The following is a 56,540-nucleotide window of genomic DNA, read 5'->3' as shown; positions in this document are numbered from 1 at the left end:
CGGCAGGACATGGACGTTCATCGCCGTGTCGGTGCTGGGCTTCGCCCTCTTCTCCTTCTGGGAGACGAGGGTCAAGGAGCCGCTCGTCCCACTGGGCCTGTTCCGCTCCGTCCCGCTCTCGGCGGGTGTCGTGCTCATGGTCCTGATGGCCATCGCCTTCATGGGCGGCCTGTTCTTCGTGACGTTCTACCTGCAGAACGTGCACGGCATGGATCCGGTCGACGCCGGCCTCCATCTCCTCCCACTCACCGGCATGATGATCGTCGGCTCCCCGCTGGCCGGCGCCGCGATCACCAAGCTCGGCCCGCGCATCCCGCTGGCCGGCGGCATGGCGGCCACCGCGATCGCCATGTACGGCATGTCCACGCTGAACGCGGACACCGGCAGCGCGCTCATGTCCCTCTGGTTCGCCCTGCTGGGTCTCGGCCTCGCGCCGGTCATGGTCGGCGCCACCGAGGTCATCGTGGGCAACGCGCCCATGGAGCTCTCCGGTGTGGCCGGCGGTCTCCAGCAGGCCGCGATGCAGATCGGCGGCAGCCTGGGTACGGCCGTTCTCGGCGCCGTGATGGCCTCCAAGGTCGACAGCGACCTGCCGGGCAACTGGGCCGACGCGGGGCTGCCGAAGCTGACCTCCGCTCAGCTGGCCCAGGCCTCCGAGGCGGTCCAGGTCGGTGTCGCGCCGATCGCCAAGGGGACGCCGGAGGCGGTCGCAGCGAAGATCACCGGCGTCGCCCACGACACGTTCATCTCCGGCATGAGCCTCGCCTCGCTCGTCGCGGCGGGCGTGGCGGCGGTCGCGATCCTGGTCGCGCTGCTCACCAAGCGCGGCGAGAACGCGGACTCCGGCGCGGGCGCCGGGCACATCTAGCGCAACGCGCCGCACCGGTATGTCCGGTCTGTCGGGGCGGAGTTCCCCTATCAGGGTGACTCCGCTAAAGATTCCTCGCCTTCGGCCTGCGTGCCAGGTGACAGTGGGGCAACCGGGCTGCCGCGGCGCGCTGCTGGAGGGGGGCAGCGCGCGGGCAGGTCTGCGGGAGCGGAACAGGGGTACCCGGTCATCAACCCGAACAGTCCACTGGGACCGAGGAGTTGATGATGGCGAGCTTCGGGCAACGAACACGCGGGTACCCCCGTTCACGTGGCCGCACAGGTACACGGAGCGGGCTGGACCGCGACACGCTGGGCATCATCGGCACGATCTGCGCGATCGCCGGCTTCTTCACGCTGGGGATCGTGCTGGGGCCGGTGGCAGTGGTGTGCGGCTGGCTCTCCATGGGTCGGGCATGGAACCCGAAGAGCTCCATACCGGCGCTGGTGGCGGTGGTGCTGGGAGCGATCGACACGCTGCTGGCGCTGCTGTGGCTGGGTGGCGTGTCACCGCTGTAGCCCGCGGCCGCTGGGGGCCGCTCGCGCGGTTCCCTGCGGGCCGGTGGGGGCTGGTCGCGCCCACGCGGCGGCAGCCGCACATCGATACAGCCCCGCGCCCCTGAAGGGGCGCCTCAGCTGCGGGCAGTCGTGCCTCCGCCAGTGCCCGAAAGGCCTGGTGGGACCCCCAGGCGGCACGGGTGGGCGCAGCGGCACCCGGCGAGCGCCGGTGAGCGCAACGCCGTCGCCTCAGCCTCCACCCCGTCCCGCAGGGCAGCCACCTCTGCCCGCAGCGCCCGTACCTCCTCCGTCAGCAGAGCGATCGCCTCCGTCTGCCGGCGTTCCTCCACGTCGTCCTTCTCGAACCGTGCGATGAACCACGTGGCGATGTTCGCCGTCACCACACCCAGCAGGGCGATCCCGGAGAGCATCAGGCCCACGGCGATCATCCGGCCCAGCCCCGTCGTCGGCGCGTGGTCCCCGTACCCGACCGTCGTCATCGTCGTGAACGACCACCACAGCGCGTCACCCAGGGTCCGGATGTTCCCGTCCGGCGAGTCGCGTTCGACGGACAGCACGGCCAGCGACCCGAACATCAGCAGCCCGATCACCGCGCCCACGACATACGTCGTCAGCCGGATCTGCTCGGCCATCCGCGCCCGCCGCCCCACCAGCATCAGCGTCGCGACGAGCCGCAGCAGCCGCAGCGGCTGGAGGAGCGGCAGCACCACCGCGCCCAGGTCTATCCAGTGCGTGCGCACGAACTCCCGGCGCCGGGGCGCCAGCGCCAGCCGTACCAGGTAGTCGAGGGCGAAGGAACCCCACACCACCCACTCCGCCATCGTGCACGCGGCGGTGAGGACGTGCCCGGCCGAACGGTCCACGATCGGCAGCGCGTAGGCGACGGCGAATGCCACCGCCAGTGCCAGCAAAGGCCGTTGACTGACCTGCTCCCAACGGGCCTGTGCGGACTGTTCCTTCATGTGCGCATCGTAAAGAAATCGCAAGGGCGGCGGAGAACGGAGTCCCGCCGCCCCTGTGGCCCGCTGCCCGGTACGGGCTACGCGTCGCCGCCCGCCGCGCCCGGGTGCGCCGCCGTGACGTCCAGCAGCTGGTAACGGTCGATGGCCTGCTTGAGCACCGAGCGGTCGAGCTTGCCCTCGCGGGCCAGTTCGGTCAGCACCGCGACCACGATCGTCTGCGCGTCGATGTGGAAGAAGCGGCGCGCCGCGCCCCGCGTGTCGGCGAAGCCGAAACCGTCGGCGCCCAGCGACTGGTACGTGCCCGGCACCCAGCGCGCGATCTGGTCCGGAACTGATCGCATCCAGTCGGACACGGCCACGAACGGACCCTCGGCGTCGCTCAGCTTCCGCGTCACCCACGGCACCCGCTGCTCCTCCTCCGGGTGCAGCAGGTTGTGCTCCTCACAGGCCACGGCCTCGCGCCGCAGTTCGTTCCAGGAGGTGGCGGACCAGACGTCGGCCTTCACGTTCCAGTCCTCGGCGAGGATCTTCTGGGCCTCCATGGCCCACGGGACCGCCACGCCCGACGCCATGACCTGCGCCGGGACCGTGCCCGCCGTGCCCGCGCTGATCCGGTGGACGCCCCTGAGGATGCCCTCGACGTCCACGTCGGCCGGCTCGGCCGGGTGCTGGATCGGCTCGTTGTAGACGGTCAGGTAGTAGAAGACGTCCTCGCCGTGCGGGTGCTCGGCGTCACCGCCGTACATGCGGCGCAGGCCGTCCTGGACGATGTGGGCGATCTCGTACGAGTACGCCGGGTCGTAGGCCACGCACGCCGGGTTCGTCGAGGCGAGCAGCTGGGAGTGGCCGTCGGCGTGCTGGAGGCCCTCACCGGTCAGGGTCGTACGGCCGGCGGTCGCGCCCAGGACGAAGCCGCGCGCCAGCTGGTCGGCCATCTGCCAGAACTGGTCACCGGTGCGCTGGAAACCGAACATCGAGTAGAAGACGTAGACCGGGATGAGCGGCTGGCCGTGGGTCGCGTAGGCGGAGCCCGCGGCGATGAGGGAGGCCGTGCAGCCGGCCTCCGAGATGCCGTCGTGCAGCATCTGGCCGGTCGGGGACTCCTTGTAGGCGAGCAGCAGGTCGCGGTCGACCGCCTCGTACTGCTGGCCGAGCGGGTTGTAGATCTTCGCGCTCGGGAAGAAGGAGTCCATGCCGAAGGTGCGGTACTCGTCCGGCGCGATCAGCACGAAGCGGCGGCCGAGCTCCTTGTCCCGCATGAGGTCCTTGAGGAGCCGGACAAAGGCCATGGTGGTCGCGATGGACTGCTGGCCGGTGCCCTTCTTCACGGTCGCGTACGTCTTGTCGTCCGGAAGGGCGAGCGGCTGGGAGCGTACGACGCGGGTCGGCACGTAGCCGCCGAGGCCCTTGCGCCGGTCGTGCATGTACTGGATCTCCTCCGAGTTCCGGCCCGGGTGGTAGTACGGCGGCAGGCCGGACTCCAGCTCCTTGTCGGAGATCGGCAGGTGCAGGCGGTCCCGGAAGCCCTTGAGGTCGGCGACCGTCAGCTTCTTCATCTGGTGCGTGGCGTTGCGGCCCTCGAAGTTCGGGCCCAGCGTCCAGCCCTTGATCGTCTTGGCCAGGATGACCGTCGGCTGGCCCCGGTGCTCCGTGGCCGCCTTGAACGCCGCGTAGATCTTGCGGTGGTCGTGGCCGCCGCGGCCCAGGTGCAGGATCTGGTCGTCGGTCATGTTCTCGACCATCGCGCGCAGCCGCTGGTCGTCGCCGAAGAAGTGGTCTCGGATGTACGCGCCCGACTCGGTGGCGTAGGTCTGGAACTGCCCGTCCGGGGTCGTGTTCATCTTGTTGACGAGCACGCCGTCGCGGTCCTGGGCGAGCAGCGGGTCCCAGGTGCGGTCCCAGACCAGCTTGATCACGTTCCAGCCGGCGCCGCGGAAGACCGACTCCAGCTCCTGGATGATCTTGCCGTTGCCGCGCACCGGGCCGTCGAGGCGCTGCAGGTTGCAGTTGACGACGAAGGTCAGGTTGTCCAGGCCCTCGCGGGCGGCGATGGACAGCTGGCCGAGCGACTCCGGCTCGTCCATCTCGCCGTCGCCGAGGAACGCCCAGACGTGCGACTTCGACGTGTCGGCGATCCCGCGCGCGTGCATGTAGCGGTTCATCCGCGCCTGGTAGATCGCGCCGATCGGGCCGAGGCCCATCGACACCGTCGGGAACTCCCAGAAGTCCGGCATGGAGCGCGGGTGCGGGTAGCTGGAGAGGCCGTCCGGGTACTTCGACTTCTCCTGGCGGAAGCCGTCCAGCTGGGCTTCGCTGAGCCGGTCGAGCAGGAACGCGCGGGCGTAGATGCCGGGGGAGGCGTGGCCCTGGAAGAAGACCTGGTCGCCGCCGAGACCGTCGTCCTTGCCACGGAAGAAGTGGTTGAAGCCGACGTCGTAGAGGGATGCCGAGGACGCGAAGGTGGCGATGTGGCCGCCGACACCGATGCCCGGGCGCTGGGCGCGGGAGACCATCACCGCGGCGTTCCAGCGGGTCGCGTTGAGGACCTTGCGTTCGATCTCCTCGTTGCCCGGGAAGAACGGCTCGGCCCGGGTCGGGATCGTGTTGACGTAGTCCGTGCTGCGCATCTCGGGCACCGCCACGCGCCGCTCGCGGGCGCGCTCGATCAGGCGGAGCATCAGATAGCGGGCCCGCTCGCGGCCGCGCTCGTCCACGGCGGCGTCGAGCGAGTCGAGCCACTCCTGGGTTTCCTCGGGATCGAAGTCAGGAACCTGACTCGGAAGGCCGCCAATGATGATCGGGTTGCGATCGGATCCGGAAGCCACGCTGTTCCTTACCTGTCAGAGGGCCACTGATTCCCTGTTTTTCCCTGTTTTCCCTGCGCCTTGCCTGCACCGCTGTCCATCGTCCACCCCGGGGCAGCACACGTCATCTCTACCGCGAGGTAACTCGGGACCGGCCAAAACGCAACGATACGCCCGGGGTGTGACGCGCTTTGCAAACTCGTTCGACCGTCGTATGTGAGGATGATTCCGAAAGGTGTATTGCGGGCAAAAGGGAGTGGTGTGTGTCACAGTCGTTCGCGATACGGTGCCGGGAGTTGCGGCGACACGGCCGGGATCGTCACCGTTTCGGCGGTCTGAACGGCCGGGTACTTGCGCGATCCGCCCCGCCCGTGTGGACTACGGCCAATGCTTCGCGCACGCGCGTGGCTGAGTTCATCAACAAGACATGATCAGGAGGCAACCCGTGAGCGCGACCGCGGACCACGCGGAGGAGCGGACCACCCCTGCCGTCAGGCTGGGGTTCCAGCCAGACCAGGTGGTCCAGGAGATCGGCTACGACGACGACGTCGACCAGGAGCTCCGCGAGTCCATTGAAGAGACCATCGGCAACGAGCTGATGGACGAGGACTACGACGACGTGGCCGACGCCGTGGTGCTCTGGTTCCGTGAAGATGACGGCGACCTGACGGACGCGCTGGTCGATGCCCTCGGCTTCCTCGAAGAGGGCGGCTCGATCCTGCTGCTGACCCCGAAGACCGGCCGCGACGGCTACGTCGAGCCGAGCGACATCGGCGAGGCCGTGACGACCGCCGGCCTCTCGCAGACCAAGAGCGTCAGCGTCGGCAAGGACTGGAACGGAAGCCGGCTGAACACGCCGAAGGCCGCCGCCAAGAAGCGCTGAGCCCCGCCGGTGGACGGACCGCACGCCGGTCCGTCCACCGGCCTGCCGTGATCGCCGCGCGGGGGCCGCCGCATAGGGTGTTCTCACCCGAACAGCCCCTGACGATGGGATGCACGACGATGGCGATCCAGGTCGGCGACAAGGCACCCGACTTCGAGCTCAAGGACAACCACGGCCGGACCGTGAAGCTGTCCGACTTCCGTGGCGAGAAGAACGTGGTGCTGCTCTTCTACCCGTTCGCCTTCACCGGCGTGTGCACGGGCGAGCTGTGCGAGCTGCGCGACAACCTGCCGAGGTTCGAGGACCGCGACACCCAGCTGCTGGCCGTCTCCAACGACTCCATCCACACCCTGCGTGTCTTCGCCGAGCAGGAGGGGCTGGAGTACCCGCTGCTGAGCGACTTCTGGCCGCACGGCGAGACCTCCCGGGCCTACGGCGTCTTCGACGAGGCCAAGGGGTGCGCCGTCCGCGGCACCTTCGTCATCGACAGGGAGGGTGTCGTGCGGTGGACCGTGGTCAACGGACTGCCGGACGCCCGTGACCTGAACGACTACGTGACGGCGCTCGACGCGCTGTGACCCCCCTCGCCGGTCCCCTAGGGGGCGAAGAGGTCGACACCCCGTGATTCTTCGGGGTCCAGGGCCTGCGTGCGGCGGGAACCCGTCACTAGGATCGAGTCGTTGATCCGGTATCCGAAGCACGACGGGGGCTCCCCGCCCCTTGACACACATGGGAGGACTCGTGGGAGTCAGCCTCAGCAAGGGCGGCAACGTATCGCTGACGAAGGAGGCCCCCGGCCTGACCGCGGTCCTCGTCGGTCTGGGCTGGGACGTCCGGACCACCACCGGCACCGACTTCGACCTGGACGCCAGCGCACTCCTGCTGAACTCGGCGGGCAAGGTCGCCAGTGACCAGAACTTCGTCTTCTTCAACAACCTCAAGAGCCCCGACGGCTCGGTCGAGCACACCGGCGACAACCTCACCGGCGAGGGCGAGGGCGACGACGAGGTGATCAAGGTCAACCTGGCCACGGTCCCCGCCGACGTCGACAAGATCGTCTTCCCGGTGTCGATCTACGACGCCGACAACCGCCAGCAGTCCTTCGGCCAGGTGCGCAACGCGTTCATCCGCGTGGTCAACCAGGCCGGCGGCGCCGAGATCGCCCGCTACGACCTGTCCGAGGACGCCTCGACCGAGACCGCCATGGTCTTCGGCGAGCTGTACCGCAACGGCGCGGAGTGGAAGTTCCGCGCCATCGGCCAGGGCTACGCCTCCGGCCTGCGCGGCATCGCCCAGGACTTCGGCGTCAACGTCTGAGTCATGCGAACGCCCCGGGGCGTTCGAAAGTCCGCTCTGTCCGGCGCCGCACCGTTTACGGTCGGCGCCGGACGCGCAGGACAACCGGAGAAAGACCGCTAGGGGAGGACCATCACCATGGGCGTCACGCTCGCCAAGGGAGGCAATGTCTCCCTCTCGAAGGCCGCACCGAACCTCACCAACGTCATGATCGGACTGGGCTGGGACGCCCGCTCCACCACCGGCGCCCCCTTCGACCTGGACGCCAGCGCACTGCTGTGCCAGGGCGGGCGGGTCCTCGGCGACGAGTGGTTCGTCTTCTACAACCAGCTCAAGAGCCCGGAAGGCTCCGTGGAGCACACCGGCGACAACCTCACCGGTGAGGGCGAGGGCGACGACGAATCGATTCTGGTCGATCTGCCCAAGGTGCCGGCCAACTGCGACAAGATCGTGTTCCCGGTCTCGATCCACATGGCCGACGAGCGGGGCCAGACCTTCGGCCAGGTCTCCAACGCCTTCATCCGGGTCGTCAACCAGGCCGACGGCCAGGAGCTCGCCCGCTACGACCTGTCCGAGGACGCCTCCACCGAGACCGCCATGATCTTCGGCGAGCTCTACCGCTACCAGAACGAGTGGAAGTTCCGGGCTGTCGGCCAGGGCTACGCCTCCGGGCTGCGGGGCATCGCCCTCGACTTCGGCGTGAACGTCTCATAGGACCTTCACAGCCGGATGTGGGGGCCGACCGAGCCGTAGGACACCGGTGCCCTCTAGACTTCGTGGTCAACAGTGAGTAAAGCCGAGTACGGCGCGCGCGAGACCCGTACATACACGATTGGGTAGCCAGTGCTTCTGAAAACCTTCGGCTGGTCGTTCGCGATCACCGCGCTCGGCCTGGTCGCCGCCGTCTTCTACGGGGGGTGGGAGGCCTTCGGTATCGTGGCCATCCTCGCCGTCCTTGAGATCTCCCTGTCCTTCGACAACGCGGTCGTCAACGCCGGAATCCTGAAGAAGATGAACGCCTTCTGGCAGAAGATCTTCCTCACCGTCGGCGTCCTCATCGCGGTCTTCGGCATGCGGCTGGTCTTCCCCGTCGTCATCGTCGCGATCACCGCCAAGATGGGCCCCATCGAGGCCGTCGACCTCGCGCTCAACAACAAGGACCGCTACCAGCAGCTGGTGACCGACGCCCACCCGGCGATCGCCGCCTTCGGTGGCATGTTCCTCCTGATGATCTTCCTCGACTTCATCTTCGAGGACCGGGACATCCAGTGGCTGCGCTGGATCGAACGCCCCCTCGCCAAGCTCGGCAAGGTCGACATGCTGGCGGTCTGCATCGCCCTGATCGTCCTGCTGATCACCTCCTTCACCTTCGCCGCCCACGCCCACCAGCACGGCGGCGGTCACGCCGACAAGGCGCAGACAGTCCTGATCGCCGGTATCGCCGGCCTGATCACATACATGATCGTCGGCGGTCTCTCCGGGTTCTTCGAGGACCGGCTGGAGGCCGCGGAGGAGCGCGAGCACGAGGAGGAGGAAGAGGCCGAGCGCACCGGCAAGAAGAAGTCGGCGGTCCTGCTGGCCGGCCAGGCCGCGTTCTTCATGTTCCTCTACCTGGAGGTCCTGGACGCGTCCTTCTCCTTCGACGGAGTGATCGGCGCCTTCGCCATCACCAACGACATCGTGCTGATGGCCCTCGGCCTCGGCATCGGCGCCATGTACGTCCGTTCGCTCACCGTGTACCTGGTCCGCCAGGGCACCCTGGACGACTACGTCTACCTGGAGCACGGCGCCCACTATGCGATCGGCGCGCTGGCCGTGATCCTGATGGTCACCATCCAGTACGAGATCAACGAGGTCATCACCGGTCTCGTCGGCGTCGTCCTGATCGGCTGGTCGTTCTGGTCCTCCGTGCGGCGCAACCAGCGGCTGGCGGCGGCCGAGGGAAAAGCGGGGTCGGACGAGAAGGCTGAGGTCTCGTCCGGGGTCTGAACCGGCTCGCCGGACCGAAAACGGAGGGTGTGACGCCCTCCACGGCGAGGAACGCTCTGATGGGGGCGGCCGACCGGTCGGCCGCCCCCAGGCGTCGTGCAGGAGCTACTGGGGGCGGGAATGGGTTTCTTCGACGGGCTGCTGGGCGGAAGGGCGGCCGAGTTCGACTCGGGCAGCGCCGCGTCCAACTCCATCGAGCTCACCAAGCGGCACCAGCAGGTGTCCCTCACCAAGCAGGGCGCGGCCACCGGCAACCTGCGGATCAACCTCAGCTGGCGGATGCGGACGTCCGACTTCGACGGCGAACAGCGCACGAGTCTGCTGCGGCACCCCTTCAAGGCGCTCAGGCCGCCGGAGGTGATCGGGCACGGGCAGAGCATGGTCAACGTCGACCTCGACCTCGGGGCGCTGTACGAGCTGGCCGACGGGACGAAGGGCGTCGTCCAGCCGCTCGGCGGCCTGCTCGGGGACGTGAACGCACCGCCGTACGTCAAGCTCAGCGGCGACGACCGGTTCGGGTCGGCGTCCGGCGAGACGATGTACGTCAACCTCGATCACCGGGACGACATCAAGCGGCTGCTGGTGTTCGTGTACATCTACGACCAGACGCCGGCGTTCGACCGCACCCACGCGATCGTCACGCTGTACCCGAGCAACGGCCCGCGCATCGAGATAGGCCTCGACGAACGGCATCCGCAGGCCCGGTCGTGTGCGGTGGTGATGATCGAGAACGTGAAGGGGGAGCTGGTCGTGCGGCGCGAGGTGAAGTTCGTGTACGGGTTCCAGGGGGAGCTGGACCGGTTGTACGGGTGGGGGCTGCAGTGGGGGCGGGGTTACAAGACGGTGGAGCGGTAGTTCGCCCACCGGGGTGGGGTGCGTGGTTGCGTTTGCGGGTGCGGCGCCGTCGTGGTTGCTCGCGCCCACACGGCGGAGCCGCACATCGATACGGCCTCCCGCCCCTGGGTGGGTCGCCCTCAGCGCCCGATGAATTGCGGGCCCTGCGGAGGCAGCCGGAAATCGGGGTTGGGAAGGGTCGCCACCGGGATCGGCGCCGGAGGGGGATAGCCGTAGCCTGACTGCGGCGGCTGTTGCTGGGTGTAGGCGGGCTGGGGATAACCGTAGGTCGACGGCTGGGGGTAGCCGTATGCCGGGGCCGGCTGGGTGGGTACCGATGTCGGCTGCTCGGGCGGGAGGGGCATGGAGGGCGACGGTTCCTCCAACGGTTCCGTCTCGTCCACCGAGATGCCGAAGTCCGTGGCCAGGCCCTTCAGGCCGTTGCTGTAGCCCTCGCCGAGCGCGCGGAACTTCCAGCCCTCGCCCCTGCGGTACAGCTCGCCGCAGATCAGGGCCGTCTCGGCGCCGGTCTCCGGCTTGATGTCGAAGTGGGCGAGCGCCTCGTCGTCGGGCGCCGCGGCGTCGTACAGCAGGATGCGTAGGGCGGGTACGTGTTCGAACGGGACCCCGTCCGCCGATGCCACCAGGAGGATTCGGCCGACGTTGGGCTCGACACCGGGGAGCTCTGTCTGGATCGTGTCGGTGAGGCCCTCGGCCACCCGCTTCTTGCCGAGCCGCCACACCTTCCCGGAAGGGTGCCGGGGCTGGTTGTAGAAGACGAAGTCCTCGTCGGAGCGCACACGTCCGTCGGGGCCGAGGAGCAGCGCCGAGGCGTCGACGTCGGGGACTCCCTGCCCGGGCGTCCAGCGCAGCACGGCCCGGACCGTGGTGGCTTCCAGCGGGACGTTCGATCCCTTCAGCATCGCGTGCGTCATGCGGTCATCCTGCCCTCTCGGTCCTGGTCACGACAACGCGGGGGGCACCGCGACCGACACAGGCGGGTTACCTGAAATTCATGCCCGGCGGGGAACCCCGACATGGCTTTGTACGTACTATTACCGGCCACCCTTTACCAATTTCACAGGATCGGCCCACGCCACGGGGGAGTTCTATGCGTCATTTCGGGCACATCGCACCTGAGGTGCGGCAGCGCCTGTTCCATCAGGAGCCGTGCGAGTTCACCGCCGACTCCCCGGCCCGGCTGCTCTCCGCGGCCCTGGGCGCCACGCTGTACAGCCCGGCCACCCGGCCGCGGCTCGCCGACGACATCGTCAAGCAGGCGGGCCTCGGCGTGGTCTCGATGGTGCTGTGCCTGGAGGACTCCATCGGCGACGAGGACGTGGTGGCCGGCGAGGAGAACCTCGTCCGGCAGTTCGCCGAGCTGGCCGAGCGGGAGCGGGCGGGCGTGGAGCTGCCGCTGCTCTTCATCCGGGTGCGGGAGCCCGAGCAGATCTCCGACCTGGTACGACGGCTCGGCGCGAGCGTGTCGCTGCTGTCCGGATTCGTGTTCCCGAAGTTCACCGAGGAGCGCGGCATCCCCTTCCTGCAGGCCCTGGACGGCGCCGCGCTGTACAGCGGGCGCCGGCTGTTCGGGATGCCGGTGCTTGAGACCCCCGAGCTGATGTACCGGGAGACGCGGGTGGACGCCCTGGAGGGCATCGCCCGCGCCGTCGACAAGTACCGCGACAAGGTGCTGGCGCTGCGCCTGGGCGTGACCGACTTCTGCTCGTCCTACGGGCTGCGGCGGGCCCCCGACATGACCGCCTACGACGTGCAGATCATCGCCTCCGTCATCGCCGACGTGGTGAACATGCTGGGCCGGGCCGACGGCACCGGGTTCACGGTGACCGGCCCGGTGTGGGAGTACTTCCGGGTTCCCGAGCGCATGTTCAAGCCGATGCTGCGCTCCAGCCCCTTCCTGGCGGAGCAGGCCGTGGAACTGCGCGACCGGCTCATCGAGCACGCCATGGACGGCCTGCTGAGAGAGATCTCCCTCGACCAGGCCAACGGACTGCTCGGCAAGACCTGCATCCACCCGTCCCACGTCATCCCCGTGCACGCGCTGTCCGTCGTCAGTCACGAGGAGTTCTCCGACGCCCAGGACATCCTGCGGCCGGAACGAGGCGGCGGGGGTGTACTTCGCTCGGCCTACACGAACAAGATGAACGAGGTGAAGCCGCACCGCGCCTGGGCCGAGCGGACCATGCTCCGCGCCGAGGTGTTCGGCGTGGCCAACGAGGACGTCGGCTTCGTGGAGCTGCTCGCCGCCGGGATACCGGCTTGACGGGCACCAGGGGACGACACAGGGAACCCATGAACATCGCAGCGAACAACGGGGTCTGGTCCGGCAGCTGGGTCGCCGAGCGGCTCGGCGTCGAACTCGTGGGAGACGACGGCCTGCCGGCCCTCCTCGGCCTCGCCCTGCGCCGCAACCCGAAGCGGGCCCACCTGCTGGTCTCCAACGTGCTCGGCAAGCACGTACCGCAGTCGCCCTCCGTGGTCTACGGGCACGGCTTCGCCCTCGGCCGGCGGGTACGGGACCTGCTCGGCGAGGGGGAGGCCGGGCAGGCGGTCGTCCTGGGCTACGCCGAGACGGCCACGGGCCTCGGCCACTCGGTGGCCGACGGCATCGGCCTCGCCCCCTACCTCCACTCCACGCGCCGCCCGGTGGCGGGGGTGGCCCCTGCGGGCGGCTTCGAGGAGTCCCACTCCCACGCCACGTCGCATCTGCTGCTGCCGGAGGACCGCGCGCTGCTCGCCGCCGACGGCCCGCTGGTCCTGGTCGACGACGAGTTCTCCACCGGCAACACCGTCCTGAACACGATCCGGGACCTGCACGCCCGTTATCCGCGGAAACGTTACGTCGTGGTGGCTCTGGTGGATATGCGCTCGGCGGCGGACGCGGGTCGCCTGGCGGCGTTCGCCGAGGAGATCGGCGCGCGGGTGGACCTGGTGGCGGCGGCGTCGGGGACGGTGTTCCTACCGGAGGGAGTGCTGGAAAAGGGCCAGGAGCTGGTGGCGCGGTACGAAGGGGGTGCCCCGACGGGTGACGGGTCGAGTGCGGCGCCGTCGGGGCTGGCCGCGCAGTTCCCCGCGCCCCTGGGGGGTTCAGGGCAACCCCCTCAAGGGGCGCGGGGAACTGCGCGATCAACCGCCACCCACCCGCAGACAACCGACAACCGCGCCACCCCCCACATCACCCGCGTCGACCTGCACTGGCCCCCCGGCCTCCCCGACGGCGGGCGGCACGGCTTCACCCCGGCCCACCGGATACGCCTGGAGTCGGCCCTCCCCCTCATCGCCGCGAGGCTCGCCGAAGCCCTTCCGGAAGACGCCCGCCGCGTGCTGACGCTCGGCTTCGAGGAGCTGATGTACACCCCCCTCCGCGTCGCCCGCGAACTGGAGGCCCTGGTCGCCGCCGAGGTGCGGTACTCCACCACCACCCGCTCACCCGTCCTGGCCGTCGACGACCCCGGCTACGCCATCCGCAGCCGCCTCGTCTTCCCGGCCCACGACAACCCCGCCGACGGCCCCGGCGAGCGCTACGCGTACAACGTGGCCGGCGCCGGCTTCGACGCCGTCGTCCTGTTCGTCGACTCCACCGGTGACACCCCCGAACTGCGCGCCCCGGACGGCCTGCTGGCCCGGCTCGGCGCGCATGTCCCGCACGTCCTGCTGGCGGTTGTACCGTCGTACGTCCCCGCGCTGACCGAAGAGAGCCCCGCCATGCTGCCCGAGCCCCTCCGCGGCCCCGCCTTCTCCTCGTACCCGGCGGAGGACGTCGGCTGGCTGCTCCAGGACCTCTCGGACGTCACGCTGGAGGCGCCGACCGAGGAGCGCGAGGAGGCGATCCAGAGCGGCGGCGCGCACTACGCCGAGTCGCTGCCGGTGGAGTACCAGCCCAGCGAGCATTACCAGGCCCTCTTCCACGCGGCCCTGGAGACCTCCGCGGCGCGGCTCGCGGAGGCGGTCGGGGTGGTCACCGAGACCGTGCTGGCCGAACGGTCGCCGCGGCCGGTGCTGGTGTCGCTGGCGCGGGCCGGCACCCCGGTGGGCGTGCTGATGCGCCGCTGGGCGCGGTACCGGTACGGCCTCGACCTGCCGCACTACGCCGTCTCGATCGTGCGCGGCCGTGGCATCGACGCGAACGCGCTGCGCTGGCTGGCCGCCCACCACGACCCGCGGGACGTGGTGTTCGTGGACGGGTGGACGGGGAAGGGCGCGATCACCCGGGAACTGGCCGACGCCGTCGAGGAGTTCGAGGAGCGGGCGGGCGTCTTCGGGTTCGACCCGGAGATCGCGGTGCTGGCCGACCCCGGGTCGTGCGTGCGCACGTACGGCACCCGGGAGGACTTCCTGATCCCCTCCGCATGCCTGAACTCGACCGTCTCCGGGCTCGTCTCGCGGACCGTGCTGCGGGCCGACCTGGTGGGGCCGGACGATTTCCACGGCGCGAAGTTCTACCGCGAGCTGGCCGGGGCCGATGTGTCGGTGGCCTTCCTCGACGCGGTCGCGGCGCGGTTCGCGGAGGTCGTGGACGCGGTGGACGCGGCCGTGAAGGAGCTGGCCGTAGCCGACCGGACGCCGACCTGGGAGGGCTGGGCTGCCGTGGAGCGGATCAGCGAGGAGTACGGCATCCACGACGTGAACCTCGTCAAGCCGGGCGTCGGCGAGACCACCCGGGTGCTGCTGCGCCGGGTGCCCTGGAAGATCCTGGCGCGGGCCGGGGCGGGCGCCGACCTGGACCATGTGCGGCTCCTTGCGGAGCAGAGAGGGGTACCGGTGGAGGAGGTCGGCGAACTGCCGTACACCTGTGTCGGGCTGATCCACCCCAGGTACACGCGCGGGGCGACCGGCGCCGACGGCAGGGCGGTGAACGTCTGATGGCGGTGCTGGTGGCGAGCGACCTCGACCGCACGCTCATCTACTCCTCGGCGGCCCTGGCGCTGACCATGCCGGACGCGCGGGCGCCCCGGCTGCTCTCCGTCGAGGTGCACGAGGCCAGGCCGCTGTCGTACATGACGGAGACGGCCGCGCAGCTGCTGACCGAGCTGGGGGACGCGGCCGTCTTCGTGCCGACGACCACGCGGACCCGTAAGCAGTACGAGCGGATCAACCTGCCGGGGCCCGCGCCGAGGTACGCCATCTGTGCCAACGGCGGGCATCTGCTGGTCGACGGGGTGTCCGACGGGGACTGGCACCGGCGGGTGCTGGCGCGGCTCGCCGACGAGTGCGCCCCGCTGGCGGAGGTGCGGGCGTATCTGGCGGAGCAGGCCGACCCGCTGTGGCTGCGCAAGCACCGGGTCGCCGAGGACCTGTTCGCCTACCTGGTCGTGGAGCGGGAGCTGCTGCCCGAGGAGTGGGTGAAGAGCCTCGCCGTGTGGGCGGACAACCGCGGCTGGACGGTGTCGTTGCAGGGACGGAAGATCTACGCGGTGCCGAAGCCGCTGACCAAGAGCGCGGCCATGCGGGAGGTGGCGCGCAGGACCGGGGCCGAACTGACGCTGGCCGCCGGTGACTCGCTGCTCGACGCCGACCTGTTGCTGGCCGCGGACCGTGGCTGGCGGCCGGGGCACGGGGAGTTGGCCGAGGCCGGGTGGACCGGGCCGGCCATCGGCGCGTTGCCGGAGCGAGGGGTGCTCGCCGGTGAGCGAATTCTCCGGGAATTCCTGAGGACGGTCCGTACGGGGGCTTAGCCGCAGCAACCGCCGCCGCAGCAGCCCCCACCGGAGCCGGCGGGGGTGGCGGAGCCGGCGGCGGACGCGGACGCCGTACCTCCCACCGCCACCGTCGACAAGAGCTTTACCGTATCTTGATGCCCCTCCGGGCATGCTGCCGGAGCCGATGACTCGGCCATGGGGCGGGACAGTTCGAAGGTGTCGCCGCAGGTGCGGCAGCGGTACTCGTAGCGGGGCATGAGGGACAGGCTAGCGGCAGTGATACGGGAGTGATGGGCATCACTGCACCTCAGAATTTCATGAGTCTTCCTTTCTGTCCGATACTTGTGCGGAGATATTGAAAAGATCGCTGATAATTTGAGCTGGCCGCGAGGAGCCGAAAGACCGGGGGAAGAGGGGGCTCGTAGCGCCGCGCCCGCCGTGGCCCTGCCACCCGTCGTGTCTAACCGCGCGCGCAAGACCGAGTGCGAGGGGAGACGCAGTCGTGACGGACGCAACGGAGCGGACGGGCGACCCGGAGGATGGCCGTGACCGGGCCAAATCCCGGGATCGGAAGCCGTTCGAGCCGGACGCGACCCTGCATCTGCAGGTCGACGGCCTGCGTGCGGAGCACGCCCTGTGGCAGAAGGGTGACGACGCTCAGCGTGCCCAGGAGATCGCCCGGCAGAAGGCTCAGGCCCTGTGGCAGGAGCACTACGCCCTGCGGGCCGAGAAGGCCGACGCCGAGAAGGCCGACGCTCCGAAGTCCGACGCTCCGAAGGCGGGGCAGGGCAAGGGCGCCCGCCGCGGCGAGGACGGCGCCACGGCGCGTGGTGAGGGGGCCCGGCGGAAGAAGCCGGATGTGCCGGCGCACGACGAGACCCTGCATCTGAAGGTGGACGCCCTGCGGGCGGATGCCACCATGCAGATCCGGGTGATCGAACAACGAAAGCCGGAGCGCGACTCGGAGTCGGAGCCGGCGGCCTCGGGCGGCCGTGCCGAGCGCCGCCGCAGCGCCCGCCCGTCGCCGCGTGGACGGCTGCTGGAGGCGCTCGCGAGGTTCCGGGCCCTCGTGGGGCCCCGACTCGCGCCACTGGCGCCGTACGCGCGCAAACTGCGGCCGATGTACCCACGGCCCGGCCGTACCGGCTGGCGGCGCTGGGTGCCGTCCTGGCGGCAGTGGCTGGGGGCCTGGCTGGGCGGCATCGGACTGACCGGGCTGTTCCTCGTGGTCGCCTACGCGGCGACGGACATACCGTCGAACCTCAACACGTACGCCACCCAGCAGGACAACGTCTACTTCTGGTCCGACGGCACGCCGATGGCCCGGACCGGCTGGGTGCAGCGGCAGGACATGCCGCTCAAGGACATACCCGTGGACGTGCGCTGGGCAGTGCTCGCGGCGGAGAACGAGAGCTTCTACACCGACCCCGGCATATCGGTCAAAGGCATAGCCCGGGCCCTGTATCGCACGGTCGGCGAAGGGGACACCGAGGGCGGCTCCACCATCACCCAGCAATACGTGAAAAACGTGTACCTCACCCAGAACCAGACCATCAGCCGCAAATTCACCGAGGCGATGATCTCCCTCAAGCTCGACAACAAGATGAGCAAGGACCAGATCCTGGAGGGGTACCTCAACACCAGCTGGTTCGGCCGGGGGACGTACGGCATCCAGCGCGCCGCCCAGGCCTACTACGGCAAGGACGTCAGCCAGCTGAACGCCAGCCAGGCCGCCATGCTCGCCTCGCTGCTCAAGGGGGCCGGGCTCTACGACCCGACGCTCAGCCAGGCCAACCACAAGCGAGCGGTCGAGCGCTGGTCCTGGATCCTGGACCGGATGGTCAAGATCGGCAAACTGTCGCCGGCCGAGCGGGCCACGTACAAGACCTTCCCCGAGCCGATCGCGACCAACAAGGTCTACGACACCGGCAACCAGAGCGACTACCTGGTGGAACTCGCCCAGCAGTACGCCAAGAAGTCCGCCCACATCTCCGACAAGCAGTTCGACCTCGGCGGATACCAGATCTACACCACCTTCGACCGCAAGAAGGAGGGCACGCTCACCGACGCCGTGACCAAGGTCCGCAAGAACGCCAAGGAGAGCGACCCCGAGAACGCCAAGGCCGCCCACTACGGCGCCGCCTCGGTCGCGACCGACGGGCGGATCGTCGCCGTGTACGGCGGACCCGACCACCGGACGCAGGGCTACAACGAGTCCAACGCCACCACCGTCCCGGCCGGCACCTCCTTCCTGCCCTTCGTCTACGCCGCCGGGCTGCAGAACGGCATCCACAAGGAACGCGGCGGGGCCGCCACCGACGTCCTGCCCGAGACGCTCTACGACGGCGACGACAAGGTCCCCGTCACCACGCCCGACGGCCCGTACTGGGACCGCAGCGGCAAGAAGGTCTACGCGAAGAACGACGGCGACAAGTCCTACGGGCAGATCAGTCTGGCCAACGCCCTCGCCCAGTCGGTGAACACGCCGTTCATGCAGCTCGGCATGGACACCGGGCTCGACAGGGTGCGGTCCACGGCGGTGGCCTCCGGGCTGCTCTCCGAGAGCATGGGACCCCAGGTGCCCGCACTGTCCATCGGCAGCTCCACCCCCAGCGCGATCCGCATGGCGAGCGGCTACGCCACCTTCGCGGCAGGCGGCGACCACACCGAGCCGTACTCGGTCTCCAAGATCACCCGCAACGGCCGCCGGGTCGCCCTGGACACCCCGCAGCCGACCCGCGCCGTCCGCGACGACGTGGCCGAGGACGTCGAACAGGCGCTCACCGAATCGTTCCGGCTGGCCCACCCGACCCCCGCGCTCACCCACGCGGCGGCCGGAAAGGCCGGCAGCACCTACGCGGGCGGCAAGGACACCGCCGCCTGGTACACCGGCACACTCTCGAAGGTGACGACGTCGGTCGTCGTGTACCGCATCGACCTGAACAAGTCCCTGGAACCGCTCCCGCTCAAGGGAATCGCCGGCTCCGGCACCGACAACGTCCCGTACACGGTCTGGGCACAGGCCATGGGCCTCGACTGACCCCCGAGGCCACGCAGCTCCCCACGCCACCCACCCGCAGAATGAGCCCCGCATGAAGCCCCGCACGAAGCCGACAGCCGGCGGCCACCGCCGCAAGGCGCCCGCCCGTGACCGCCGTCCCGCCCGCCCGGAGGTCATGAGCCTGGCCGCCTTCCTGGTCGTGGCCTCCCTCGTCGCGGGCTATCTGGTGCTCACCAGACAGGACGACACCGCGCCCACCGCCGCCGGGACCACGAAGGCCAGCCCGTCCGCGTCGGCCACCCCCAAGTGGGACGGCAAGACCCACGTCCTGGGCGACGGCTCCACCTCGTACACCGGGCCGCAGAAGGACCAGTTGAAGCCCCAGAAGCTCAAGCCCGGTGAGAAGCCGCCCCAGTTCGTCGTCTTCTCCTGGGACGGCGCCCTGGAGGGCTCCGACCATCTCTTCTCGCACTACCGGGAGATGGCCAAGGAGTACAACGCCCACATGACCTTCTTCCTCACCGGCATCTACCTGCTGCCCAAGAGCAAGAAGACCCTCTACACCGGGCCGATGCACCAGCCAGGCGACGCAGCCATCGACTACGCCACCGACGAGCACATCCGCACCACCCTGGAGCAGCTGCGCGAGGCCTACAACGACGGCAACGAGATCGGCACCCACTTCAACGGCCACTTCTGCGAGAAGAAGGGCGGCGGCGACTGGAGTGTCGAGCAGTGGAAGAGCGAGATCGACCAGTTCTACAAGTTCGTCGAGAACTGGAAGACCAACACCGGCTTCAAGGACATCCCCGCCCTGCCCTTCGACTTCAAGCAGGAGGTCGTCGGCGGCCGAGCCCCCTGCCTGGAGGGCCAGCCCAACCTGCTGAAAGCCCTGCAGAAGTACGGCTACAACTGGAAGTACGACGCCAGCTCCCCCGGCGACTTCCAGATCTGGCCCTCGAAGAAGGACGGCCTCTGGAACTTCCCGCTGGAGATGCTCCCCTACCCCGGCGGTGACTACCAGGGCCTTTCGATGGACTTCAACTTCCTCTACAACCAGTCCAACGGCGAGACCGACGGCGACCCCGCCAAGTACGCCGAATGGGAACAGCAGACGGTCGACTCCTACATGGACGGCTTCAACCGCGTCTACTACGGCAGCCGCGCCCCGCTGTTCATAGGCAACCACTTCGAGGACTGGAACGGCGGCATCTACATGAAGGCCATCGACCAGATCATCCCGAAGATATGCACCAAGAAGGGCGTCAAGTGCGTCTCCTTCAAGGAACTCGCCGACTGGATGGACGCACAGGACCCGGCGACCCTGGCCCGGCTGCGCACCCTGGACCCCGCCCAGGCCCCGGCGGACTGGTCGAGCATCGTGAAGTGAGCCTTGCACCGACTTATGGCAGGCGGTTCAAGTCGGCGCGACAGCAAGCGGATTCCAATCCTGCAACCCCCTTCACAGGAGTCACACACGCCGTGCGAAGATGCCGTCGCCCGGTAGGAGTACCGGCGTAGAGGGGAACATCATTGAAATCCAGAAAACTGAGCCGTAAGCGCAGCCGCGCGGCCATAGTCACGGCGACGGCTGCCTCGGTCGTCGCAGGCGTCGCCTTCGCGGCCAACTGGAGCGCGGGCGCGGCCGTCGTCGACGACCCGACCGTGAACGCCGCGACCAAGGCGACCTTCCAGAAGCTGGCCGACGCGGTCTTCACCGACCGTACCCAGGCTCTCGTACGGGGTGCTTCGCAGAAGCAGCAGACGTCCCGCTTCTCCGGCGACGTCCGGCTCTCCAGCACCCAGTCGCACGACGAGAACGCGGCGCTGACCCAGCTGCGCGGCCGCCAGAACCGCATCGCCAAGGCCGGCGAGACGTACAGCGCCGGTAGCACCCAGGTCACGCTCGACGCGACCCGCGTGACCGGCCGCACCGCCAAGGCCGACGTCACCGAGACCACGACGCTGACCTACGCCAAGGCCGCCGGCAAGGAGCCGAAGTCCACCGGCTTCCAGGCCCACCACGAGCTGACCTTCAAGGCGGACCGGCAGGGCACCTGGCAGCTGACCGGCATCGAGGACACCGACGACGGCGGCCTCGCCGTCAACACGCTGTCCAAGCCCTCGGTCAAGGCGCCCGCCACCGGCGACGACGGCAACACCACGCCGGACGCGCCGCGCGCGGCCATCACGCGCAACCCGACGCCCGTGCCGAAGACGCTCACCGGCGGCACGTACGACTACAAGGCGATGGCCGCCTACGCCGAGAAGTACGTGTACAACTACAACCCGGACTACCCGGACTACAACAACGAGACCGCCGGCGGCGACTGCACCAACTTCGTCAGCCAGTCGCTCAAGGCCGGCGGCTGGAAGCACGTCCCGGGCTACGTGTACGACTACACGAAGTGGTTCGGCACCGCCGACATCCAGTCGGACTCGTTCGTCGGCGTCAACGAGTGGTCCTGGTTCGCCCAGAACTCCAAGCGGACCACCCCGCTCGCCAACGTCTTCCAGGCGCAGGTCGGCGACGTCATCCAGATGGACTTCGACCGGGACGGGGCGAAGGACCACACGATGATCGTCACGTACGTGGCCAACGGCATCCCGTACGTGACCTACCACTCCAACAACACCTACCGCAGGTCGCTGGCGAGCCTCGTCGCGTCGTACCCGAACGCGTACTACTACGCCTACCGCACCTGATCATCGGCCGATACCGCGGTCCGCTGCTCCTCCTCGGGGTGGCGGGCGCGCCAGTACGGGTTGTCGTGCGGCAGGTTCGTACTGACCCTGCCGTACATCCCGAACACCATCAGCACCAGACCCACCACGAAACTGAACAGCACATTCTGGATCTTGAAGGCCAGGAAGTCCGAGTCCGTGTCGAGCAGGCCCAGGAACAGGAAGCCGTTCAGGATGAACAGCACGCCGAGCACCATGTTCAGCGTGGACGCGAAGTTCCCGCCGATCACCATCCCGACGAAGAGCAGCAGCCCGACGCAGATCGACAGCACGCTCAGCGCGCCGTTGGTGTTCAGGCCGATCGCGGTGTTCCCGCCCGTGTCGAAGAAGCCGATGTTGTCGGTGAGCCCAAGGATTCCGAAGGCCAGCAGGAACAGGCCCATCAGGCCCGCCCCGATCCGGTAGACCCGGTTCAGGCGGTGGTCGACGGGCAGTGCCTCGTCGAACATGATCCGCCGCCGCGTCCCCGAGTGCGCTGCGTGTGAGGCCATCTCCGCCTCCCCATCTGGATTGCGGGTCGCCTCCCAATATCCGCCTGTGCCGCAGGGACGGCAAACGGCTCACGGGTGACCGGTGCCCCGGTCCTCCCGGATCTGCGTCACCGTCCGCGCCACCGACTGCCGTACCGCTTCCGTCTCGGTCAGGAAGTGCCAGTAGTCGGGATGCCGTCCCTCCAGCCCCCCGACCGCCCGGTCCAGCCGCGCCACCGCGTCGTCCAGCGGCCGCGCGTGCCGCGGATCCGGACTGGTCCGCCCGGCCATCGCCAGCCGCTGCGCGTCCCGGATCGCGAACCGCGTCCGGTCGATCTCCGCCTGCGGATCCTTCTGCACCGCGTTGAGCCGGCTCAGCCGGTCACCGGCCGCGGAAACCGCCTCGTCCGTACTGTTCAGCAGCGCCCGCACCGTCGACAGCAGTGAGCCGGCGTCCGCCCACCGCTGCGCGTCCCGCGCGGCCTGCGCCTCCCGCAGCTTCACCTCGGCCTGCCGCACGTTCTCGCCGGCCTGCTGCGGCACCTGCTGCAGGTCCTGCCAGCAGGCGGCCGAGAACCGCCGCCGCAGCTCGCTCAGGACCGGGTCCACCTGCCCGGCCCGGGTGGTCAGCGCCTGCGCACGCGTGCGCAGGCTCACCAGCCGGTGATCGATCTCCGCGGCCTTCTCCGGCAGCCGCTCGGCCTCGACCCGGATGGCCTCGGCCTCCCGCTGCACCCGCCCGGCCCGCTCCAGCGTCGCCTGCACGCCGTGCCGGCCCGCACCCTGGTTCAGCCTGGTCAGCTCGGGCGACAGGGCGGCCAGCCGGGCCGCCAGCTCATCCGCCCTGATCGGGGTCTTCCGCACGGCATCGAGCGCGTTGCTGGCCGCCAGCAGGGCCTGCCGGGCCCGCTCCACTGCGGGCGCCAGCCGCGCCAGCTGCGTCTCGGCCTTGCCGAGCAACGGCCCGAGCGACTCACCGAACCGGTCCAACTCCCCCTTGACCCGGACCAGCTCGTCCCGGGCGCCGGAGATCTCCCCCCGCGCCCGCGCCGCCGTGGCGGCCTCAAGGTCGTCCCGATCCAGGTCATAGGCGTCGATGGCCTGGATGTACCGGTTGCTCACCTCGTCGATTCGCCGCCCCAGCGCCTCGAAGTCCGAGACGGCGCGACGGGCGGCCGGCGAGTCGTCCACGGCGGAGATGGTCTCTATCGAGATCCGCAGGTCCCGCTGGGCGGTGTCCAACTCGTAGAACGCGGCGGCCGCGGCGTCCTTGGCCGCCTGCGCCTCCGCCCGCTGACTCTCCGCCCGCCCCCCGAACCACCGCCGGGTCCCGCCACCGGCGAACGCCCCGGGCACCACCAGCACGGCCAGCAACGGCAGCCCCATGAGACCGAGGACATCCCGAAGCGGCGTACGCCGGACCCGCACGGGAGGCGAGTACGACCGCTCGGATACCACCGAAGTCCCCGATGTCCCCGTCACTTATCCCTCTCCCGTGCCGCGCTGCGCCCACTGTGCCGGCGGTTGCTGCAATTCTCCCACTCGTGAAAGACGAACACACGGGCCGGTCAGTTCGCGGTCGGGGCGATCATTCGGCAACGCTCGGGACGACCGGCCTGTAACGGTGCGTGCGGCCGCTCCGGATACGTGTTTGCGGGACAGTGCCCCGGGCAATGTAGGCTGTCGACTCGTCTCGGGTGCGTAGCTCAGGGGTAGAGCGCCTGCCTTACAAGCAGGATGTCGGCGGTTCGAAACCGTCCGCGCCCACGTGAACAGAGGACCCCGGCCGATCCGGCCGGGGTCCTCTGGCGTTCTCAGCCCTCCTCGTGCGCGTGCTTGAGCCGGCTCCGGGCTTCCATGCGGTCCGGGGCCGTGACCTCCGCCCAGAAGCGGTGGCCGCTGACGAACACGGCGAGTTCGTGTTCACGGCGGCGCAGCTTCTCCACCTCGGCCTGTTCGTCCTCGGTCCAGCCCGGGGAGGCGGGGCGCTCCACCTTGCGCCAGCCGCCCAGGTCGCTGAATCCGTCCAGCGGCTCGACCGACCAGGGGAGCCGCTTCAGCAGGGCCGACAGCTCGGCCCGGACCTGATGCAGCTCCTCCTGACCGGCGAGGAGGTCACTCGGAAAGTCATAGGTCGCAGCCACGCGGCAATGGTACGCCTGTTCGATTTTGGGTGGCGAGCTTGTTCGGGGGGTTCGTGTGTTCGAGTGGGGGACGGGACCCCGGCCGGGAGCCGCCCCGCGCGTCCGCTACGGCCGGTGCTGTACGAAGCCGATGGTCAGGTAGGGCTCGCCCGGGCCAGGCGTGCGGTTCCAGGGGCGGGTGCGGAGGGTGTGCAGGCGGCCCTGGGTGAGTGCCAGCCGTGGTAGGCGGACGCCGAACTCGGTGGTGAGGGCCTCAAGGGCGCGGTGCTCGTGCCGCCGGTGCTCGTCGGGGCCGCCCGGCGGGAAGCGGAGAGGTTCCGGGACGGGACCCCGGTGCTCGGTCGTGGTGCCGCGGGCGGTGAAGCCGTACCGCTCCTCGCCGTTCTCCGCGACGGACAGGTGGAAGACGCCGGGGCGGTGGCCGCGCGACGGCTCGCTCCACACCGTGACCGTGCGGGTGCCCCGGGAGGCGGCCAGGCCCGGGGAGACGAGGCGCCGTGCGTCGAAGCCCCCGCCCGGCGCTGCCTCGAACGCGAAGCTCCAGGCGGGGCCCGCCCGGCCGACGGCGGTCAGTGCCGTGTCCGCCCACGGCGGGACGCTCTCGCCGGGGCGGAAACGCGTCCGGGCGTCCCACAGGGTCGCCGGGGCGTTGAGGGCGGCGGGGCCGGTGTCGGTGGCGGCCAGGCGGGACGGGAGCTGCGGCGGTGCCACGCCTTCCACGAGGAGGAAGCGGTACGAGGTGAGGAGGGTGCCGGGGCGCTCGTCGGCCAGCCAGGCCAGGCCCGGTGGGTCCACGTCCGCGGTGGGCGGCGGGATGTCGCCGGGCTGTCCGGCACGGGGTGTGGCGAGGAGTTCCCGGCCGCGGTCCGGTGTGATCAGGGGGCCGAGGAGCGGGTCGGCGCACAGGCCGAGCGGGGCGAGGTGCTCGGGGCTGAGCGGCCGCCAGTCGGGCAGGGCGGCCCGCAGGGTGTGCCAGGCCGCGTCGGTGTCGCCCCAGCGGGCCAGCTCCCGGGCCTCCTCGACGGCCCGGCCGAAGGGGCCTTCGGCGGTGTAGCGGTAGGTGCCTTCCCCTATCTGCCGCCGGACCTCGTCCGCCGCGGCGCGCACCGTGTCGGAGGAACCCGGCAGGTCGGAGGCCCCCATGGGGCCGTCCCGGCGCATGCGGGCCTGCTCGGCCACCAGCACGGGCACGATCTCGGGGGCGTAGACCGGGTCGGCCGCCAGGCCCTGGAAGGACACCATGTACGTCTGCCCGAGCAGCCGGCGGATCTGGTCGTGCAGCCCCGACGCCCGTGGCCTGCCGTAGGCGACCGCCTCCGCCAGGGTGGCCGCGGCCTGCTCGTACCTCCCGGCGAGGGCGTCCAGCCGTGCGGCCGCCACGGAGGCGTCCAGGGCCCGGGTCGTCGCGTTGGCGAACACCGACCCGCCCCGCTCCGAGCGGCTCACCTGCAGGTGGTGGAACTCGCGGTACATCGACGCCATGAACGCCCGGAACGACCCGTACCGCGTCGGCGGTTCGGCGCGCCACGACGCCCACGTGTACACGGCCCACTCACCCGCCTCGTCCACGTCCCCCGGGTCCAGCAGGACGTAGACGGCGTCCGACTCCACGTCCAGTTGCAGGGCCCGGCCCCACATCCCGGCGAGGAGTTCGTCCTCGGGGGTGGGGTCGTCGTCCAGTTCGCCGGGGAAGTACTCGGACAGGCCCGCCGAGTCCTCGTGCCACCGGACCCCGTCGGTGCCGGCGAGCACCCAGACGAAGCCGCCCGCGTGCCGCCAGCCGTCGCTCACCGCGAGGAAGGACCGGTACGACGGCGGCAGCCGGTGCCCGAGCCGCTCCTCCAGTTCGCGTATGCGTTCCTCCGACGCGGGCGGGAACCCCAGCCGGCGCGTCCGCAGGGGCTCTTCGTCCCGCGCCGGTACGTCCCCGTCCTGCGCGTCCGCCCACTCCTGGCTCCACCGCACCAGGAAAGAGCGCCAGCCGTCGCTCGTGTCCGTCATGCCGGTGATCCTCGCAGCCGCCACTGACAACGGCCCCGGCCCGCAATGAGAGCCTGGACGCCACGATCACGTTCCCGCCGGGCGGGAGAACGGAGCAGGGCGGATGAGCGGGCAGCGGCCGACGTTCGTGAAGGTGTGCGGACTCACCCAGGAGCAGCAGATCGACTGGGCCGTCGAGCTGGGCTACGACGCCGTCGGGATCGTCGTCACCCCGAAGAGCAAGCGGTACTGCCCGCCCGAACGGGCCGTGGCGCTCGCCGACCACGCCCGGGGGCGGATCCCCGTCTTCGCCGTGGCCCTGGCGTATGCCGAGACGGCGGCCGTCGCGGACCGCTTCGACGTCATCCAGATCTACGAGACGGCCGACATCCCGAACCTCGCCCTCGCCTCCGGCACCCCGCCCGAGCGGCCGGAGGCGCTCCGGTACTTCTTCTACGACGCGAGCGCGGGCAGCGGCGTGTTCGCGGACATCCCCGGCTGGGTCGGTGACGTGCCGGGGAAGGTGGTGATCGCCGGCGGCCTCGACGAGCACAACGTGGCCGGTGTCATCGAGGAGTTCGGGCCCTACGGCGTGGACGTCTCCAGCAGCGTCGAGACCGCGCCGGGGGTCAAGAGCCGCGAGAGGATGGCCGCGTTCATCGCCGCCGCCCGCACCCCCGGACGTGCCGCCGGGCGCGACGGCCGCTAGCGGCCGGCTTCGCGCAGCTCCCTGACGATGCGGGCCGTCACCGGCACGGGCACGCCGTGCCGGTCCGCCGCGCGCAGCAACGCCCCGCCGATCGCGTCGAGTTCGAGCGGGCGGCCGGCCTCCGCGTCGCGTTGCATCGAGGACTTGGCGGCGGGCGGGAAGGCGTCGTACCGGGCCAGCGCCTGGGCCGGGTCGACGGGGGCGCCGCAGGCGCGGCTGACGGCTGCCGTCTCCGCCACGAGGGACGACAGCTCCTCGCGGTGCCGGGTGCGGGCCTCGCCGAGGGGGAGGGCGTAGCGGGTGGTGAGGAGGGCGAAGGGGGCGAGGAACGCCATCTTCGCCCAGAGGGCGGTGGTCTCGTCCTCCAGGACACGGGTGGCCGGGCCGGCGGCGGTGAGGGCTTCGGCCAGGGCCTTCAGGCGGGGGCGGGGGACCTTGGCGCCGGTCAGGTCGATCTCCGCGAAGGGGCTGGTGTGTTCGACGCGGCCGGGGGCCGTGCGGGTCGACTCGACGCGGATCACGGACGGGGCCACGCGGTCGGGGGCGTAGCGGGCGCGCAGCAGCGCGGGGTGTTCCACGCCGTTCAGGAACGGTATGAGGAGGGCGTCGCCGAGGGCCGCGGGCGGGATCCGGGTGAGGGCCGCGTCCAGGGCGGTGGCCTTGACGGTGACCAGGCAGGCGTCGACCGGCTCGCGGAGGGCCGTGTCGGCCTCCACGGGGGCCCTGAAGTCGCCGAACAGGGCACTGCGGACGTGGATTCCGGTGGTGCGGAGGGTGCGTGCCGTCTCCTGGCCCGCCAGGCAGAGGACGCGGTGGCCGGAGCGGGAGAGCAGGGCGGCGAGCAGGCCGCCGACACCGCCGGGGCCGAGGACGGCGACGGTGAGAGGGGGGACCGGTGCGTTCGGGCCGTCCGGGGTGCCCGGGCCGTCCGGGGTGCCCGGGCTGTTCGGGATGTTCGGCATGGAGTTGTCCTCTCGTCGGTCGGCCCCGGGAGCGGTGGCCGCCTCGGGAAGATCCTCGCAGGAGGGAGGGGGTCTGCGGGAGACTGGGGACATGTGCCGGAGTATCAAGACCCTGCGTCCGCCTCAGCTGGCCGAGGAGGCCACGGAGGAGGAGATCCGTGCTGCCGCGTTGCAGTACGTGCGGAAGGTGTCCGGGTTCCGGGCGCCGGCCGCGCACAACCGTGAGGTGTTCGAGCGGGCGGTGGACGCGGTCGCGGAGGCGACCGCCGCGCTGCTGGGGGGACTGGAGGTGCGGGGGCAGGCGGCCGCGGGTGGGGGCTGAGGTGGGCCGCGCTCCATAGGGGCGCGGGGAACCGCGCGACCAGCCCCCACCGGACCGCGGGGATGCGCACACCGGCCGCCGGGCCCGCGACCGCCTCCCGCGGGCCCGGCGGCCTGCCGCAGCGGGTCTACACCGGCCGGCGTCTTCGCATCAGGTATCCCGCGCCCGCCCCCGCGCCGAACAGTGCTGCCACCGATACCGCCGTGGCCATCCAGGTCGCGCCCAGCCACTGGGCGCCCAGCCAGCCGAGGGCGACGCTGTAGATCGCCCAGGTCAGGCCTGCCAGGGCGGACCAGGGGAGGAAGTCGCGGACGCTGCGGTGGGTCGCGCCGGCGCCGAGGGAGACGATCGAGCGGCCGGCCGGGGCGAAGCGGGCCAGCACCACCAGCGCGCCGCCGCCTCGGGACAGGGCCTCGCCGAGACGTTCCTGCGCGCTGCTCAGCCGCCGGGAGCGGGCGATCGCGCGGTCCAGGCGGGCCCCGCCGCGCCGGGCGAGCCGGTAGGCGACCAGGTCACCGAGGACCGACGCGGTCGCCGCGCAGAGGGTCAGCGCCAGGATGTCCGGCAGGGCGTGCGGCGGGACCTGCCCGGCCGACGCACCGGTGCCCGCCGCCGCTGCCGTGGCCGCGGTGATGACGAGCACCCCGCTCGGCAGGACCGGCAGGAACACATCCAGCAGCACGGAGACGGCCACCATGGCGTATATCCATGGCCCGGCCTCCAGTGACCCCATGCTCTCCCACACGACGGTTCCCCCGCGACTGTCCTGGTGCGCCCCCCGACGACAGCCATACAGCGTACGCGGGGGGTGTGACAGGAGGGTCACGGGGGAACCGCGTCTTCGGCAAAGGGCCGTCGGTGAAAGGTCATGCGGCAGCGTGCGACTCCCTCATGGGGCGGTGAGGACGGACTCCTTCACGGTCTCCAGGGTCCCGTTCCGCCGGGCCCGCTCAAGCCGCAGCCGGGCCGAACGGCCGTGCAGCGTCAGGGTCATGAGCTGGTTGCCGAACCACGGGCCGCCCCTCTTCCGCCAGGTCACCGGTGGTGGCGCACAGCGTCCGTGCCGGGCGAGGCGCCGCCCGAGGAGCCGGGCCAGGGCGCTCCAGCCGAACCGGAAGCCGACCCGGATCGTCGGCGGCACGGAGTTGTGCACGGGGGAGCAAGTGAGCTGCACCACACGGGAGTCGGGCGCGGTTCCGGCGGGCCACGCGGGTTCGGCGACGTACGCGTGATGGACGTCTCCGGAGAGCACGCAGATGGAGGCCGGCGCCCCGGGCCCGGAGCCGGTCCGGGCGAACAGGCCGGCCAGCTCGGCGAAGGACGCCGGGAAGGCCGCCCAGTGCTCCAGGTCGGCCGCGCGGCGCAGCCGTTCCCCGAACCGTGCCCAGCGGGCGCCGCGTTCGCCCCGGCACAGCGCCGCGTCCCAGGTCTCGACGTCGTGTATCAGGTGCGGCAGCAGCCAGGGCAGTGAGCTGCCGACCAGGAGATGGTCGTACGACTCCCGGCCGTCCAGCGCCTGTTCGCGCAGCCACTCGGCCTCGCCCGGGTCGAGCATGGCGCGGTGGTGTTCGTCGAGCACCCGGGCCGCGCGGGTGTCCACCATCAGCAGCCGGACCCGCCCGAAGTCACGCCGGTAACTCCAGCGCACCGAGGCCGGGTCGGTATCGGCCCTGGCGGCGAAGGCGCGCAGTTCGTCGGTGCCGTCGGGGGCGGAGCGTACGGCCGCGTACAGCGGATCGGCGGCCAGCTCGGCGGGGGACAGGTTTCCCAGGTGCTGGTGCACCCAGTACGACATCAGCCCGCTCAGCAGCCGCTCCTGCCACCAGGGCGTGGCGCGCAGGTCGGCCAGCCAGGCCGCGGAGGTGTTCCAGTCGTCGATCACGTCGTGGTCGTCGAAGATCATGCAGCTCGGCACGGTGGAGAGCAGCCAGCGCACCTCCGGGTCCAGCCAGGACTCGTAGTAGAGGCGGGTGTACTCCTCGTAGTCGGCGACCTCGGCGCCGGGCGCGTCCGTGAGGTCGCGGCGGGCGGCCAGCCAGTGCCGGGTGGCCGCCGAGGTCTCGTCGGCGTACACCTGGTCGCCCAGGAGCAGCAGCAGGTCCGGCCGGTCACCGCCCGCGGCGATGCGCGTGGCCAGGCTGTCCAGGGCGTCCGGGCCGACCGGGTCATGGCCGTCGGCCGGGGGAGCGGCCCAGCGGCAGGAGCCGAAGACGACGTCGAGGCCGGCGCCGGCGGCCGGGACGTGGATCACCGAGGGCGGGAAGGGGGAGTCGGGCAGCGGCCACACGCGCGTGCCGTCGAGGAGGACGTCGTACGACGGTGGCGTCCCCGGGGTCAGCCCGGTGACCGGGACCAGGGCGTAGTGGTGGCCGGCCACCTGGAAGGTGCGCGCGGTGCCGCCGGCGCCGTCGGCGCAGCGCACCTCGGCGGCACACGGACGGCTCGCCTCGACCCAGACGGTCGCCGACGAGCCGTCGGTGTATCTCAGCAGCGGTCCCAGGCGCAGTCCGGCCACGATCGCCCGCCCTCTTCCTCGGTCGGTTCGCCCCCGTCGCCCCGTACGGTACGGAACGACGGAGGCCGGCGGGGAGGTTCCGGCGCGGGAAGGAGGCGGGGACAGAGGCCGGGAGAGAGCCGGGGGGCTGGTTCAGCAGGCGGAGAGGTAGCTGGTGAGGGCGCTCTTCTCGGCGGAGTCCACGGAGAGGTTGTAGTAGTACTTCACCTGGACCCAGGCGCGGACGTAGGTGCAGCGGTAGGACGTGAGCGAGGGCATCCACTCGGCCGGGTCCTTGTCGCCCTTGGACTGGTTCACGTTGTCCGTGACGGCGAGGAGCTGGGGGCGGGTGACGTCGTTGGCGAGAGCCTCGCGCTGGGCCGTGGTCCACTTGCTCGCGCCGGAGTCCCAGGCCTCGGCGAGCGGGACGAGGTGGTCGATGTCGACGTCGGAGGCGGCGGTCCAGGTGGCGCCGTCGTAGGGGGAGTACCAGCTGCCGCTGGTGGCGGTGCAGGCGGAGTTGGTGACGACGTTCGTACCGTCGCGCTTGAGGATCCACTCACGGGTGTTGCAGGTGCCGCTGATGGTGTCCCAGGTCGGGAAGAGGTCGCGGTCGTAACCGGTGCGGTTCTCGGTGGCCACGGTGAGCGAGGCGAGGTAGGTGCGGGCGGTGGCGGCGCTGACCGGGGTGGGGAGGGCGGCGGAGGCGCTCGGGGAGTTGAAGAGGGCGGCAGAGGCTATGAGTCCGGTAAGAGCGGCGAGTATGCTGACTCGTCGACGCGCGTAGAACTTCGGCATGCGAACTCCCTGGTGGGGGTGGGGTGTTGGAGCGTGAGCGAGGGAATGCTCGCGCCGCCGTGTTGCCGGTGGGTGAGCGTTCGGTAAGAAACTAGTGACGTGTTCATGACACGACAAGACATGCGACGTGACTCACAGGCGGGAGCTTTGGCCTTGGGATCGATGGCGCGGTCACGTAGTCTTTACGGCGTTGAAGGGGAGTAGCTCTTCGCCGGACCGTCGACATACTGCTCAGCCCGTCTGAGCCGGCGCCCGGAGGCGGACCTCGGCCATCGCGGCCGTGGGGGCGCCAGCGAGACCTTCGGCAAGCAGTGCACGCCCGTGCCGTACGGCACGGGTGACCGTGTGCGCTGCCCTGCCGAGGTGTTCGTCTGCGAAGCGTGGTGCTCTCGGTGGGGCGGTGGCCCCGACCGATTGAGGACCCTTGATCAGCATCACCGTGACGGCGCTCGTCTTCGGCGTCATCTTCCTCGCCGAACTGCCCGACAAGACCGCGCTCGCCGGTCTCGTCCTGGGTACGCGCTACCGGGCGTCGTACGTCTTCGCCGGTGTCGCCGCGGCCTTCCTGCTGCATGTCGTGCTCGCCGTGGCGGCGGGCAGCGTCCTGACCCTGCTCCCGCAGCAGATCGTGCACGCGCTGACCGGCGTGCTCTTCCTCGGCGGCGCTGCCGTGCTGCTGCTGAAGAAGGGCGAGGAGGAAGAGGAGATCCGCAAGCCGGCCGACCAGTCCTTCTGGAAGGTCGCCGGTACCGGGTTCATGCTCATCCTGGTCGCCGAGTTCGGGGACCTCACGCAGATCATGACGGCGAACCTCGCGGCGCGCTACGACGATCCGCTGTCCGTCGGCCTCGGCGCGGTGCTCGGCCTGTGGGCGGTGGCCGGGCTCGGCATCGTCGGCGGCAGGGCGCTGATGAAGAAGGTGCCGCTGCGGCTGATCACGCAGATCGCGGCGGTGCTGATGCTGGCGCTGGGTGTGTGGAGCCTGTGGGAGGCGATCGCGGGCTGAGCCCGCCCCGGCCGGCTGGGCCCGTTCCCGCGGGCCTGCGAGCTGAAGAGTCGGTGAACGGTCGGCGAAGGCGGTGGCGGGATCGGCCCTCTCTTTTGTACCGTGGAGAAACAAAGTGGCTCCCGCCCGTTTTCCCTGACCGGCGGGCGGGGCCGCCTTGTTTCTTCCCGGCCCGCTTTCGGCCTGTGCACTAGGAGCTGCCCGATGACGGCCACCGTCCTCACCGCCCGCGCCCTCCTGCTCGACATGGACGGCACCCTCGTCAACTCCGACGCCGTCGTGGAACGCATCTGGCGGCGCTGGTCCGAGCGGCACGGGCTGGACGGCGACGAGGTCATGAAGGTCGTCCACGGGCGCCAGGGGCATGCGTCCATGGCGGTGCTGCTGCCGGACCGGCCGATGAAGCAGAACCTCGCGGACAACGCGCGGATGCTGGCGGAGGAGACCGCCGACACGGAGGGCGTGGTGGAGATCCCCGGCGCCGCGGCCTTCCTCGCCTCCCTCCAGGGGCTGCCGCACGCGCTGGTGACCTCGGCGGACGTGGCGCTGTCGACGGTCCGGATGGCCGCGGCGGGGCTGCCGCTGCCGGCGGTACGGGTGACCGCGGAGTCGGTGGGGGCCAGCAAGCCGGACCCCGAGGGCTTTCTGAAGGGGGCGGCGGAGCTGGGGATCGCTCCGGCGGACTGCGTGGTGTTCGAGGACTCGGGCGCGGGGATCGCCGCGGGACGGGCGGCCGGGATGCGGGTCGTGGGGGTCGGCGCGCGGGCCGCGGCGCACGGGCCGGATGTGGTGGTGCGGGACCTGACGGGCGTGCGGGTGGAAGCGGCGGCCGACGGTTCCCTCCGGCTGCACGTCGACGGCGCCTGAGGCCGGGGGTCGGGGCGCTCACCGGCGCTTGCAGGGTGCCGCCGCGCCCACCCTCCCCCACGCTCGGCTTCGCTCGCGCGGGGACCCCCATCGCCCCAGCGGCACGACTGCCCGCGGCTGGGAAGAAGCGCCGGCAGTGGCGCCCCTCCAGGGCGCGGGGAACTGCGCGACCAGCCCCCACTCACCCGCAGCCACCCACGGCCGCAACCGCCCCCACCATCACCCACCCGCGCCCGCCAAGACACCCCCCGTCGGCCCGCCCCCCTACGGCTTCGTCGTCTCCGATTCCAGCGCCGCCCGCGTAGCCGCCCCGTACACCCCCGCCTCGTCGGTCAGGACGCCCCGGGTCACCTGGTACGTCCGCACCGCGTTCTCGGTCTTGGTGTCGTAGTGGCCGTCTGCCGTCCCCGAGAAGAGGCCCACCTGCTCCAGCCTGAGCTGGAGTTCCGTGACCTCCGTGCCGCTGTCGCCGGGGCGGAGGACCGGCGGTGTGCTGGGCCGGGCGGAGGCGGACGTGCCGGTCACCGGCGCCGACCGGGTCGGAGTGGCGATCGGGGAGGACGTCGCGGACGGGGTCGCGCTGGGCGCGGTCGGCGACGGGGTGGCGGAAGGGCTCGGGCTGGCGGACGGTGACGGGGAGGTCGCCGTCGGGGACGGGGACCTCGTCGGCGACGCGGCCGACGGCGAACCCGGTGTGACGTCCGGGACGCTCTCCCGTACGTCGTTCGGGGCCGCCCCGTCCCGCGTCGGCGTCAGGTGGGAGAAGAGGCCGTTCACGAAGCCCGCCACCGCGAGGATCGCCACCACCGTCCCGGCGATGGACAGCAGCAGCGTCCGCCGGGGCCTACGGCGGGCTTCCTCCTCCCCGGCACCGGAATCGAAGGCCTCCGGTCCGAGGTCCGGCCCGGCGTCCGGTTCGAGGTCCGGCCCGACGCCCGGCCCCGGTACCGCCCGCAGCGGCATGGTCGCCTCGGCCATCGGTGACTGCTCGGCCACCGGCAACGGTGCGGTCGCCTCGCCGTCGGCCCCCGCGCCCGTGCCCGCCCCCTCGACGTCGATGTACGGCCGTATCCGCAGCGGGTCGAAGTCCTCCGCCGCCGCCTGTTCGGCCGTACGCGCGTCGCGCAGCGCGTCGGAGGTCCGCTGGTTGCAGTCGCAGGAGGGGGAGCCGTCCGGCCCCTTCGGTGTCCCGCACTCCGGGCACTGGTGGCCCCCGGTCGTATCCGTCACGGCGTTCGTCCCTCCCCTCACGAACTCCACAGATTATGCAGAGCACCCACACGTACGTTCGCCGGAACCCCTCGTCTCAGCAGTCCCGAAAAGGACTCGACGGGCCATACCGGGTGACACCGCCCACCATGGAAGATGGTCGAGAGCCCCGGGAGGTCTCCATGGCCCTGGAAGCGACGCACACCCCGGCCAAGGGCGCGGAACGCGTACCCGGCAACGTGCTGGTCCCGATCGGCGCGCTGCTGCTCGGGCTGCTGCTGGCCGCGCTGGACCAGACGATCGTGTCGACGGCCCTGCCCACCATCGTCAGCGACCTCGGAGGGCTTGAGCATCTGTCGTGGGTGGTCACCGCGTACCTGCTGGCCTCCACCGCCGCCACCCCGCTGTGGGGCAAGCTCGGCGACCAGTACGGGCGCAAGCGGCTCTTCCAGCTCGCGATCGTGATCTTCCTCGTCGGGTCGGCGCTGTGCGGGATGGCCCGGAACATGGGCGAGCTCATCGGCTTCCGCGCGTTGCAGGGGCTGGGCGGCGGCGGGCTCATGGTGCTGTCGATGGCGATCGTGGGGGACATCGTGCCGCCGCGTGAACGAGGGCGCTACCAAGGGCTGTTCGGCGCCGTCTTCGGCGCCACCAGCGTGCTCGGGCCGCTGCTCGGCGGGGTGCTCACCGAGCACCTGAGCTGGCGCTGGGTGTTCTACGTCAACCTGCCCGTCGGCGTCGTCGCGCTCGCCGTGATCGCCGCCGCGCTGCACATCCCGCGCCGGACCGCCCGCCACGTCATCGACTACCTCGGCACCTTCCTGATCGCCGCCGTCGCGACCTGCCTGGTGCTGGTGGCCTCGCTGGGCGGCACGACGTGGGCGTGGGGGTCGCCGCGGATCACCGGGCTCGCGGCCGTCGGGGTCGTCCTCGCCGTCGCCTTCGTGGCCGTCGAGCGGCGGGCCGCCGAACCCGTGCTGCCGCTCAAGCTGTTCCGCGTCCGCACCTTCACCCTCGCCGCCGTGATCAGCTTCATCGTCGGGTTCGCGATGTTCGGCGCGATGACCTATCTGCCGACCTTCCTCCAGGTCGTGCAGGGCATATCGCCGACCCTGTCCGGCGTGCACATGCTGCCGATGGTGATCGGCCTGCTGCTGTCCTCCACCCTCTCCGGGCAGATCGTCAGCCGTACCGGCCGCTGGAAGGTGTTCCCGGTCTCGGGGACCGCCGTGACCACCATCGGTCTGCTGCTGCTCCACCGGCTCGACGAGCACAGCTCGACCGCCGAGATGAGCAGCTACTTCTTCGTCTTCGGCCTGGGCCTCGGACTGGTCATGCAGGTGCTGGTGCTGATCGTGCAGAACTCCGTCTCGTACGAGGACCTCGGCGTCGCCACCTCCGGCGCGACCTTCTTCCGCTCCATCGGGGCCTCCTTCGGCGTCGCCCTCTTCGGTTCCGTCTTCGCGGGCCGCCTCGCGGACAAGCTCGCCGACGCCTTCCGGGGCGTCCGGCTCCCGCCAGGGGCCACCCCGGACGCCCTCAAGGCCGACCCGCGGGGCATAGCCACCCTGCCGCCCGCACTGCGGCCGGCGGCCCTGCACGCGTACGCGTCCTCGATCACCGACGTCTTCCTGTACGCCGCCCCGGTCGCCCTCCTCGGCTTCGTCCTCGCCTGGTTCCTCAAGGAGGACCGGCTGCGCGGCTCGGTCACCGCGCCGGACGCCTCCGAGACCATCCCGCCCAACCCGGTCCAGCGGTCCTCGTACGACGAGTGCTCCCGGGCGCTGTCCCTGCTCGGCACCCGGGAGGGCCGCCGGGAGATCTACCGGAAGATCAACGAGCGGGCCGGGTACGGGGACCTGCTGCCCGCCGCCGGCTGGCTGCTGCTGCGGATCCGGAGATACGGCTCGGAGGAGCCGGGGCGGCTCGCCGAGCGCGGCCCGGTCCCGCTGAACGTGGTGCTGGAGGGCGCACGCCAGCTGGAGGAGCGGCACCTCGCCGACCGTCTGGGCCTCGACCTGACCCTCAGCGACCGGGGCCGCGAGGTCGCCGAACGGCTCACCAAGGCCCGCGAGGAGTCCCTGGCCGAACTCCTCGGCGACTGGTGGAGCCCGGACCGGCCCACCGACCTGGACCGCCTGGTCCGGGAGCTGACCGACGAACTGTGCGGCACCGAACGCGAACAGCCGCAGCACCCGGCGCCCCGGCAGGCCGGCCGGCTCAGCTGAGGAGTTCCTTGCGGAACCAGTGCCCGGCGTAGACGTCGTCGTTGTGCGGCGCGGTCTCCGTGTAGCCGAGCCGCGCGTACAGGGCGCGGGCCTCCACCAGGTCGGAGCGGGTGTCGAGCAGGATCCGCTCGGCCTCCAGGGCACGGGCCGCGTCCTCGGCCGCCGCGACGAGGAGGGCCGCGCCGCCCCTGCCGCGCAGCCGCTCGTGCACGAAGACCCGGGTGAGCTCCGCGGTGGCCGGGTCCAGGAGCCGTACACCCGCGCTGCCGGCCGGCTCGGCGTCGTACCGCGCGATCAGCAACCGTCCGGTGGGCGGGGCGAGTTCGGTCCCCGGCCGGGCGGCGATCTCCCGCTCCAGCTCGGCCGGGTCGGTGCGGCGGCCCTCGTGGAGCAGGTACCAGCGGTCGCTGACCTCCGTGTAGTACGCCCGCCACAGGGCGAGGGCCGAGGGTGAGCCGGGGGGTTCCGTGGTGATCGTCCAGGAGGCCATGGACCGTAGTCTCAGGCGGACCCGGGGTGCCTGCGCAACCGGATATGCGTGACCTCGGGGGAGTCGAGCACCCGGGTCCTGCGCCACTCGACGTGGCCGTGGTTCCCGGGGAATTCTCCGTGGCTGTTTGCGGGGCGGTGTGCGGGTCACCCGAAGGGGGAGACGGCCCGTCGGGCCGAGACACCGGAAGGCAACCATGTCCACAGGCTTGATCATCGCGATCGTGATCGTGGCCGCCGTGGTCGTAGTCGCGGCCGTACTGGCCGCGCGCTCCAGGGGCAGCGGCCCGCAGGGTCTGAAGCGGCGCTTCGGACCCGAGTACGAGCGGACGGTGGCCCAGCACGGCGGCGACACCAAGGCGGCCGAGCGAGAGCTCGCCGAGCGGGTGCAGCGCCACGGCGGACTGCACGAGCGCGAACTGGACCCGGCGGAGCGCGAACGCTACGCCGCTCGCTGGACGACCGCCCAGGAGCATTTCGTCGAATCGCCCCGCGAGTCGGTGACCGAGGCAGACCGGCTGCTCGCCGAGGTGGCGGCCGCCCGCGGCTTCCCGGCCGGTGCCCAGTACGACGAGCAGGTCGCCGCCCTCTCCGTGCACCATGCGGACCACGTCGACGGCTACCGCCGCGTCCACCGCGCCGCCCTGGCACCCGTGGGCGGCTCCCCGCTCAGCCAGGCCGGGACCGAGGAGATGCGGACCGCCATGATCGAGGCCCGCTCCCTCTTCGACGACCTGGTCACCCCGGCGTCCCATGAGCACGGCCGCCACCGCGCCGACGCCGGTGCCGACACCGGCGGCCATCTGCCCTGGTCCGCCAACCAAAGCCGCCCGAAGGAGAGTTGACCGACATGACCGATGCCAGGACAGGATCCGGCCGCCAGCCGCTCGGCGGCGACGGCTATCCCGGCGGTACAGCGATGCCGGGACGTGAGGAGCAGACCACCGACTGGGGCGACGCCTCCGTGAGCGGGGTCACTCCCGGGCAGAAGGAACCCGGACGCACGGCTGACCGGGAAGCTCCGGGGCAGGAGGAACCCGGACGCACGGCTGACCGGGAAGCTCCCGGGCAGGCGGTGCTGGTGGCCGGCGAGGGCCCCGGGCACGAGACGGACGCGGCCCGCGGCGGCGAGCAGCTGATGCCCCACGAGGAGTGCGGAGAGCTGGAGCGCCGTCTCCAGCAGGCGGTCACCGGTTTCGTCGATGAGCCGCGGACGGCCGTCGAGGAGGCCGACCGGGCCGTGGAGGAGATCAGCGCCCGCTTCACCGACGCCGTAGAGCGGCGCCGCCGTACCCTGCGCGGCAGCTGGCAGTCCGCCGACGCGAGCCACCCCGGCAGCGCCGACACCGAGCAGCTCCGGCTGGCCCTGCGCGACTACCGCGAACTGGCGGACCGGCTGCTGCACATCTGACTCACTCCCCGTGTGGGTCCGGCTCCGAGGCCGGTTCCGCACCGGCCGCCGCCCGGCGCTCCCGCCATTCGCGTACGACCTCCTCGACGTCGTACGGCTTCTTGCCCAGCGGGGGGCCGGGCGGCGGCCTGAACATCATGTCGCGGATCTTCACGTTGACCTCGGTGATGATCCTGCGGACGATCCGCTCCGACGGCGCCGCGTAGGCGGCCGCCAGCGCATCCTCGGCCTCCTTGCGCAGGGCGAGCGTCGGCGGCAGCGCCGCCAGACCCTCCCGGGCCATCTTCCGCCTGATCCACCACAGTTCGTCGTACGGCGCCTCCAGCGCGGCGGGCAACGGCTCCCCCGCGCCCGGCAGTTGATCGAACTCCCCGCGCCGCTGGGCGTCTTGGATCTGCCTGTCGACCCAGGACTCGAACGGCACCCCGGGTGGCTTTCGCTCGGTCATGACTCCATTGTGCCGGACGCGGGCTGGCCGGGCGTTTTATCATGCGCCGGAGATCCACGAATGATTCAGGAAACGCGCAGGGGGAACGCACGTGCTCGAACTCACCATGGCCTCCGTGTCCGGAGAAGCGGGCGAGACGGCCGGAATGCTCATGGCCGACGCGCCCAGCGACCCCGGCGCCGTGCTGCGGGTGGGCCGCGACGCCTCCGTCTGCCGGCTCGCCACGCCCGACGACTGGCTGTTCGTCTCCCGGGTGCACCTGGAGTTCCTGTGCGGACCCGAGGGCGGCTGGCAGGTCTCCTGGCTGCGCGGCTCCCAGGCCGAACCCTCCTCCGAGGTGCTGCTGAAGGTCGGGGAGTACGCCCAGGCCATCACCTACGGCGGCACGGTCGCGCTGCCCCGGGGCGGCTCCGGCGAGATCGTCGTCCGGGACCGCACCGCCCCGCGCAGCGTCAACGTGGGCTTCTACCACGAGGGTTGAGCACGCCCCGGCGGGCGGCTCAGCCGGGTCAGTCGAGGACCCGCGCCAGCGCGAAGCCGTCGTAGCCCTTGCTGCCGACCGTCTGGATCGCCGTGCCGGTCAGCCGCGGGTGGGCGGCGATGAGCTCGATCGCGGCGCGGGTGCCGACCACGTCCGGCTCGGCGCTGCCGCCGTCGACGACCCGGCCGCCGCGCACCACGTTGTCGATGATGATCAGGCTCCCGGTGCGGGTGAGCCGCAGCGCCCACTCCACGTAGTGCGGGTTGTTCGCCTTGTCGGCGTCGATGAAGACCAGGTCGAAGGGGGCAGGGTTCTCGTCGGCGAGCTTGGGCAGCGACTCCAGGGCGGGGCCGACCCGCACCTCGACGGTCCTGTCCAGGCCGGCGCGGGCGATGTTGCGGACCGCGATCTCGGCGTGCCGGGCGCTGTACTCCAACGAGATCAGCCTGCCGTCGGCGGGCAGGGCGCGAGCCAGCCAGATGGTGCTGTAGCCGCCGAGGGTGCCGATCTCCAGGATGTTCCGGGCGTCCTGGATCTGGGCGAGGAGCTGGAGCAGTTTGCCCTGGTTGGGGGTGACGTTGACATGCGGGAGCTCGTTCGCCTCGCTCTCCCGCAGGGCCGCCTGGAGCGCCTCGTCGTCCGGTGACAGGTGGCTGGTGAAGTAGAAGTCGACGTCGTCCCAGAGCTGTGAGCCGCTCATGCGTACGCTGCCTTTCGCCTATTCAGATGGCTGTCCGGTGACAGCTACCTGGATAGCACTACTGAGGCGGCGGGCGCGCCGGTGATCCACCGCCCCCGTGCCGGGCGGAACTCAGCCGATCGGCGCAGGGGGCGGCGGCGGCCCGGCCGGCGGGGGCGGGGGCTGCACCGGCGGGGGCGGCGGCGCCGGGCGCCGGGAGCGTCGTACGGCCCTCAGGGCGGTGACCGTGACGGTCACCAGCAGCGCGGTGCCGAGCGTCAGCAGCCACGCCGGGATCCCGGCCACCTCGCGCAGCCGGTCCGCGTAGACGACCTGCTGGAACGGCGTGTCCGCGGACGCCCGCCGCAGCACGTGGTCGCCGGAGATCCGGGCGGGATACGGGAACTCCTGGCCGACCGCCGTCAGGTAGGGGGTGCCCGCGGCCAGCGCGCCCAGCTCGCCGGTGGGGCGGCTGAGACGGCCGGCGTAGACGACCCGCGGGCGCTCGCCGCCGATCGCCGAACGCGGCTCCATGCGGTGCGCGGCGAGGACGTACAGGCCGAGCGACTGCGGGGTGGCCGAGAGTGCGGACAGCCGCATCGGGTAGACCGGGCGTTCGCTGGCGAAGGCGAGGTGGAGCGGGTCGAGGGCGCCGTGCAGCGCGGTGGCCGCGGTCGCGGGGGCGAGTCTGACCGCGACGTACTCCCAGTGGTCCGCGACGTAGGGCTGGAGCGCGGTGTTCAGGCGGGGCGGGAAGGGGAAGCCGTTGCTGCGCAGCCAGCCGTCCAGGGCGCCGGAGTCGGTGGCGGTCAGCTGGGCCACGTCGAACGGGCCGAGCCGCTGGCGGTCGACCACGCCGACGCCGGGGGCGGTGGCGGCGCCGGCGCCGGGTGGGCGGCCGGTGGGGTCGGCACCGCCGGTGGTGAGGGGCCAGTCGCCGTTCTCGGGCCAGAAGTGGTAGCGGGTGCGACGCGCCGGAGCGGTGAGGGTGTGCAGCTGGTCGAAGAGGGCGGGGTCGGCGAGGGCGACGGTGGCGCGGTGCGGGACGGGCATGATCCAGGCGGCGCGCTCGGCGTCGCCGCCCACCGTCAGGCGCATCACGATCTGTTCGCGGGTGCCGTCCCAGCGCAGGACGGATTCCTCGCGGCCGACGGTGATCCGGTGGGTGGCGTCGGGGACGAGGGCGCCGCAGGCGCAGGCGAAGGCGGGGGCGGCGAGCCAGCCGAGCTGGATGGTGGTGAGGACGAGGAGGACCGCGAGCAGACGCGTGCGCCGGCGGGGTCGCCGTTGGCCGATCATGGAGCGATGCCCTCCGCCCTACCGTCGATCAGGACTACAGACGGTATAGCGGAGGGCGTGGTTCCTGAGGCCGTTCCGGACAGCCACCGTCTGTCTACCGACGGTACGGGCCGACGGGGCGGATCGTTCGAACGGCGCAGGTGAGTGGGGGCCGTGAGGGAAGCTGAGCGTGTCCGTCGGCTGCGGGCCGGTGGGGGCTGAGCGCGCTCACGCGGCGGAGCCGCATCAGCCCCGCGTCCCTGCCATGAGTGCTTTCGTCAGGACGCTTCCACCGAAGGCGCCGAGCCCGGAAGGGGCTTGCCTGCTGTTTCGGCCATGCGCCAGGCGGCGAAGCCGCCCACTACTGCCGCGGCCATCATGTAGTACGCGGGCATCATCAGGTTTCCCGTCGCTCCGATCAGGGCCGTCACCGCCAGGGGGGTGGTGCCGCCGAACAGGGAGACCGAGATGTTGAAGCCGATCGACAGGGAGCCGTAGCGGACCCGGGTCGGGAAGAGGGCCGGGAGGGCGGCCGGCATCGCTGCCGTGAAGCAGACCAGGAGGAGGCCCAGGGCGCCCATGCCGAGTGCGACCGCGAGCAGGCTGCCCTGGCGGATCAGGAGGAGGGCCGGGACGGAGAGGGCCAGGAAGCCCGCGCAGCCCGCCGCGATCACCGGGCGGCGGCCGACGCGGTCGGTCAGGGCTCCGGCGAACGGCTGGACGATCATCATCAGCGCCATCACGCCGAGGACGACCAGGAGGCCGTGCGTCTCGTCGTACTTGAGCTCACTGGTGAGGTAGCTGGGCATGTACGACAGCAGCATGTAGTCCGTGACGTTGAAGACCAGGACCAGGGCCATGCACAGCAGGAGGGCCCGCCACTGGCTGGTGATCATCTCGCGGAGGGGGACCTTCGGGCGGGACGCCTCCGCCTTCTCGACCTCCGCCGCGAACGCCGGGGTCTCCTCCAGGCGCAGTCGCAGATAGAGGCCGATGATGCCCATCGGGCCCGCGATCAGGAAGGGGACGCGCCAGCCCCAGGAGGTCAGGTCGTCCGTGGACAGCAGGGCCGTCATCAGGGTCACCAGGCCGGCGCCGCCGATGTAGCCCGCCAGCGTGCCGAACTCCAGCCAGCTGCCGAAGAAGCCGCGCCTCTTGTCCGGCGCGTACTCGGCGATGAACGTGGAGGCGCCCGCGTACTCCCCGCCGGTGGAGAAGCCCTGCACCAGGCGGGCGGCGAGGAGCAGGAGCGGGGCACCGACGCCGATCGTCGCGTAGGAGGGGATCAGGCCGATCGCGAAGGTGCCGGCCGCCATCATGATCATGGTGAGGGCGAGGACCTTCTGACGGCCCACGCGGTCGCCGAGCGGGCCGAAGACCATGCCGCCGAGCGGACGGACCAGGAAGGCCGCGGCGAACGCGCCGAACGTCGACAGCAGCTGGGCGGTCGGGTTGCCGGACGGGAAGAAGACCTTGCCCAGGGTCACCGCGATGTAGCTGTAGACGCCGAAGTCGAACCACTCCATGGCGTTGCCGAGCGCGGCCGCCTTCACGGCGCGCCTGACCAGAGCGGGGTCGGTGACGGTGGGGGCGGGGGCCTTACGGGGGCCGGGGAGCCGGACGGACGGGGTGACTGCTGTGACGGTCGCCAAAACGGGGCTCGCCTACCTTTCGTGGGGGACAAGGGGCGCGGCCCGTACGGCGATGGGCGGGCCGAAAAGCGACGATAGGAGTACTTGGGGGCGTTACGTCGCGTACGCATTTACGTGCGCAGTGCAGCTAAATGTGCTGTATGCAGGGACGTCTGCCCGCCTCGGTGGCCGTACGCGCGGCGCGCAGTGTGATCCTTGTCGCGCTCCGTGGACGCAACCCCACCGCCCACGCACTGTCGTCTTCAGGACAAAAGGCGGGCGGATGTCAGGTGAAGAGGGAGTTGCCTGCGTCTGTGTCCAAAGGCGGTGGGAGCCTGATCAGGGTTCTCAGAACGATGTGCGGGACGCGGCGGGAGGCCGGCGAGGCGTGGCGAACGTGGAGCATGGCGGGGGAGCGGGGGAGTCTTTCGGTGCGGCGGAGGCCGGGGCGCGGTTCAGAATGGTCCGTCTCGGCCTGTGGGCGGTGGCGGCGATCCTTGTCCTACGGCAGCTGGCCGTCGTCCTCGGCACGCCGAGCGGGGACCGGCTGACGGACCTGGAGACCTGGGTCGGCCCCGACGGCGTGCTGCACGTCAAGGGGTCTCTGTACGACTCGACGCAGTTCACCGGCACCCCCTTCGGCGGGCTGGTGCTCAAGCCGCTCACCAGAGCCGCCGAGCAGGCCCTCGGCTGGGGCTGGACCTTCGGCACGCTGCTGCTCGTGGTCGCCCTCGGCCTGGTCGCCGCCCGCGCGCTGCCCCAGCCGGTCAGCCGCCGCACCTCGCTGCTGGCCGCACCGGTCGCGATCAGCCTGCTGATGGTCTCGCTGCCGGTCCGCAACACCCTCTGGCTCGGGCAGACCAGCATCATCCCGGTCCTGCTGGTACTGCTGGGCTGCTTCGCCGCCCGCGGGCAGCGCGACAGCGGGCTGTGCATCGGCCTGGCCGCCGCCCTTCAGCCTGCCCTGCTGCTGTTCGCGCCGCTGCTGTGGTTCACCGGCCGCCGCCGGGCCGCCGTCACCACCGGCGCCACCTTCGCCGTGTGCACCGCGCTGGCCTGGGCGGCGATGCCGCACGACTCCTACACCTACTGGGTCCACCACATCGCCGGTGTCGGCCTCGGCGGCGAGGCCGACGCGCTCGCCAACCAGTCGCTGCACGGTGCCCTGCTGCGGTTCGGGCTGAGCGGCCCGCTGGAGATCGTCCTGTTCCTGGCGCTCGCCGCGGCCGTGGCCACCCTCGCGCTGCGCCGCGCGGTGCGCTACGCCCGGGACGGGCAGCTGCTGCTCGCGGTCGCGATCACCGGCTGCGCGGTGGTCGCGGTGTCACCGGCCGCCTGGCAGCACCAGCTGCTGTGGGTGCTGCTCGCGGTGGTCGGCCGGGCCGGACGGCGCGCCGCCGACCGGACCGTGTGGCCGGTCGTGGTCGTCCTCGTGATGACGCTGCCCGGCAAGGCGATGCTGCCGAACCAGTCGCTCTTCGTGCCCGTGCGCGACAACACGATCCTCCTCGCCGCCCTCGCCGCGGCCACGGTCGTCCCCTTCCTGTCCCGCACCGCCGCGGAGTTCGTCCGCCCGGTCCCGACGGACTACGCGCAGCCGGTCCCGGCCCGCTTCCGGCAGGTCCCGCTCGCCCCCTCGCTGCGCCGGGTCCTGACCCGCCCCAACCTCTTCCTCGAACTGGTCGCGATGCGGTTGGTCTACTTCGCCTACCAGCAGATCCGGCTCGCGGCCGCCGGGGACGGCAACGGCACCTCCGGGCGGGCCCGCGCGGAGCGCCACGGGCACCAGATCCACGACATCGAGCGGTTCCTGCACCTCGACATCGAGCACTGGGCCAACCACACCGTCTACGGCGTCGGCTGGCTGCGGAACTTCCTCGACTTCTACTACGAGTCCTTCCACTTCGTCGTCCCGCTGACGGTCCTCGCCGTCCTCTACGTCCGCCGCCCGGTCGACTACCGCTGGGCCCGCACCGCCCTCGGCTTCGCCACCGCCTTCGCCCTGATCGGTTTCTGGCTCTACCCGCTGGCCCCGCCCCGCCTGATGCCGGGCCTCGGCATCATCGACACGGTGCACGGTCCGCAGGACTTCGCCAAGCCGGACTACGGCACCCTCACCCAGCTGACCAACCAGTACGCGGCGATGCCCTCGCTGCACTTCGGGTGGGCGCTGTGGTGCGGGATCGTCATCGCAGTCGTCGCCCCGAAGTGGTGGCTGAAGGTGCTCGGCCTGATCCACCCCCTCTTCACGGTCTCGGCGATCATCGGCACCGGCAACCACTGGGTCCTGGACGCGGTCGGCGGCGCCGCGGTGGTCGGCGCGGGCTTCGGCGTGGGCTATCTGCTGCAGGGGCCGCGGGCCCGCCCGGGGCGGACGGCGCCGATCAGCCAGGAGGAGCCGAGGGCGGTTCCGGCGCCGGGCTGACACGCGCGAGGCGCTCCTGGAGGCGGGCGTGCCGGAACTGGTAGACGGGGCCGACCGTGCGCAGGAGGTTGCGGCGGCGGGCGTCCTCCAGGAAGGCGACGAGGCGGACGGGGGTGCCCTGGGTGATGCGGAGCTGCAGTGCGGTGAGGCCGGTGGCCACGGCGAGGTTGGCGAACGGGCCGGACAGGAGGGCGGCCCAGAGGGCGGCTCCCAGGGTGTTCTGGGCCACGGGCCAGAATCCGAACCGCAGCGCCCGCAGCGGGCCTATGAACAGGGCCACGGCAGGCCCGACCAACAGGCCCAGGACCAGCCGGAGCCCGATGTGGTGCCGCCACACCTCGCGTGGCCCGATCGACCGGCCCGCGGAGGGCGGACGCGGGTTGAGCAGCTTGCGCAGGCCCTCGGACCGGTCTCCCGAACCGAGGGCGAGGAAGCTGCCCGCCATGATCCGGTGGCCGGGGCCGGTGACGAGCACCGCCGCGTATCCCGAGGGCAGGGCGACGAGCCAGCAGACCCACGCGGGCACCGGGAAGCCGGTCACGGGGAAGAACTCCAGACCCAGCCCGCACAGCACGAAGACCGCCACCCCCATGCCGAGCGACTTCGGGCTGAAGATGTCCCGCCACCCCGCACTCGCGAGCGGCTGCCGGTCACCCAGTGTCCAGACCCGGTGACCGGCGATGAAGCCGGCCATGACCGTCAGGAACGGCACCGACAACAGGGCGAAGGACGGTCCCGGCGCCTGCCACAGACCGAAGGCTCCGACGAGCCCGTAGAAGGGGCCCACCACGCATCCCACGGCGATCGCCCGCGACCGTCGGTTCCCCCACCCCGGGATGTGCCACCACCGCAGATCCCGGGTGCCCTCCTCGGTCAGCCGTACGGCGATGTGGCGCAGGGTCCGTTCGGCGGTCTCGGGGGAGTAGCGGGGACGCCGGTACCCCGGTCTCGGGGTGTACGCGGCGGTGACCGCATGGTCGAGAAGGTGGTCCTCGATGTCCACCGGGCGCGGGAACCGGGTCGTGTCGAGGAGTTCGTCCACCGGGCCGTCGGGGGAGTAGGCGTCCCGGACCAGGGAGACCACCAACGGGCTGGCCAGGGCCCGGGCGACGGCGCTGTCCGGTTCCTCCCGGACGCGTCCGGCGAGCGCCCGCCAGGCCGGCGGGGGCGGCTCGGGCACGGCGTCGAGCAGGTACGCGACGGCGTCGGCGCGCTCCACCCGCTGGAGCTCCAGGGCCACGGCACCGCCCAACCGGGCTTTGCGGGCGGTGCGTTCGGCCGCCCTGGCCCGGGAGACCAGCACCAGCCGGCAGGGCGCCGGTTCCAGCGCGCTGACCATGGCCGCCCGCAGCCGGCCCTCGACCTCGTCGAGTCCGTCGAGGACCAGGGAGATACGGCCCTCGGCCAGCAGGTCGCGGGCCCGCTCCCGGCCGTCCCGGTCCCGGAACAGTGTGTAGCGTCGCGACAACTGTCCGGCGGCCCAGTCGACCGCGCGCTCCTCGGCCGGGTTCCAGTCCTCCAGCGGCAGCAGGACCGGTACCGGGATCCGGGCCCGGACGCCCGGGTCCGGCTGTGCCGCGCGGTACCTGAGCGCCGCCAGGAGCAGCAGGATGGCCGTCGCGGTCTTGCCGACCGTGGCGGGGCCGATCAGCAGGACGCGGCCCGAGGCCAACCCGCCGTACACGTCGTGCAGTTCGGTCAGGCCACCGCCCTCGCGCAGGCGCTCGCCGGTGGTCGCGGCCAGTCCGGGAAGCGGATCGAACCGCGCCCGTCCAGCCTCGGTGGTCGCGCCTGCGACCCGGCCCGCCACCTTCCGGCCGGTCACGCGCCACCGCACCGGCAGCGGTGCCGGATCCAGCAGCCGTCGCAGCCCGGCCTCCTCGTTCCACTGCTCGGCCACCGCCCGGGCCAGGTCGTCGGCGGCGATGTCGAGCGGCGCCCGTTCCTGGGTGCGGAACTCGACGTTCATACGGCTGTTGGCGCCGGTCTGGATGGCGGCGCCCCCATGGAAGACGTTGCCGGTGACGGCGCCTCCGCCGGTGGATCCGACCCCGCCGGTGGATCCGGCCCCGCCGGTGCCGGCTCCGCTCACCCGTCGTTCCCGAAGGTGATCGTCTGGCTGCTGTGGTCGCCGGTCTGGATGACGGTGTTGCCGTTGAAGACGTTCCCGGTCACCGCACCCCGAGCGCCCTGATCAGATCCGAACTCGCGCTCCAGCTCCCGGAGTCCGGCCACGAGCCGGTCCCGGTCGGCTTCCCCGAGCGTCTCCAGCAGGGAGCCGAACTCGCCCTGCCACAGCCGCGCGTGCACCCCGCGCACCCGCTCCCGCTCGCTCTCGTCCGCCGCGTCCAGCACCGCGGCCGTCCGGTCCAGGCGGTCCAGCGCCTCGCTCTCCCGCTCGGGGTCACCATGGCCCAGGAGCCGAGCGCACCTGGTCCGGAACCAGGCCCAGGCGTCCGTGGACGCGGCCTGCACCACGGTCGTACCACCGGCCGCCGCGGCCGCCGCAATCGCTTCCGTCAACACCGTCGGTGCCTCCCCCGTCCTCGCCACGACCCAATAGGCAGGGTACAGAAAGGAGTTGAGCGACACGGCGGCCGAGCGGCCGGCCGGCTCCGCTACAGCCGCTGGATGATCGTCCCGGTCGCCAGGCCGCCGCCCGCGCACATCGTGATCAGGGCGAACTCCTTGTCCGTGCGCTCCAGTTCGTGCAGGGCGGTGGTGATGAGGCGGGCGCCGGTGGCTCCCACCGGGTGGCCGAGGGCGATCGCGCCGCCGTTGACGTTGACCTTGTCCAGGTTCTGCTCGAAGACCTGGGCCCAGCTCAGCACCACCGACGCGAACGCCTCGTTGATCTCGACGAGGTCGATGTCCTTCAGGCTCATGCCGGCCTTGCCGAGCACCGCGCGGGTCGCGTCGATCGGGCCGTCGAGGTGGAAGTGCGGGTCGGCGCCGACCAGGGCCTGGGCGACGATCCGGGCCCGGGGGCGAAGCCTGAGGGCGCGGGCCATCCGCTTCGACGCCCACATGATGGCCGCCGCCCCGTCGGAGATCTGGGACGAGTTGCCCGCGGTGTGGATCGCGGTGGGCATGACGGGCTTCAGGCCCGCCAGCGCCTCGGCCGACGTGTCGCGCAGCCCCTCGTCCTTGTCGACGAGGCGCCACATGCCCTGTCCGGCGTGCTGCTCCTCCTCCGTCGTCGGCACCTGCACGGCGAAGGTCTCGCGCTTGAAGCGTTCCTCGGCCCAGGCGTGTGCCGCCCGCTCCTGCGACAGCACCCCGAGCGCGTCGACGTTCTCCCTGGTCAGGCCGCGATTGCGGGCGATGCGCTCGGCGGCCTCGAACTGGTTGGGCAGGTCGACGTTCCACTCGTCGGGGAACGGCTTGCCCGGCCCGTGCTTGGAGCCCGAGCCCAGCGGCACCCGCGACATCGCCTCCACCCCGCAGCTGATCCCGACGTCGATGACCCCGGCGGCGATCATGTTGGCGGTCATGTGCGAGGCCTGCTGCGAGGAGCCGCACTGGCAGTCGACGGTGGTGGCCGCGGTCTCGTACGGCAGCCCCATGGTCAGCCAGGCCGTACGCGCGGGGTTCATGGACTGCTCGCCGGCGTGGGTCACGGTGCCGCCGACGATCTGCTCGACCGCGTCGGCGGGGATGCCGGTGCGGCCGAGGAGTTCTCGGTAGGTCTCGCCCAGGAGGTAGGCGGGATGCAGATTGGCGAGCGCGCCACCGCGCTTGCCGATGGGGGTGCGTACGGCTTCGACGATCACGGGTTCCGCGGCCATGGGGGCTCGGTCCTCTCCTCGGTCACCCGCGCGGCGCAGGGGCGTCCCGGCCCGGCCCGCCACGCAGAACTAGAACGCGTACTAGTTCTGTGTGCAGTCTGCTGACAGCGCGTCCACAACCGCAAGGGGGTTGCATGCAATTGGGGTGACCGTGCCCCTTGCGACTTGTAGAACCCGTTATTACCTTCACGGCAGTCGGCCTTTTCTGATGGACCGTCAGAATGCGCCAGCAGCACTTGTCCAGGCTCGTACACGGTGGGAGTGAGTCGCCATGCCCTGTCCCGCGCTGCCCGACGGGTTCGACCTCACCGACCCCGATCTGCTCCATCACCGGGTGCCGCTCCCGGAGTTCGCCGAACTGCGCCAGGCGGAACCGGTCCGCTGGATCGAACAGCCGCACGGCCTCGCCGGCTTCGCGGACGACGGCTACTGGGCCGTCACCCGGCACGCGGACGTCAGGTACGTCTCCACGCACCCCGAGATCTTCTCGTCCTGGCTCAACACGGCGATCATCCGCTTCGGCGAGCACATGCAGCGGGACGCCATCGACGCCCAGCGGCTGATCCTGCTCAACATGGACCCGCCCGAGCACACCCGGGTCCGCCAGATCATCCAGCGCGGCTTCACCCCGCGCTCCATCCGCGCCCTGGAGGACCGTCTGCGCGCCCGCGCCGGGGCGATCGTCGAGGCGGCCCGCGCCCACGCCGGCCCCTTCGACTTCGTCACCGCGGTCGCCTGCGAGCTCCCCCTCCAGGCGATCGCGGAACTGATCGGCATCCCGCAGGACGACCGGGCCAAGATCTTCGACTGGTCCAACAAGATGATCTCGTACGACGACCCGGAGTACGCGATCACCGAGGCGGTGGGCGCCGAGTCCGCGACCGAGCTGATCGCCTACGCGATGAACATGGCGGCCGACCGCAAACAGTGCCCGGCCAAGGACATCGTCTCCACCCTGGTGGCGGCGGAGGACGAAGGCAACCTGAACTCCGACGAGTTCGGCTTCTTCGTGCTGATGCTCGCGGTGGCAGGCAACGAGACCACCCGCAACGCCATCACCCACGGCATGCACGCGTTCCTGACCCACCCCGACGCCTGGGACCTCTACAAGCGCGAGCGCCCGTCGACCGCCGCCGAGGAGATCGTCCGCTGGGCCACCCCGGTCAACTCCTTCCAGCGCACCGCCACCCAGGACACCGAGCTGGGCGGCAAGCTGATCCGCAAGGGTGACCGGGTCGGCGTCTTCTACGCCTCCGCCAACCACGACCCCGAGGTCTTCACCGACCCCGACACCTTCGACATCACCCGCGACCCCAACCCCCACCTCGGCTTCGGGGGCGGCGGCCCGCACTACTGCCTCGGCAAGTCCCTGGCCGTCCTCGAAATCGACCTGATCTTCAGCGCGATCGCCGACGCGATGCCGAACCTGCGCCTGGTGAGCGACCCGGACCGGCTCCGCTCGGCATGGATCAACGGCGTGAAACACCTGCGGGTGACGACGTCGTAGCCCCCTCGACCCGGGCCGACGGCTCCCGGCGCCGCCGGCCCGTCCCGAGGGAGGCAGGAGCACCCCCTCCCTACGCCCCGTTCCTGCCTCCCCCGAGACGCGACCCTCCCCCGGGACGCGACGTCACTCCCGCCCCGAGGCGATCAGCGCGAGTGCCCCGGACACGGCCGCGGCCACGGCCAGCGGGACCCCCGGACTGTGGCGGAGGATCAGCCAGGCGCCCAGGACGGCGCCGGCGAACAGCGCGGCGACCGCGGCCGCGCGGCGCGGGGAGCGGTCGCTGCTGCCGTCGCCGAGGCGGGACTCGGAGAGAAGTCCGGTCAGGGTGGTGGTGAGGACCGTGGTCGCCGTGAGGTCGCGCACGCCCAGCTTGCGGACGTTCGCGTTGCGCAGGCCCATCGCGAAGGCGGTCAGCGTGATCAGGACGTACCTGGTCGCCGTGGTGCCGGACCAGGCGAGGGCGGCCACTGCCGAGACGGCCAGCAGGGCCGCCTCCACGGCCAGGGTCACCCGCGTCCACCGCCGGCGGGAGCCGGCGCCGAACCGGGCCGCGACCCGGCCGCCCACCGCCGCTCCCAGCAGGAAGGCGGCCAGCGACGTCGCCGAGCGGGGGACGGAGAAGCCGGGCGTCCCGGCGGCCGCGAAGCCGAGGATCACCACGTTGCCGGTCATGTTGGCGGTGAAGACATGGCCCAGCCCGAGATAGCTGACGGCGTCGATCAGGCCGCTCACCAGCATCAGCGCCAGCAGTACGGCCACCAGCCGCACACCGCGGGTCTCGGGGTCGCGGGGCGGGGTGGCCGTCGTCATCGTTCCTCCGGCGGGTGGCTGGCTCCGGGCCCAGTGCACCACGTCCGGGCATACGGCGGCACCCTCGCCCAGGAGGAGGGAGGCGAGGGTGCCGTGGTTCAGGGGCGCGCGGCGCCGGGGATCGGCGGCGGGTGCGTGGCTCGGCCGCGATCGACCGCGGGCGCGCGGTCCGGCCGGCTCAGTACCAGCCGTTGGCCTGCCAGAAGCTCCAGGCGGCGGTCGGGCTGCCGTAGCGGGAGTTCATGTAGTCCAGACCCCACTTGATCTGGGTGGCGGGGTTGGTCTTCCAGTCGGAGCCGGCAGACGACATCTTCGAGCCGGGCAGGGCCTGGACCAGGCCGTAGGCGCCGGAGGAGGAGTTGGTGGCGGAGGGGTTCCAGCCACTCTCGTGCTCGACGATCTTGCTGAACGCGTTGAACTGCGCGGCGTCCGGAATCATCTTGTGCGCGATCGCCTGGGCGGAGGAGGCCGACGCGGGGGCGGCCTGGGCGGGCGCCGCGGTCAGGGCCATGCCGGCGGCGGCAGCTGCCACGGCGGCGGTGGTGAGGGCCTTCTTCGGGGAAGCGATGCGGCGGATGAAGGACACGGACACGGAGAACCTCGTTCGTCGGGGACAGGGAGTCGCCGTGTGCTCCGGAACCACCCGCGGGGCGGTCCGTGTGCGTCGGCGCCGCGGCCCGCTGTGGGCTCGTGGTGCCTGGCGACGTCGTCCAGAGAAGCAGGCCGGAACCCCGTCCGCAATCACCCCTTTTACTAGTGGTGGTCGCATAAGTGGCGATGGTCCGTCGTGTGGCGTGGCTCTCAAACCGCAGGTCAGTAAGGGTGGCGAAACGGACATAACGGAAAGGTCTGACTACTGTTCCGGATCGTAGGTGACGTGCGTCATGTGGGGTGCTTCACCGGTCCCGTCACCGCGCGCGTACGACGCCTCACGTCCCGGGACCGTCGAATGTGACCGCGGTCTCGAAGGCGGCCCTCCGAGTGGCCCGGCGCAGCGCCCGCAGCAGCGCCGGACCGAGAACCAGGGTGAGCACGACCGTGCACAGGGCCCGGCCCAGGTTCCAGCCCATGGCGGTGGCCAGGCTGTAGGCGAGGAAACGGGCCAGGTTGGCGGCCGGCCCGGCATGCGGGTCGAAGGCGATGTCCGACGCGGTGCCGCTCAGCAGCGGCCAGCCGGCCAGGTCGACGACCGCGCCGTAGGCGAACGCGGCCACAAAGCCGTAGAGCGCGAGCAGCGCGAGCTCTCCCCGCCCCCGCAGCCGCTCCGGCCCCGGCAGCAGACCGGCCCCCATCGTGAACCAGCCCATCGCCAGCATCTGGAACGGCAGCCAAGGCCCCACCCCGCCGGTGAGCAGCGCCGACGCGAACATGGTGAGCGAGCCCAGGGTGAACCCGAAGCCCGGCCCGAGCACCCGCCCGCTCAGCACCATCAGGAAGAACATCGGCTCGATCCCGGCGGTGCCGGCACCGACCGGCCGCAGCGCCGCCCCGGTCGCGGCCAGCACGCCCAGCATGGCGACCGCCTTCGGACCGAGCCCCGACTCCGCGATCGTCGCCGCCAGCACCGCGACCAGCAGCACCAGCAGGCCGGCGAAGAGCCAGGGCGCGTCCTGGGCGTGCGAGGCGATCCGGGAGGAGGGCGGGGCGAGGAAGGGCCAGCCGACGGCGACCACCCCGACGGCGCTGACGAGGAGAAGGGCCACGAGGGAGCGGGGGCCGAGCCGCACCGGGCCGGTCATGCCAGCGCCTCCCGGACCTGGGCCACGGTGAGCCACCGCTCGGGCGCGAGGATCTTCGTCACCTGCGGTGCGAAGGACGGCGAGGAGACGACGATGTCGTCGGTCGGCCCGTCCGCGATGACCTCACCCTCCGCGAGCAGCACCACCCGGTGCGCGAGCTCCGCGGCCAGCTCCACGTCGTGCGTGGCCAGCACGATCGCGTGCCCGTCGGCGGCGAGCCCGCGCAACACACCCACCAGCCGGGCCTTCGCCGCGTAGTCCAGGCCCCGGGTCGGCTCGTCGAGGAGGACCAGCGGCGGCCGGGCGGTGAGGACGACGGCGAGCGCGAGGGCCAGCCGCTGCCCCTCGGAGAGATCACGGGGGTGCGTGTCGTCCCCGACCCCGGGCAGCAGACCGGACACGAGCCCCCGGCAGGTACCGGCCGCCGCCCCCGCGTCCCGGTCGGCGGCCGCGCACTCGGCACCGACCGTGTCGGCGTACAGCAGGTCACGGGGTTCCTGCGGGACCATGCCGACGAGGCGGACGAGGTCACGCGGGCGGGTGCGGTGCGGGACCGCGCCACCGACCCGCACCGCGCCGGAGCCCGGCGCGACCAGCCCGACCAGGGCGCCCAGCAGCGTGGACTTCCCGGCACCGTTGCGCCCCATGAGGGCGATGGTCTCCCCGGGGGCGACGGTGAGATCGACGCCCCGCAGTGCGTCGACCCGGTCCCGGCGGACGGCGAGGGAGCGGACCTCGGCGAGGGCGGCCGCGGGGCCCGCCGCGGACCGCTGCTCCGGGACCCGCCCGGCGAGGCGGTCCCGCAGCCCGGACGCCGCCGCCCGGCGCCGGGCGTCCCGCACGGTCATCGGCAGCGGCGACCAGCCGGCCAGCCGGCCCAGCTCCACCACCGGCGGACACACCGGCGACACGGCCATCACCTCGGCGGGCGTCCCGCACACCGGCGCGGCCCCGTCCCCCGGGAGCAGCACGACCCGGTCGGCGTACTGCACCACCCGCTCCAGCCGGTGCTCGGCCAGCAGCACCGTCGTCCCCAGGTCGTGCACCAGCCGCTGGAGCACGGCCAGCACCTCCTCGGCGGCGGCGGGGTCCAGGGCGGAGGTCGGCTCGTCGAGCACCAGGACCGCGGGATGCGGGGTGAGCACCGACCCGATCGCGACCCGCTGCCGCTGCCCGCCCGAGAGCGTGCCGATCGCCCGGTCCCGCAGCTCGGCCAGCCCCAGCAGATCCAGGGTCTCCTCCACCCGCCGCCGCATCACGGCCGGGGCGATCCCCAGCGACTCCATCCCGTAGGCGAGCTCGTCCTCCACCGTGTCGGTGACGAAATGGGCGAGCGGATCCTGGCCCACCGTGCCGACGACGTCGGCGAGTTCGCGCGGCCGGTGGGTACGGGTGTCCCGGCCGGCGACCGTCACCCGGCCGCGCAGGGTGCCGCCGGTGAAGTGCGGCACGAGCCCGCTCACGGAGTTCAGAACCGTCGACTTGCCGGTGCCGGACGGGCCGACCAGAAGGACGAGTTCACCCTCCGGCACCTCGAAGTCGACGCCCTGGACGGCGGGTCGGGCCGCGCCGTCGTAGGTGACGGAGACGTCTTCGAAGCGGATCACGACGGCTCCTCCTTGGAAAGGGCCTCGGGAAGGATCAGGGCGGGCAGCAGGCCGAGCAGCACGGCGGCCGCGGGCCACAGCGGAAGCGTGGGGGCGACAAGCGGTACGACCCCGGGACGCAGGGCGTCCGGATCGCGGACCGACGCCAGGGTGAGCAGGGCGGCCACGGCGGCGCCCGCCCCGGACACCAGCCAGGCCCGCGCGTCCCAGGGGTCCGGCCGGTAGCGGGTGCGCGGCGAACGCCGGCCGCCGAGCCGCAGCCCCGCCAGCGCGGCGGCCACCCCGGCCAGCAGCACGGGCAGGCCGTAGCCGCCGCCCTCGGCGGCGAGCAGCCCGTAGGTCCCCGCGCAGACGCCGAGCAGACCGCCGAGGGTGAGCGCGGCCGTCGTACGGCGGACCCGGTCCGGGACGTCGGCGCTGCGGCCGTACCCGCGCGCGTCCATGGCGGCGGCGAGGGCGACCGAACGCTCCAACGCGCCCTCCAGGACCGGGAGTCCGACCTGCAGCAGGCCACGGACGCCGGAGTCGGGGCGGCCGCGCAGCCGGCGGGCGGCCCGCAGCCGCTGCACGTCGGCGACCAGGTGCGGCGCGAAGGTGAGGGCGACGACGGCGGCCACGCCCAGCTCGTACAGGGCGCCGGGGAGGGACTTGAGCAGCCGGGCCGGGTGGGCGAGCGCGTTCGCGGCACCGACGCAGACGAGGAGAGTGGCGATCCTGAGGCCGTCGTAGAGGGCGAAGGCGAGCGCCTCGGCGGTGACCTTGCCGCCGAGGCGGATGCCCTGCGCCCAGTGGGGGAGCGGCACTTCGGGGAGGGTGACGAGGGTGTGCGCGCCGGGGACGGGGGAGCCGAGGACGACGGTGAAGGCGAGGCGGACGAGGAGGACGGCGAGGGCGAGCCTGGCGAAGGCGGCGTAGGAGCGGGACCAGGGGGCGGACCGGGTTCGGCAGGCGGCCACGACGTAGGCGGTGACCGTGATGAGGAGGGCGAGGAGGAGGGGGTTGGTGGTCCGGGACGCGGCGACACCGAGGGAGAGGGACCAGAGCCACCAGGCACCGGGGTGCACGGCGCGGGAGCGCGGGGGCCGGCGCGGGGGCAGGGCCGCTCGCCCGCGCTTGCGGGGTGCCTCCCCCAGAGGGGGTACCCCCAGCGCCCACCCTCCCCCACGCTCGGCTTCGCTCGCACGGGGGGACCCCCATCGCCCCAGCGGCACGACTGCCCGCAGGCTGTGCAGGGGACCGCAGCGCCCCGTAAGGGGCGCGGGGAACCGCGCGGTCAGCCCCCACCGGCCCGCGGTGGCGCGACTGCCCGCAGTCAGGACGTGCCCCGTCAGGGGCGCGGGGAACCGCGCGAGAAGTCCCCACCGGCCCGCGGTGGCACGACTGCCCGCAGCCAGGACGTGCCCCGTCAGGGGCGCGGGGAACCGCGCGGTCAGCCCCCACCGGCCCGCGGTGGCGCGACTGCCCGCAGCCAGGACGTGCCCCGTCAGGGGCGCGGGGA

At 71.7% G+C, this 56,540-nt stretch carries 50 protein-coding genes and 1 tRNA gene (1 of these 51 running past the window's edge); 25 read left to right on the top strand and 26 right to left on the bottom strand.

Going from position 1 to position 56,540, the window contains the following annotated elements:
- On the top strand, positions 1-868 hold the 3' portion of the coding sequence (locus tag OHB00_RS16300; RefSeq protein WP_406435542.1) for an MFS transporter. 752 nt of this gene lie to the left of the window's left edge; only the last 868 of its 1,620 coding nucleotides appear in the window; its start codon lies off the left edge, out of view; it ends in the stop codon at positions 866-868.
- A 227-nt stretch (positions 869-1,095) separates the two neighbouring features.
- Positions 1,096-1,386: a small hydrophobic protein gene (locus tag OHB00_RS16295; protein ID WP_406445812.1), complete on the top strand. Its 291-nt coding sequence runs from the start codon at positions 1,096-1,098 to the stop codon at positions 1,384-1,386.
- A gap of 113 nt (positions 1,387-1,499) precedes the next feature.
- Here OHB00_RS16295 and OHB00_RS16290 read toward each other — a convergent pair whose 3' ends face one another.
- Positions 1,500-2,348 (bottom strand): potassium channel family protein, encoded by an 849-nt coding sequence (locus OHB00_RS16290; protein WP_406435540.1) that lies wholly within the window; start codon positions 2,346-2,348, stop codon positions 1,500-1,502.
- Between the two features lie 77 nt (positions 2,349-2,425).
- Positions 2,426-5,173, bottom strand: a complete 2,748-nt coding sequence (gene aceE, locus OHB00_RS16285; protein ID WP_406435538.1) for a pyruvate dehydrogenase (acetyl-transferring), homodimeric type — start codon at positions 5,171-5,173, stop codon at positions 2,426-2,428.
- A gap of 424 nt (positions 5,174-5,597) precedes the next feature.
- On the opposite strand from aceE, the gene OHB00_RS16280 reads away from it, so the two are divergent.
- The 6 genes from OHB00_RS16280 (at position 5,598) to OHB00_RS16255 (ending at position 10,175) form a co-directional block, all read left to right on the top strand.
- Entirely contained in the window at positions 5,598-6,035 is a 438-nt protein-coding gene (locus OHB00_RS16280; protein WP_207921612.1) for a DUF3052 domain-containing protein, read from the top strand.
- Positions 6,036-6,154: 119 nt separating this feature from the next.
- Positions 6,155-6,613, top strand: coding sequence for a peroxiredoxin (locus OHB00_RS16275; RefSeq protein ID WP_406445810.1), 459 nt, complete (start codon positions 6,155-6,157; stop codon positions 6,611-6,613).
- 163 nt (positions 6,614-6,776) lie between these two features.
- A complete protein-coding gene (locus tag OHB00_RS16270; protein WP_093503512.1) occupies positions 6,777-7,352 on the top strand; it encodes a TerD family protein in 576 nt (191 codons plus the stop codon).
- 117 nt (positions 7,353-7,469) lie between these two features.
- Positions 7,470-8,045, top strand: coding sequence for a TerD family protein (locus tag OHB00_RS16265; RefSeq protein ID WP_361296147.1), 576 nt, complete (start codon positions 7,470-7,472; stop codon positions 8,043-8,045).
- Positions 8,046-8,174: 129 nt separating this feature from the next.
- On the top strand, positions 8,175-9,320 hold the full coding sequence (locus OHB00_RS16260; RefSeq protein WP_406435535.1) for a DUF475 domain-containing protein: 1,146 nt from the start codon (positions 8,175-8,177) through the stop codon (positions 9,318-9,320).
- Positions 9,321-9,440: 120 nt separating this feature from the next.
- The gene (locus OHB00_RS16255) at positions 9,441-10,175 is read left to right on the top strand and encodes a Tellurium resistance (RefSeq protein WP_406435534.1); all 735 of its coding nucleotides are present in this window, start codon (positions 9,441-9,443) and stop codon (positions 10,173-10,175) included.
- A 119-nt stretch (positions 10,176-10,294) separates the two neighbouring features.
- On the opposite strand, the gene OHB00_RS16250 is transcribed toward OHB00_RS16255, so the two are convergent.
- Positions 10,295-11,089, bottom strand: coding sequence for a TerD family protein (locus tag OHB00_RS16250; RefSeq protein WP_406435532.1), 795 nt, complete (start codon positions 11,087-11,089; stop codon positions 10,295-10,297).
- Between the two features lie 176 nt (positions 11,090-11,265).
- Here OHB00_RS16250 and OHB00_RS16245 point away from each other — a divergent pair, with 176 nt between their 5' ends.
- Genes OHB00_RS16245 through OHB00_RS16235 form a run of 3 tightly spaced genes read left to right on the top strand, consistent with a single transcriptional unit; the run spans position 11,266 to position 15,850 of the window.
- Positions 11,266-12,438, top strand: coding sequence for an HpcH/HpaI aldolase/citrate lyase family protein (locus OHB00_RS16245; RefSeq protein ID WP_406435530.1), 1,173 nt, complete (start codon positions 11,266-11,268; stop codon positions 12,436-12,438).
- A gap of 29 nt (positions 12,439-12,467) precedes the next feature.
- A complete protein-coding gene (locus OHB00_RS16240; RefSeq protein ID WP_406435528.1) occupies positions 12,468-15,038 on the top strand; it encodes a phosphoribosyltransferase in 2,571 nt (856 codons plus the stop codon).
- Positions 15,038-15,850, top strand: a complete 813-nt coding sequence (locus OHB00_RS16235; RefSeq protein WP_406435526.1) for an HAD family hydrolase — start codon at positions 15,038-15,040, stop codon at positions 15,848-15,850. Before OHB00_RS16240 ends, OHB00_RS16235 begins: the two co-directional genes overlap by 1 nt.
- On the opposite strand, the gene OHB00_RS16230 is transcribed toward OHB00_RS16235, so the two are convergent.
- Entirely contained in the window at positions 15,847-16,071 is a 225-nt protein-coding gene (locus OHB00_RS16230; RefSeq protein ID WP_406435524.1) for a zinc ribbon domain-containing protein, read from the bottom strand. The two genes, OHB00_RS16235 and OHB00_RS16230, sit on opposite strands and share 4 nt — an antisense overlap.
- A 338-nt stretch (positions 16,072-16,409) precedes the next feature.
- On the opposite strand from OHB00_RS16230, the gene OHB00_RS16225 reads away from it, so the two are divergent.
- From OHB00_RS16225 to OHB00_RS16215, 3 genes are all read left to right on the top strand, one after another.
- Positions 16,410-18,854 carry a transglycosylase domain-containing protein gene (locus tag OHB00_RS16225; protein WP_406445809.1) on the top strand — a complete coding sequence of 815 codons (2,445 nt, stop codon included), beginning with the start codon at positions 16,410-16,412 and terminating at the stop codon, positions 18,852-18,854.
- Positions 18,855-18,906: 52 nt separating this feature from the next.
- Positions 18,907-20,205 (top strand): hypothetical protein, encoded by a 1,299-nt coding sequence (locus OHB00_RS16220; protein WP_406435522.1) that lies wholly within the window; start codon positions 18,907-18,909, stop codon positions 20,203-20,205.
- Positions 20,206-20,348: 143 nt separating this feature from the next.
- The gene (locus tag OHB00_RS16215; RefSeq protein ID WP_406435520.1) at positions 20,349-21,521 is read left to right on the top strand and encodes an amidase domain-containing protein; all 1,173 of its coding nucleotides are present in this window, start codon (positions 20,349-20,351) and stop codon (positions 21,519-21,521) included.
- Here OHB00_RS16215 and OHB00_RS16210 read toward each other — a convergent pair.
- Both OHB00_RS16210 and OHB00_RS16205 read right to left on the bottom strand, forming a co-directional pair.
- Positions 21,509-22,051: a DUF4383 domain-containing protein gene (locus OHB00_RS16210; RefSeq protein WP_406435518.1), complete on the bottom strand. Its 543-nt coding sequence runs from the start codon at positions 22,049-22,051 to the stop codon at positions 21,509-21,511. The genes OHB00_RS16215 and OHB00_RS16210 overlap by 13 nt on opposite strands.
- A 69-nt stretch (positions 22,052-22,120) precedes the next feature.
- Positions 22,121-23,416: a hypothetical protein gene (locus tag OHB00_RS16205; protein WP_406435516.1), complete on the bottom strand. Its 1,296-nt coding sequence runs from the start codon at positions 23,414-23,416 to the stop codon at positions 22,121-22,123.
- A gap of 309 nt (positions 23,417-23,725) precedes the next feature.
- Here OHB00_RS16205 and OHB00_RS16200 point away from each other — a divergent pair.
- Positions 23,726-23,797 (top strand) — tRNA-Val (locus OHB00_RS16200).
- A gap of 47 nt (positions 23,798-23,844) precedes the next feature.
- On the opposite strand, the gene OHB00_RS16195 is transcribed toward OHB00_RS16200, so the two are convergent.
- On the bottom strand, positions 23,845-24,174 hold the full coding sequence (locus OHB00_RS16195; RefSeq protein ID WP_406435514.1) for a hypothetical protein: 330 nt from the start codon (positions 24,172-24,174) through the stop codon (positions 23,845-23,847).
- A 105-nt stretch (positions 24,175-24,279) separates the two neighbouring features.
- A complete protein-coding gene (locus tag OHB00_RS16190; RefSeq protein ID WP_406435513.1) occupies positions 24,280-26,175 on the bottom strand; it encodes an SMI1/KNR4 family protein in 1,896 nt (631 codons plus the stop codon).
- A gap of 103 nt (positions 26,176-26,278) precedes the next feature.
- On the opposite strand from OHB00_RS16190, the gene OHB00_RS16185 reads away from it, so the two are divergent.
- The gene (locus OHB00_RS16185) at positions 26,279-26,863 is read left to right on the top strand and encodes a phosphoribosylanthranilate isomerase (RefSeq protein ID WP_406435511.1); all 585 of its coding nucleotides are present in this window, start codon (positions 26,279-26,281) and stop codon (positions 26,861-26,863) included.
- On the opposite strand, the gene OHB00_RS16180 is transcribed toward OHB00_RS16185, so the two are convergent.
- Complete coding sequence (locus OHB00_RS16180) at positions 26,860-27,825, bottom strand: ketopantoate reductase family protein (RefSeq protein WP_406435509.1); 966 nt, start codon at positions 27,823-27,825, stop codon at positions 26,860-26,862. The genes OHB00_RS16185 and OHB00_RS16180 overlap by 4 nt on opposite strands.
- Positions 27,826-27,916: 91 nt before the next feature.
- Here OHB00_RS16180 and OHB00_RS16175 point away from each other — a divergent pair, with 91 nt between their 5' ends.
- On the top strand, positions 27,917-28,147 hold the full coding sequence (locus OHB00_RS16175) for a DUF2277 domain-containing protein (RefSeq protein WP_365805036.1): 231 nt from the start codon (positions 27,917-27,919) through the stop codon (positions 28,145-28,147).
- Positions 28,148-28,274: 127 nt separating this feature from the next.
- Here the strand turns inward: OHB00_RS16175 and OHB00_RS16170 are convergent, their stop codons facing one another.
- From OHB00_RS16170 to OHB00_RS16160, 3 genes are all read right to left on the bottom strand, one after another.
- On the bottom strand, positions 28,275-28,892 hold the full coding sequence (locus OHB00_RS16170; RefSeq protein WP_406435507.1) for a DedA family protein: 618 nt from the start codon (positions 28,890-28,892) through the stop codon (positions 28,275-28,277).
- A 144-nt stretch (positions 28,893-29,036) separates the two neighbouring features.
- Positions 29,037-30,662, bottom strand: coding sequence for an alkaline phosphatase D family protein (locus tag OHB00_RS16165; protein ID WP_406435505.1), 1,626 nt, complete (start codon positions 30,660-30,662; stop codon positions 29,037-29,039).
- Between the two features lie 132 nt (positions 30,663-30,794).
- Positions 30,795-31,439, bottom strand: a complete 645-nt coding sequence (locus OHB00_RS16160; protein WP_406435503.1) for an HNH endonuclease family protein — start codon at positions 31,437-31,439, stop codon at positions 30,795-30,797.
- 424 nt (positions 31,440-31,863) lie between these two features.
- Here OHB00_RS16160 and OHB00_RS16155 point away from each other — a divergent pair, with 424 nt between their 5' ends.
- Positions 31,864-32,445 (top strand): TMEM165/GDT1 family protein, encoded by a 582-nt coding sequence (locus OHB00_RS16155; RefSeq protein WP_406435501.1) that lies wholly within the window; start codon positions 31,864-31,866, stop codon positions 32,443-32,445.
- A 204-nt stretch (positions 32,446-32,649) separates the two neighbouring features.
- Complete coding sequence (locus OHB00_RS16150) at positions 32,650-33,312, top strand: HAD-IA family hydrolase (protein WP_406435500.1); 663 nt, start codon at positions 32,650-32,652, stop codon at positions 33,310-33,312.
- A gap of 264 nt (positions 33,313-33,576) precedes the next feature.
- On the opposite strand, the gene OHB00_RS16145 is transcribed toward OHB00_RS16150, so the two are convergent.
- The gene (locus OHB00_RS16145) at positions 33,577-34,542 is read right to left on the bottom strand and encodes a peptidoglycan-binding protein (RefSeq protein WP_406435498.1); all 966 of its coding nucleotides are present in this window, start codon (positions 34,540-34,542) and stop codon (positions 33,577-33,579) included.
- Positions 34,543-34,703: 161 nt separating this feature from the next.
- Here OHB00_RS16145 and OHB00_RS16140 point away from each other — a divergent pair, with 161 nt between their 5' ends.
- Positions 34,704-36,749: a DHA2 family efflux MFS transporter permease subunit gene (locus OHB00_RS16140; protein WP_406435496.1), complete on the top strand. Its 2,046-nt coding sequence runs from the start codon at positions 34,704-34,706 to the stop codon at positions 36,747-36,749.
- Here the strand turns inward: OHB00_RS16140 and OHB00_RS16135 are convergent.
- The gene (locus OHB00_RS16135; RefSeq protein WP_406435494.1) at positions 36,742-37,239 is read right to left on the bottom strand and encodes a GNAT family N-acetyltransferase; all 498 of its coding nucleotides are present in this window, start codon (positions 37,237-37,239) and stop codon (positions 36,742-36,744) included. The two genes, OHB00_RS16140 and OHB00_RS16135, sit on opposite strands and share 8 nt — an antisense overlap.
- A gap of 196 nt (positions 37,240-37,435) precedes the next feature.
- Here OHB00_RS16135 and OHB00_RS16130 point away from each other — a divergent pair, with 196 nt between their 5' ends.
- Positions 37,436-38,083, top strand: coding sequence for a hypothetical protein (locus OHB00_RS16130; protein ID WP_406435493.1), 648 nt, complete (start codon positions 37,436-37,438; stop codon positions 38,081-38,083).
- 5 nt (positions 38,084-38,088) lie between these two features.
- Complete coding sequence (locus OHB00_RS16125; protein ID WP_406435491.1) at positions 38,089-38,649, top strand: hypothetical protein; 561 nt, start codon at positions 38,089-38,091, stop codon at positions 38,647-38,649.
- A gap of 1 nt (position 38,650) precedes the next feature.
- Here OHB00_RS16125 and OHB00_RS16120 read toward each other — a convergent pair whose 3' ends face one another.
- Positions 38,651-39,097 carry a DUF1992 domain-containing protein gene (locus OHB00_RS16120; protein ID WP_406435489.1) on the bottom strand — a complete coding sequence of 149 codons (447 nt, stop codon included), beginning with the start codon at positions 39,095-39,097 and terminating at the stop codon, positions 38,651-38,653.
- 91 nt (positions 39,098-39,188) lie between these two features.
- Between OHB00_RS16120 and OHB00_RS16115 the strand changes: the two genes are divergently transcribed.
- Positions 39,189-39,578 carry a hypothetical protein gene (locus OHB00_RS16115; RefSeq protein WP_406435487.1) on the top strand — a complete coding sequence of 130 codons (390 nt, stop codon included), beginning with the start codon at positions 39,189-39,191 and terminating at the stop codon, positions 39,576-39,578.
- A gap of 28 nt (positions 39,579-39,606) precedes the next feature.
- On the opposite strand, the gene OHB00_RS16110 is transcribed toward OHB00_RS16115, so the two are convergent.
- From OHB00_RS16110 to proP, 3 genes are all read right to left on the bottom strand, one after another.
- Positions 39,607-40,278, bottom strand: coding sequence for an O-methyltransferase (locus OHB00_RS16110; RefSeq protein ID WP_406435485.1), 672 nt, complete (start codon positions 40,276-40,278; stop codon positions 39,607-39,609).
- Between the two features lie 111 nt (positions 40,279-40,389).
- Entirely contained in the window at positions 40,390-41,556 is a 1,167-nt protein-coding gene (locus OHB00_RS16105) for a DUF2330 domain-containing protein (protein ID WP_406435483.1), read from the bottom strand.
- Between the two features lie 257 nt (positions 41,557-41,813).
- Positions 41,814-43,187 (bottom strand): glycine betaine/L-proline transporter ProP, encoded by a 1,374-nt coding sequence (proP, locus tag OHB00_RS16100; RefSeq protein ID WP_406435481.1) that lies wholly within the window; start codon positions 43,185-43,187, stop codon positions 41,814-41,816.
- Positions 43,188-43,554: 367 nt separating this feature from the next.
- Here proP and OHB00_RS16095 point away from each other — a divergent pair, with 367 nt between their 5' ends.
- Positions 43,555-45,591 carry a bifunctional glycosyltransferase 87/phosphatase PAP2 family protein gene (locus OHB00_RS16095; protein ID WP_406435479.1) on the top strand — a complete coding sequence of 679 codons (2,037 nt, stop codon included), beginning with the start codon at positions 43,555-43,557 and terminating at the stop codon, positions 45,589-45,591.
- On the opposite strand, the gene OHB00_RS16090 is transcribed toward OHB00_RS16095, so the two are convergent.
- The 3 genes from OHB00_RS16090 to OHB00_RS16080 all read right to left on the bottom strand — a co-directional run bounded on the left by OHB00_RS16090 (position 45,551) and on the right by OHB00_RS16080 (position 49,379).
- Positions 45,551-47,683 (bottom strand): hypothetical protein, encoded by a 2,133-nt coding sequence (locus OHB00_RS16090; protein WP_406435477.1) that lies wholly within the window; start codon positions 47,681-47,683, stop codon positions 45,551-45,553. The two genes, OHB00_RS16095 and OHB00_RS16090, sit on opposite strands and share 41 nt — an antisense overlap.
- A complete protein-coding gene (locus OHB00_RS16085) occupies positions 47,680-48,114 on the bottom strand; it encodes a hypothetical protein (protein ID WP_406435475.1) in 435 nt (144 codons plus the stop codon). The genes OHB00_RS16090 and OHB00_RS16085 overlap by 4 nt, the downstream gene beginning before the upstream one ends.
- Before the next feature lie 95 nt (positions 48,115-48,209).
- Positions 48,210-49,379 (bottom strand): steroid 3-ketoacyl-CoA thiolase, encoded by a 1,170-nt coding sequence (locus OHB00_RS16080; protein ID WP_406435473.1) that lies wholly within the window; start codon positions 49,377-49,379, stop codon positions 48,210-48,212.
- A 271-nt stretch (positions 49,380-49,650) separates the two neighbouring features.
- On the opposite strand from OHB00_RS16080, the gene OHB00_RS16075 reads away from it, so the two are divergent.
- Positions 49,651-50,886, top strand: coding sequence for a cytochrome P450 (locus OHB00_RS16075; RefSeq protein WP_406435471.1), 1,236 nt, complete (start codon positions 49,651-49,653; stop codon positions 50,884-50,886).
- A gap of 123 nt (positions 50,887-51,009) precedes the next feature.
- Here OHB00_RS16075 and OHB00_RS16070 read toward each other — a convergent pair whose 3' ends face one another.
- The 5 genes from OHB00_RS16070 to OHB00_RS16050 form a co-directional block, all read right to left on the bottom strand.
- Complete coding sequence (locus OHB00_RS16070) at positions 51,010-51,696, bottom strand: YoaK family protein (protein WP_406435469.1); 687 nt, start codon at positions 51,694-51,696, stop codon at positions 51,010-51,012.
- Positions 51,697-51,874: 178 nt separating this feature from the next.
- The gene (locus OHB00_RS16065) at positions 51,875-52,288 is read right to left on the bottom strand and encodes a transglycosylase SLT domain-containing protein (RefSeq protein WP_406435467.1); all 414 of its coding nucleotides are present in this window, start codon (positions 52,286-52,288) and stop codon (positions 51,875-51,877) included.
- 337 nt (positions 52,289-52,625) lie between these two features.
- The gene (locus OHB00_RS16060; protein WP_406435465.1) at positions 52,626-53,435 is read right to left on the bottom strand and encodes an ECF transporter S component; all 810 of its coding nucleotides are present in this window, start codon (positions 53,433-53,435) and stop codon (positions 52,626-52,628) included.
- A complete protein-coding gene (locus OHB00_RS16055) occupies positions 53,432-55,042 on the bottom strand; it encodes an ABC transporter ATP-binding protein (RefSeq protein WP_406435463.1) in 1,611 nt (536 codons plus the stop codon). The genes OHB00_RS16060 and OHB00_RS16055 overlap by 4 nt, the downstream gene beginning before the upstream one ends.
- Entirely contained in the window at positions 55,039-56,139 is a 1,101-nt protein-coding gene (locus OHB00_RS16050) for an energy-coupling factor transporter transmembrane component T (protein WP_406445808.1), read from the bottom strand. The genes OHB00_RS16055 and OHB00_RS16050 overlap by 4 nt, the downstream gene beginning before the upstream one ends.
- Between the last annotated feature and the right edge of the window lie 401 nt (positions 56,140-56,540).

This window comes from Streptomyces sp. NBC_00631, assembly GCF_045206895.1.
Taxonomy (GTDB): Bacteria; Actinomycetota; Actinomycetes; order Streptomycetales; family Streptomycetaceae; genus Streptomyces.
Note: the sequence above shows the minus strand (reverse complement) of the source record. Positions and strands in the feature narration are given on the sequence as shown.

What these genes read in the sequence shown, in the direction of transcription:
- OHB00_RS16295 (WP_406445812.1), top strand. Translation starts at nt 1,096, where the DNA reads ATGGCGAGCTTCGGGCAACGAACACGCGGGTACCCCCGTTCACGTGGC.
- OHB00_RS16290 (WP_406435540.1), bottom strand. Translation starts at nt 2,348, where the DNA reads ATGAAGGAACAGTCCGCACAGGCCCGTTGGGAGCAGGTCAGTCAACGG.
- OHB00_RS16275 (WP_406445810.1), top strand. Translation starts at nt 6,155, where the DNA reads ATGGCGATCCAGGTCGGCGACAAGGCACCCGACTTCGAGCTCAAGGAC.
- OHB00_RS16265 (WP_361296147.1), top strand. Translation starts at nt 7,470, where the DNA reads ATGGGCGTCACGCTCGCCAAGGGAGGCAATGTCTCCCTCTCGAAGGCC.
- OHB00_RS16255 (WP_406435534.1), top strand. Translation starts at nt 9,441, where the DNA reads ATGGGTTTCTTCGACGGGCTGCTGGGCGGAAGGGCGGCCGAGTTCGAC.
- OHB00_RS16250 (WP_406435532.1), bottom strand. Translation starts at nt 11,089, where the DNA reads ATGACGCACGCGATGCTGAAGGGATCGAACGTCCCGCTGGAAGCCACC.
- OHB00_RS16245 (WP_406435530.1), top strand. Translation starts at nt 11,266, where the DNA reads ATGCGTCATTTCGGGCACATCGCACCTGAGGTGCGGCAGCGCCTGTTC.
- OHB00_RS16240 (WP_406435528.1), top strand. Translation starts at nt 12,468, where the DNA reads ATGAACATCGCAGCGAACAACGGGGTCTGGTCCGGCAGCTGGGTCGCC.
- OHB00_RS16235 (WP_406435526.1), top strand. Translation starts at nt 15,038, where the DNA reads ATGGCGGTGCTGGTGGCGAGCGACCTCGACCGCACGCTCATCTACTCC.
- OHB00_RS16230 (WP_406435524.1), bottom strand. Translation starts at nt 16,071, where the DNA reads ATGCCCCGCTACGAGTACCGCTGCCGCACCTGCGGCGACACCTTCGAA.
- OHB00_RS16220 (WP_406435522.1), top strand. Translation starts at nt 18,907, where the DNA reads ATGAAGCCCCGCACGAAGCCGACAGCCGGCGGCCACCGCCGCAAGGCG.
- OHB00_RS16210 (WP_406435518.1), bottom strand. Translation starts at nt 22,051, where the DNA reads ATGGCCTCACACGCAGCGCACTCGGGGACGCGGCGGCGGATCATGTTC.
- OHB00_RS16205 (WP_406435516.1), bottom strand. Translation starts at nt 23,416, where the DNA reads ATGGGGCTGCCGTTGCTGGCCGTGCTGGTGGTGCCCGGGGCGTTCGCC.
- OHB00_RS16190 (WP_406435513.1), bottom strand. Translation starts at nt 26,175, where the DNA reads ATGACGGACACGAGCGACGGCTGGCGCTCTTTCCTGGTGCGGTGGAGC.
- OHB00_RS16185 (WP_406435511.1), top strand. Translation starts at nt 26,279, where the DNA reads ATGAGCGGGCAGCGGCCGACGTTCGTGAAGGTGTGCGGACTCACCCAG.
- OHB00_RS16180 (WP_406435509.1), bottom strand. Translation starts at nt 27,825, where the DNA reads ATGCCGAACATCCCGAACAGCCCGGGCACCCCGGACGGCCCGGGCACC.
- OHB00_RS16175 (WP_365805036.1), top strand. Translation starts at nt 27,917, where the DNA reads ATGTGCCGGAGTATCAAGACCCTGCGTCCGCCTCAGCTGGCCGAGGAG.
- OHB00_RS16160 (WP_406435503.1), bottom strand. Translation starts at nt 31,439, where the DNA reads ATGCCGAAGTTCTACGCGCGTCGACGAGTCAGCATACTCGCCGCTCTT.
- OHB00_RS16150 (WP_406435500.1), top strand. Translation starts at nt 32,650, where the DNA reads ATGACGGCCACCGTCCTCACCGCCCGCGCCCTCCTGCTCGACATGGAC.
- OHB00_RS16140 (WP_406435496.1), top strand. Translation starts at nt 34,704, where the DNA reads ATGGCCCTGGAAGCGACGCACACCCCGGCCAAGGGCGCGGAACGCGTA.
- OHB00_RS16135 (WP_406435494.1), bottom strand. Translation starts at nt 37,239, where the DNA reads ATGGCCTCCTGGACGATCACCACGGAACCCCCCGGCTCACCCTCGGCC.
- OHB00_RS16130 (WP_406435493.1), top strand. Translation starts at nt 37,436, where the DNA reads ATGTCCACAGGCTTGATCATCGCGATCGTGATCGTGGCCGCCGTGGTC.
- OHB00_RS16125 (WP_406435491.1), top strand. Translation starts at nt 38,089, where the DNA reads ATGACCGATGCCAGGACAGGATCCGGCCGCCAGCCGCTCGGCGGCGAC.
- OHB00_RS16120 (WP_406435489.1), bottom strand. Translation starts at nt 39,097, where the DNA reads ATGACCGAGCGAAAGCCACCCGGGGTGCCGTTCGAGTCCTGGGTCGAC.
- OHB00_RS16110 (WP_406435485.1), bottom strand. Translation starts at nt 40,278, where the DNA reads ATGAGCGGCTCACAGCTCTGGGACGACGTCGACTTCTACTTCACCAGC.
- OHB00_RS16105 (WP_406435483.1), bottom strand. Translation starts at nt 41,556, where the DNA reads ATGATCGGCCAACGGCGACCCCGCCGGCGCACGCGTCTGCTCGCGGTC.
- OHB00_RS16080 (WP_406435473.1), bottom strand. Translation starts at nt 49,379, where the DNA reads ATGGCCGCGGAACCCGTGATCGTCGAAGCCGTACGCACCCCCATCGGC.
- OHB00_RS16075 (WP_406435471.1), top strand. Translation starts at nt 49,651, where the DNA reads ATGCCCTGTCCCGCGCTGCCCGACGGGTTCGACCTCACCGACCCCGAT.
- OHB00_RS16070 (WP_406435469.1), bottom strand. Translation starts at nt 51,696, where the DNA reads ATGACGACGGCCACCCCGCCCCGCGACCCCGAGACCCGCGGTGTGCGG.
- OHB00_RS16060 (WP_406435465.1), bottom strand. Translation starts at nt 53,435, where the DNA reads ATGACCGGCCCGGTGCGGCTCGGCCCCCGCTCCCTCGTGGCCCTTCTC.